Source organism: Amycolatopsis sp. NPDC089917 (assembly GCF_040684635.1).
Lineage (GTDB): Bacteria > Actinomycetota > Actinomycetes > Mycobacteriales > Pseudonocardiaceae > Amycolatopsis.
Map to the genome: position 1 here is coordinate 1 of NZ_JBFBGL010000028.1, position 56,244 is coordinate 56,244.

Sequence of the window (56,244 nt, forward strand, 5' to 3'; positions counted from 1 at the left end):
AAGTGGTTGGGTCCGGCCACCCTGGGTTATTGTAGGGAATCCTACCAAAGACCCCGAATCGCCACTCACGACCACCTCGGCCTGGTGGTCTGCCGGGTCGGCGTCCGAAGCGGGCACGAGGGCGAGCGAGCCTGACACCTTTGCCCTTGCCCCTCAGTAGGCTCGCTTCATGGTCGTCCGGGAGTGGGTGCTTCACGTCGACCTCGACCAGTTCATCGCGGCGGTCGAGGTCGCCCGGCGGCCTGAGCTGCGCGGCAAGCCGGTCGTCGTCGGCGGCACCGGCGACCCGGCCGAGCGGGCCGTGGTGGCGACGGCGTCCTACGAGGCGCGAGAGTTCGGCATCCAGTCCGGGATGCCGTTGCGAACCGCCGCGAAACGGTGCCCTGAAGCGATCTTCCTCGCCACCGACGCGCCCGCGTACCAAGAAGTCTCCGATCGGGTGATGGCGACGCTGCGGGAGTTCCCGGTGGTGGTCGAGGTGCTCGGCTGGGACGAAGCGTTCCTCGGCGCCACCACCGACGATCCCGAAGCGCTCGCCACCGACATCCGGCGAGTGGTGGCCGAGGAGACCGGCCTGTCCTGTTCGGTCGGTGTCGGGGACAACAAACTGCGCGCCAAACTCGCCACCGGCTCGCCAAACCGGCCGGCATCTTCCGGCTCATCCAGGACAACTGGTGGGACGTCATGGCCGAGAAGCCGACGGACGCGCTCTGGGGCATCGGCGCCAAGACCACGAAGAAACTCGCCGAAGCCGGCTACCGGACCGTGCTGGAGCTGGCGGGCGCCGATCCGGCGGACCTCGCCTCACGGTTCGGTCCGAAGCTCGGCCCGTGGTACCGGATCCTCGCCGGCGGGATCGGCGACACAGAGGTCACCGCGACGCCTTACGTGGCGCGATCACGCAGCCGCGAGACGACATTCCAGCAGGACCTGACCGACCCCGGCGCGATGGCCGCCGAGATCGTCGCGCTGGCGAAACGCGTTTCCCGGGACGTCGCCGAGGAGGGCAGACCCGCCGCGCGGGTCGCGGTCAAGGTCCGGTTCGCTCCGTTCCTCACCCATACGCACAGCGTGACCCTGCCCGCATCGACCGCGGATCCGGCCGAGATCGAGAAGGCAGCGCTGGCCGTGCTCGACATGTTCGACCTCGACAGACCAGTACGCCTGCTGGGTGTCCGGGCCGAGTTCCTCTCGACGGCGGAGCGATCCGCGTCGCCTTGACAGCGCTCGCGGCGCTTTGCCATCCTGGTTCCGGGCCGAGAGGCGCTGCGACGGAATTCTTCCGCCACGCTCGGCCCGCTGCGACAGACGTAAGGGCGCCTCCCATCGCGGAGGTGCCTTTCTTGCGTCAGAACCCTTTTCCGGCCGTCGTCGAGGCCGTGCGCTGAACGACCCCCGCACTGACACCGTCCTTTCCGCCACCGGTGAGAAGGACCGCTCCGCCCTGCCTTCCTTGATGATTGGAGAACCAGTGAGCCCCACCCTGTCCAAGGTCAACGGGATCGAATTCGCCGTCGCCGATCTCTCCCTCGCCGAGGCCGGCCGCAAGCAGCTGCGCCTCGCCGAGGTCGAGATGCCCGGCTTGATGGCGCTGCGCCGCGAATACGCCGACTCGCAGCCGCTGAAGGGCGCGCGGGTCGCGGGTTCGCTGCACATGACCGTCCAGACCGCCGTGCTGATCGAGACGCTCGTCGCGTTGGGCGCCGAAGTGCGCTGGGTGTCCTGCAACATCTTCTCCACGCAGGACGAGGCGGCCGCGGCCGTCGTCGTCGGCCCGAACGGCACTGTCGAGCAGCCCTCGGGCTCGTCGGTGTTCGCGTGGAAGGGCGAGACTCTCGCCGAGTACTGGTGGTGCACCGACCAGCTCTTCGACTTCGGCGACGGCCGCGTCCCGAACATGGTCCTGGACGACGGCGGCGACGCGACCCTGCTGATCCACAAGGGTGTCGAGTTCGAGGCGGCGGGCGCCGTGCCGCAGGCGACCGAGGAGGACGGCGAGGAGTACGGCCTCGTGCTGGAAACCCTGCGCCAGAGCCTCGGCCGCGACACCGGCCGGTTCACCCGCATCGCCAAGGAGGTCCGCGGGGTCACCGAGGAGACCACCAACGGCGTCAAGCGGCTCTACAAGCTCGCCAAGGAAGGCGAGCTGCTCTTCCCGGCGATGAACGTGAACGACTCGGTGACGAAGTCGAAGTTCGACAACAAGTACGGCATCCGCCACTCGCTCATCGACGGCCTCAACCGCGGCACCGACGTGATGATCGCGGGCAAGGTCGCGGTCATCTGCGGTTACGGCGACGTCGGCAAGGGCGCGGTGGAATCGCTGCGGGGCCAGGGCGCCCGCGTGGTCGTCACCGAGATCGACCCGATCTGCGCGCTCCAGGCGGCGATGGAGGGCCTCGACGTCGTGGAGCTCGACGACGTCGTCGAGCGCGGTGACATCTTCATCACCACCACCGGCAACTTCGACATCATCATGGCCGACCAGATGGCCAAGATGAAGCACAACGCGATCGTCGCGAACGTCGGGCATTTCGACAACGAGATCGACATGGCCGGGCTCGCGAAGATCCCGGGCATCCGGAAGATCGAGGTCAAGCCGCAGGTGCACGAGTGGGTCTTCCCCGCGACGGCCGACCGCGAAGCGCACTCGATCATCGTGCTGTCCGAAGGCAGGCTGATGAACCTCGGGAACGCCACCGGCCACCCGAGCTTCGTGATGTCGAACTCCTTCACCAACCAGACGATCGCGCAGATCGAGCTGTTCACGAAGCAGGGCGAGTACGCCACTGACGTCCACGTGCTGCCGAAGCACCTCGACGAGAAGGTGGCGCGTCTGCACCTCGACGCGCTGGGCGTCCGGCTGACGAAGCTGACCAAACGCCAGGCCGAGTACATCGGCGTGGACGTAGAGGGTCCGTACAAGCTGGACCACTACCGCTACTGAAGTCCCGCCGCCCGTAGCCGATGTCGCGAGCGCCACGTTTGAGACGGTGAACGTCCCGAGCGTGGCGCTCGGGACATCCACGACAACGGACGACTAGGCCGAATGCGTGAAAACTACGGCCGGATGGACCTGTTTCCCAGCGCATGGGGCGGGAATCCCCTGAGTAGCCACACCCCGGCTGCGACCAGGCCGGGCGACTACGAAGGAGAAGGTGCCCCCGTGATCATTCTCGGCGTCATCCTGATTGTCATCGGTGTCATCGCCAGCATTCCCGTCCTGTACTCGATCGGGATCGCGCTCGCGGTCATCGGCATCATCCTGGCCGTGCTCGGAAACGCCGGGAAGGCCATCGGCGGTCGCGCCCACTGGTACTGAGCACCAGCACCGAAACGGACCGTGTCCCCGGCCTTCCACACGCGGGGACACGGTCCGTTTTCGTGCTCCGGCAGCCGGGTATCCGCCTCGGACGAGGCGAAGGGGGGAGAGCCGATGGCCGGAACGGACCCGCGTCCGTACTTGACCGAGGCGAACTACCCGTGCGGACGCGACGAACTCCTGCGCGCCGCCGCGGCGGGCGACGACGTCCTGGGACCGCTGGGCGCCCTTACCGCGACCGATTACGCGGACGGCGACGGGGTCTGGGACGCGGTGTGCGCCTGCGACGGCGCTTCGATCCACGACACCGCCAAGGAAGCACCGTGACATGAAGGGGTCCCCCGGCTCCGAGGGGGAGGGAGAGCCGGAGGACCCCGTCATAGTTAACACATTCCCGGCCACGATGTACACGAATGCATACACCTTCGAGTGGCAATCGGTCCCGATCACCCGAATCGGACCGGACTGGCGTATTGGCTGCCGGTCAAGAAGCTCGCAGCAGCAGCCTGTCCCGCACTTCCGCGCACGTGCAGCCGCCGTCGACGTCGAAGCAGTCGATCGTCAGCGTGTGCCGCGCGAAGTCGAGGTCGACGCAGCCGTCTTCACTGCATTCGGTGAAACCACCATCGAGGTGGACCACCAGGGTTCCGTGGCAGTGGTCGAGTCCGCCGGCGCAGAACGCGCACTCCATGCTCATGCCGCCTCCCGCGATCAGGTCGAAGATCGCTTCGGAAAAGTTCTCCTCGATTGCCCTTACTACCACCGAGGGGCGACAGATCCTGGCATACGCGCGGCGTGTCGCCGCACCCGGCGGAGTGACGCCGGGCACAGCGGTCCACAAAGGACGGTCAGGCGCTCTTGGGGGTTCGCTTGCCGGAAGCGGGCTTCTTGGCCGCGGTGGCCTTCTTCGCCGTCGACGGTTTCCGGGTCTTCTTCGCCTCGCTCACGCTGGCCTGCAAGGCCTCCATGAGGTCGACGACGTCGGCCTTCGCGCCGACGGCCTTCGGTTTCGTCGTCTCGTTGCCCGCGGCCTTGGCCTCGATCATGGCCTCCAGCGCCTCGCGGTAGGAATCGGTGTACTTCTCGTGCTCGAACACCGGCTCCGAGAGCGAGTCGATCAGCGAACCCGCCATCGTCAGTTCCTGCGGCCGCACCTGCGGCGGATCCTCGTGCAGGAACCCGAAGTCCGGGACACGGACCTCGTCGGGCCAGAGCATCGTCGTCATCATCAGGACGTCGCTGTGCACCCGCAGGATCGCGAGCGTCTCGCGCTGCCGGATGGCGACCTTCGCGATCGCCACGTGACTCGCCTTCTGCAGCGCGTCACGCAGGACCACGTACGGCTTGACGGCGTTCTTCTGCGGTTCGAGGTAGTAGGTCTTGTCGAAGTGGATCGGATCGATGGACTCCAGCGGCACGAACTCGAGCACGTCGATCGCCCGCGACGACGCCAGCGGCAGCTCGGACATGTCCTCGTCGGTGAGCACGACCATCTCACCGTCGGGCAGCTCGTAGCCCTTCGCGATCTCGGCGTAGGGCACTTCCTCGCCGTCGATCGTGCAGAACCGCTTGTACTGGATCCGGCCGCCGTCGGACTCGTGCACCTGGCGCAGCGAGACGTTCTTGTTCTCGGTGGCCGCGTAGAGCTGGATCGGGATGCTCACCAGCCCGAAGGACACCGAACCCTTCCACATCGAACGCATCGAGCCGCACCTCCGCCGCCGTCACCTGCAGTACTCACGCACGGTGACCACGGTAGCCCGAAATGCCCCACGGCGACAGTCCCGCGAACCCGATCGCGGGACCCTCGCGGTGCGGGAATCAGGCTTCGGCCAGGAACTTCTCCGCCTTCGCGGGATCGAAGAACCAGTGCTGGAAGTCGGTCGGATCGGAGAACCCGTTCGCGAACCGCTTCGCCACGGCGGGCTTCTCCCCCGCCGCGCCGATGATCTGGAGCACGTGCGGGGGCGGCGGCTGCAGCATCGCGTTGGTCCAGGTCGTCACGTGCTGGGCGTACTCCCAGTACTTGTCGAACGACGCCGTCATCCACTCCTCGTCGAACGGCTTGTCGCCGCGTTCGAGGATCGAGTCCAGATAGGACGCCGCGCAGTGGCTCGCGTTGTTGGAGCCCTGGCCGGTGATCGGGTCGTTGGCCACCACGACGTCGGCCATGCCGAGCACCGCGGTCCCGGACGGCAGCTTGCCGACCGCGTTCCGCACGACCGGGGTGTACCCGCCCGCCAGCGTCGCCTTGTCGTCGGTCAGCACGACGTTCCGCGAGCGCTCGTACTCCCACGGGAGGAACTGCTTCATCAGCGAGAGGATCCGGTCGAGATGCTGCTGCGGCGACGGACGGTCGCCCCAGCAGTCGAGCGGACCGCCGGGGACGCCCTCGAAGAACAGGATGTCGCAGTTCCCGGTCAGCGTGTACGCGGGGATCATGAACAGCTCCCCCACGCCCGGGATGATGTTGAACCGCACCGCGGCCTTGTCCGGGTGCTCGGGCCGGGGCTCCATGCCGTGCACGTAGGCGAGTGAGAGCGCGCGCTGCGGCTCGGTGTACGGCGAGCGTTCCGGCATCCGGTCGAAGAGCTGGACCAGCTCGCCCTTGCCCGCCGCGATGACGACGAGGTCGTAGAGCTTCGCCAGCGGCGCGAGATCCGAGGTGGTGACGCCGTGGATGACGACCTTGCCGCCGCGGTCCTCCACCAGTTCCAGCCAGGCCGCCATCTTCACCCGCTGGTCGACCGACTGCGCATAGTGCTCCAGCGGCGCGAACCAGTCCAGCACGCGGCTGGAGTCCGGGCCGGCGATGGACACGCCGAGTCCCTCGACCCGGACGGTCTCGTCCTCCCACAGGTTCAGCTTGTGGTCCCGCTCGTGCTGCAGGGCGGAGTGGAACATGCACTGGGTCGACATCACCTTGCCGGACCGGATCTCGTCCGGCGTCCGCGCCGACATCACCGTGACGTCGTAGTCGTGGTCCAGCAGGCTCAAGGCCAGCTGCAAGCCCGACTGCCCGGCACCGACGATCAGAACCTTGCGCATCCTCGACATTCCTCCCAGAACTGGTCAGCTGAGTGCGAATTCGCGGCCGGGTCCGGAGACCACCGCGAGGGACAGCGTGTGGGACACGAGTTCCTGCAACGTCGCGACCGCCGACTTCGGGTCGCGCGCGTCGCAGGTGACCAGCGGGATGTCCGGGGACAACGCCAACGCGTCACGAACCTCTTCGAGGTCGTGCACCGGCGTCCCCTCGAACTGGTTGACCGCGACGATGAACGGCAGCTCGGAGTCGTTCTCGAAGTAGTTGATCGCGGCGAACGACTGGTCGATCCGGCTGGTGTCGACCAGCACCACGGCACCGAGCGCGCCGCGCGACAGGTCGTCCCAGAGGAACCAGAACCGGGCCTGACCGGGCGTGCCGAACAGGTACAGGAGCAGGTCTTCGCGCAAGGTGATCCGGCCGAAGTCCATCGCGACCGTGGTGGTGGATTTGGTCCCGGGCGGCACCAGCTCGTCGACCCCGGCGCCCGCCTCGGTCATCCAGGCCTCGTTGCTCAGGGGCGGGACCTCGGAGACGGAGCCGACGAACGTCGTCTTGCCCACGCCGAATCCACCGGCGACCACGATCTTGGCGGAAATCGCCAGCAGATCGGCGTCAGACCGGGAGGCGCTTGAGTCCATCGAGGATCCTCTCGAGCACGTTCGTATCGTGGTTGTAAGCGTGGGCCGTCGGGTGCACGAAGACGGCTCCCTGGGTGGCGAGGTCGCCGATGAGCACGCGGACCACGCCCAAGGGCAGGTCCAGTCCCACCGAAAGCTCGGCGATCGACGAGCGTTCGCGGGCGCGCTCGTACAGCGATCGCGATTCGGGCATCAGCGCCTCGGCCAGCGACGGGTCGTAGCGCGGCACCGAGATCAGGGTCTCCACAAGGAGCAGCTGACTGCTCTTGGTGCGGCCGCCGGTCAGCGCGTACGGCCGGATTCTGCGGCTGCGCATCTTGACCGGCCGGTCCGGAGCTTGATCGCTGGACACGGTCATCCCTTCCTTCTCCGGATTCTCAGGCCTGCGGCCGTCGGGCGGTCAGGACCTGCCGGAGCCCCGCCCGCACCTCGGGGGTGAGGGCGTGACCGGCGTTGGTGATGAACTGGGTCATCTCGTAGGCGACGACCTTCATGTCGCAGTCCGGCTCGGTGAGCACCGCGAGCCCGGCTTCCGACCCGATCCCCATGAACAGGAAGTACCCGCGGGTGAGCCGGATGATGATCTGCTCGCAATTGCCCTTGCCGAACAGCGCGGCGCTGTTGCCCGCCAGGCTGAGCAGGCCGCTCGCGATCGCGGCGAGCTGCTCGGCGTCGTCACTGGACACCGATTCCGAGGCGGTCAAAGGGAAACCGTCGACGGACATGATCAGCGCGTGACTGGCGCCGTGCACCTTGCGCACGAAGTCGTCGAGCAGCCACGTGAAATCCGTGGTCGCGTCCTGGGCGGTCACTGGGTGTTTCCTCCGGTCTCGCGCTCGTGCCGGTCATCGAGGGCGGCACGCTCGCCGTCGCTGAAGGCGTCGAGGTCGGCCAGCAGCGCCTCGTGCCCGTCCGCCGCGTCGGCGGAGGGGGTGGTCGGCGGGGCCGGTTCGTCGGGCAAAGTCCTGATACTGCGGGAAACCCGGCGCGGGAGACCGCTCGCCGTGGTGCCGCCGTCGGCGGCGGGCGGCTGGAAGGCCGGCCGCGGACGCGGGCTGGGCTTGCGTTCCGGTTCCGGTTCCGCCGAAGGGGCCGGGCGGCGCCTCGGCAGCCCGGACGGCGTCGCGACGGGGTTTCCCACGGGCGCTCCGTTGGCGATCCTGGTCTGCGGCAGCACCACGGTCTGCGAACCGGACCACTGCTTCTCGGCCAGTTCCGAGACCACCGGGACCGGCAGCAGCACGGTGGCGACCGTGCCGTGCGGGGTGCGGCGGTCGAGTTTGACGGTGATCTCGTGCCGGTCGGCGAGCCTGCCGACGACCGCGAGTCCCATGTGCCGCACGGAATCGTCGTCGAGCACCGGACCGGCGGCCAGGCGCTCGTTCAATACCGCGAGCCGATCCGGCGGCATGCCGATGCCTTCGTCCTCGATGCGGATCAGCACGCTCCCCTGTTCGGTGAGATGCGCGCTGACGCTGACCGGAGAACTCGGCGACGACTGGTTCGCCGCGTTGTCGAACAGTTCCGCGAGGATCCGGCCGACGTCCTCGGCGGCGAAACCGACGACGCCGAGCGAAACGACGCGGCCGATCGTGATCCGCGAGTAGTGGTCGATCGACGACATCGCGGCCCGCATCACGTCGAGCACGGACGAGATCCCGGCGGTCGTGTCGTCGGCGTCCCGGCCGGCGAGCACACGCAGGTTCTCGGCGTTGCGCCGCAAACGGGTCGCCAGGTGGTCGAGGCGGTAGAGCTCGGCGAGACGGTCGGAGTTCTCCTCCCCCGCCTCCATCGTCTCCAGCTGCGCGAGCAACTGGTCGAGCAGGTTGAGGTCGCGCAACGCGACATTGGAACAGACGCCGGCGAGCGCGCCCGCGTCCGGTGCTTCCACCGCTGGCCGCTGCTCCACCGCCGGCTGTTCGGCGGGCGGAGCCGACGGAGCGTGCCTGGGCGGTGCGGCGAGGAACTGCGCCGCGGCGACCCTGGAACGGTCCAGAAGAACCCGTGAGCGGTCAAGCAAGCCTCGAGCCCGCGTCACCATGTGCTTCCACTTCTTTCTCTTCGCCTACCCGGACCCGTGTCGCACTCCCCAGCACAACGACCGACATGCAAGCAGAAGTAACTATCCGTGTCCACAGCCGGTTTCTGTTCAACAGCTCGCAGTGACATGGCCACGAAAGCGTTACGGCTGGTGAGCGGTGCACACTAGGCCATTCGGCTCATCTTGAGTGTCCTGCGCCACGGGGGATGTCCGAAAAGTGCGGAGTGCGCATAAATTTGCGGGGCACGCAACTTTTGCCTATCCTCTCGGTCGTGCCACCCGACTCCACAGCTCCTCTCGGACTGCGCGAACGCAAGAAGCGCGCGGCCCGTCGCGCCATGAGCGAGGCAGCGCTCAAACTCGCCGCCGAGAAAGGCGTCGAACAGGTCCGCGTCGAAGACATCGCCAACGCCGTGGGCGTCTCCCCGCGCACGTTCAACAACTACTTCTCCAGCAAGGAGGAGGCGATCTGCTCGTTCATCGTCGAACGGCAGGAACGGGTGCTGGAGGCACTGCGTGAAAGGCCGCCCGAAGAGCCGCTGTGGGAAGCGGTGAGCGCGGCGACCCTGGAGACCTACGGCCGTGACGGCGAGCCGAACCGCGACACGGTGCAGGTCGCGCGATCGATGATCCTGCACCCGTCGGTGCACGGCGAGTTCCTCAAGGCGCACGCCACCGTCGAGCGGGTACTGGCCGCGGGAATCCTGGAGCGGGCGGGCGCGGGTGCGGAAAACGCGTTGAACGCGAGGCTGATGGCGGCCATCGTGGAGTCCGCGGTGAAGACGGCGTTCTTCAACTGGCTGATGAACGAGGGTGCCGAGCCCTTCCTGGAAACCGTCGAGGCCCTCCTTCGCGAGGCCTCGAAAGGCGTCCCGTCGCTCACCCGACCCGAACCGGTGAAAAAACCGAACAAGCAGTAACACCCTACCCACCACTGGGGAGAAACCGTTGTGCTGACGAAGCTGTTGCGCATTCACCTGCGCCCGTACCGGCGAGAACTGTGGCTGATCGTGCTGCTGCAGTTCGTCCAGACCCTCGCCGGGCTCTACTTGCCCACGCTGAACGCGGACATCATCGATCACGGCGTGGTCAAGGGCGACATGGACTACATCCTCGGCGTCGGCGGCGTCATGCTGCTCGTGTCGCTGGTCCAGATCGCCTGCTCGATCGGCGCCGTATACTTCGGCGCCCGCACCGCGATGGCGGTCGGCCGCGACGTCCGCGCCGCGATCTTCCACCGGGTCCAGGACTTCTCCGCCCGCGAGGTCGGCCACTTCGGGACGCCGTCGCTGATCACCCGCACCACCAACGACGTCCAGCAGGTGCAGATGCTGACGTTGATGTCGTTCACCCTCGTGGTGTCCGCGCCGATCATGTGCTTCGGCGGCATCATCATGGCGCTGAACCAGGACGTCACCCTCTCCTGGCTGCTCGTGGTCGTCGTGCCGATCCTCGGCGCCGCGGTCGGCGTCATCATCGCGAAGATGCGGCCGGCGTTCCGGCTGATGCAGGAGCGCATCGACAAGATCAACCAGATCCTGCGCGAGCAGATCATGGGCATCCGCGTGATCCGGGCCTTCGTCAAGGACACCCACGAACGGCGCCGGTTCACCGAGGCGAACACCGAACTGCTGGACGTCTCCCTGGTCGTCGGCAGGCTCATGGCGCTGATGTTCCCCATCGTCATGCTCGTGATGAACGCCTCCAGCGTCGCCGTGCTGTGGTTCGGCGGGCTGCGCATCGAAGACGGCAGCATGCAGATCGGCGCGCTCACCGCGTTCCTGTCCTACCTGATGCAGATCCTGATGGCGGTCATGATGGCCACCTTCATGTTCATGATGGTGCCGCGCGCCGAGGTCAGCGCCGAGCGCATCACCGAGGTGCTCGACACGCACACCAGCGTCGTCCTCCCGCTGAACCCGGTCAGCCCCGGCGAAGTGCACGGACGGCTCGAACTGTCCGATGTGGAATTCCGCTACCCCGGCGCCGAAAAGCCGGTGCTGCAGGAGATCTCACTGCTGGCCAGGCCCGGTGAGACGACCGCGATCATCGGCAGCACGGGCAGCGGGAAGACCACGCTGCTGAACCTGATCCCCCGGCTGATGGACGCCACCGACGGCTCGGTGCGCGTCGACGACGTCGACGTCCGGGAGCTGGATCCGACCGTGCTGTCCGACGCCGTCGGGCTGGTGCCGCAGAAGCCGTACCTCTTCGCCGGGACGGTCGCGAGCAACCTCCGCTACGGCAAGGCCGACGCCACCGACGAGGAACTGTGGCACGCCCTGGAAGTGGCCCAGGGCAAGGACTTCGTCGAGGCGATGCCCGAGGGGCTGGACTCCCCCATCTCCCAGGGCGGGACTAACGTCTCGGGCGGGCAGCGGCAGCGGCTCGCGATCGCGCGGATGCTGGTGCGGCGTCCCGAGATCTATCTCTTCGACGACTCCTTCTCCGCGCTCGACTACGCGACCGACGCCGCGCTGCGGCGGGCGCTGGTGGCCGAGACCGCCGAGGCGACCGTGGTGATCGTCGCGCAGCGGGTCAGCACGATCCGTCACGCGGACCGCATCGTCGTGCTCGACGAGGGCCGCGTCGTCGGCAACGGAACGCACACCGAACTCATGGACGGCAACGAAACCTATCGCGAGATCGTGCTGTCCCAGCTGACCGAGCAGGAGGCCGCCTGATGAGCGCGCCCGAATCCACGACGGAAACCTCGAGCGCTCCGGCCAAACCGGTCGGCGAGCGCGCGAGCGCGGCGCGGGGGCCCGGCCCCGGCGGAGGCGGTTTCGCCCGCGGGCCCGCCGCCTTCATGGGCGGGCAGTCCAGCGAGAAGGCCCTGGACTTCAAGGGATCGCTGAAACGCCTGCTGCGCCTGTTGAAACCGCAACGCGCCATGCTGTACGGGATCATGGTCTTCGGCGTCGTCAGCGTCGCGCTGAGCGTCATCGGCCCGAAGATCCTCGGCATGGCGACCGACCTCATCTTCGCGGGTGTCGTCGCGAAGGACATGCCTCCGGGGGTCGGCAAGGAAGAGGTGATCGCCGGGCTGCGCGCGGCGGGCAACACCACTCTCGCCGATCTGTACTCGGGGATCGACTTCGTCCCGGGCCAGAGCATCGACATCGACGCCGTCGGCCAGGTGCTGATGTGGGTGCTGCTGCTCTACATCGTGGCGTCGTTCTTCTCGCTGCTGCAGGCGCGGCTGACCACGAACCTGGTCCAGCGGGCCGTGTTCGAGCTGCGGGAACGGATCGAGGAGAAGTTCGCCAAGCTCCCGCTGAGCTACTTCGACCGTCAGCCGCGCGGTGAGGTGCTGAGCCGGGCGACCAACGACATCGACAACCTCGCGCTGTCGCTGCAGCAGACCCTCGCGCAGATCGTGTCGTCGCTGCTGATGGTCATCGGCGTGCTGGTGATGATGTTCGTCATCTCGCCGGTGCTGGCGCTGGTCGCGCTGCTTTCGGTGCCGGCTTCGGTGTTCGTCGCGGCCAAGATCGGCAAGAAGGCGCAGCCGCAGTTCATCAAGCAGTGGTCCACCACCGGGCGCCTCAACGCGCACATCGAGGAGATGTACACCGGGCACTCGCTGGTCAAGGTGTTCGGCCGCCGTGAGGAGGCCGAGGAGGTCTTCCGCGAGCACAACGACACGCTGTACAACGCGAGCTTCAAGGCGCAGTTCATCTCGGGCACCATCCAGCCCGCGATGATGTTCATCGGCAACCTGAGCTACGTGCTGGTGGCCGTGATCGGCGCGCTGCGGGTGGCGTCCGGGACGCTGTCGCTCGGCGACGTCCAGGCCTTCATCCAGTACTCGCGGCAGTTCAGCCAGCCGGTCACGCAGATCGCCAGCATGGCGAACCTGCTGCAGTCCGGGATCGCGTCCGCGGAGCGGGTCTTCGCGTTGCTCGACGCGGACGAGCAGGAGCCCGAGCCCGCCGAACCCGCACGGGTCGAGAACGTTCGCGGCCAGGTCGAGTTCGAGCACGTGTCGTTCCGGTACGCCGCGGACACGCCGCTCATCGAGGACCTTTCGCTCACCGTCGAACCGGGGCACACGGTGGCCATCGTCGGCCCGACCGGCGCGGGGAAGACCACGCTGGTCAACCTGCTCATGCGGTTCTACGAACTCGACGGCGGCCGGATCACGCTCGACGGTGTCGACATCGCCGAGATGGACCGCGAGGACCTGCGGGCCAAGACCGGCATGGTGCTGCAGGACGCGTGGCTGTTCGGCGGCACGATCGCGGAGAACATCGCCTACGGTTCCGCGGGCGCCACGGACGAGGAGATCGTCGCGGCGGCCAAGGCGACCCACGTCGACCGGTTCGTCCGCACCCTGCCCGACGGCTACGACACGGTCATCGACGACGAGGGCGGCACGGTCAGCGCCGGCGAGAAACAGCTGATCACCGTCGCGCGGGCGTTCCTGGCGAAGCCCGCGATCCTCATCCTCGACGAGGCCACCAGTTCGGTCGACACGCGGACCGAGGTATTGATCCAGCGGGCGATGAACTCGCTGCGCGAAGGACGGACGAGTTTCGTCATCGCGCACCGGCTCTCCACCATCCGGGACGCGGACGTCATCCTCGTGATGGAAAACGGCTCGATCGTCGAACAGGGCGACCACGAAACACTGCTGCTCACCGGCGGTGCGTACTCGCGGCTGTACGCGGCCCAGTTCGCCGAGGCACTGGCCGAAACCGACTGAACCACCGTCGGAACTGTCGGAACGAAGGCCCCTTTTCCCACTTTCGCCGTGGGAAAAGGGGCCTTCATCACGCGTGCGGACCATGAACGGCGCTAGGCTTGCCTGACCGGATCCGGAGAGGGGTGCGCTGGCCGACCATGGCGGAGAGACTCGGCGAATACCGCCGTAAGCGCAGACCGGGGCGGACTCCCGAACCCCTTCCGGAACGCGACGGGGAGACCGGGACGGACGATCTCTTCGTCATCCAGGAACACCACGCGAGCAGCCTGCACTGGGACGTCAGGCTCGAACGGGACGGCGTGCTGGTCTCCTGGGCGGTCCCCAAAGGCCTCCCGATGTCGCCGGACCTCGAACGCCTCGCCGTACACACCGAAGACCATCCGATGGAATACCTCACCTTCGAAGGCGAAATTCCCGCCGGCGAATACGGCGGCGGGACCATGACCGTCTGGGACACCGGCCGGTACGAAACGCTGCACTTCAACGACCACAAGGTCGAGATCGTCTTCCACGGGAAACGGGCCCGCGGGAAATACCTGTTCCTCAATGTGAAGAAGGACGGGCACGATCGCGGCTGGCTGCTCAAACGGCTCGACCCCGCCGAACCGGGACGCGTGGGCCTGCCCCCGTTCCTCGCCCCGATGCTGACCAAACCGGGACGTCTCCCCTCCACCGGCGAAGACGCGCACTGGGCCTACGAATTCGACTGGTCCGGACGCCGGACGCTGATCCGCGTGTCCGGGGGCCGGATCACCGCGTACGACGATTCGGGCGACGACGTCACCGGGCTGTACCCCGAATTCCGCGGGCTGGGCGAGCAGCTCGGGGCCACGGAAGCCTTTCTCGACGGGGAAATCGTCGTCTTCGACGGCGGGAAGCCGAGTCCGGAAGGGCTCGGGCACCGCGCCCGGGCGACGAAGACCTCCGCGAAACGGCTCACCGCCCGGTACCCGGCGTTCTACCTGGTCGACGATCTCCTGCATCTGGACGGTCGTTCGTGCGTCGACGCGCCTTACGTCGAACGGCGTGAGCTCCTCGACGAGATCGGGCTCAGCGGGCCGCACTGGCAGGTCCCCCGCTACTACCTCGGCGATGGCGGTGCGGTCGCGCGGGCGGCCCGCGAACACGGACTCGCCGGCATCATCGCCAAACGGGCCGACTCCGCGTACCACCCGGGAAAGCGCACCGGGGACTGGCTTTCCATCACCGGCACCCGCGTCCAGCAGGTGGTGCTGGGCGGCTGGCGGCCGGGTGGCGGCAGCCGGGCGCGCACGTTCAGTTCGCTGCTGCTCGGCGTCCCGCACGAAGACGGCTTGCGGTACATCGGAAACGTCGGCGTCGGCTTCGCCGTCGACGAGCTGGAGGAACTCTCCCGGCGGCTGTTCCGCCTGGAGCGCAAGACATCCCCGTTCGATTCCGTACCGGACAAACAGGCGCGGGACGCGCACTGGTCGCGGCCGACCATCGTCGGCGAAGTCGTCTTCGGCGGCTGGACCGAGGCGGGCTGCCTGCGCAACCCGCGCTGGCGCGGCCTGCTGCCGGACGTCAGCGCCGAAGACGTCGAACCGAACGGCTAGCTTGAGTTTTTTACTGAGAGGAAGACCCAAGGTGGCGTGTCAGAGTGCGGGTCTCCACCCGCCTCCACCGAGCTTGTGAAAGCCACTTTCGCAACATCCCCAGGCCCCTGTGCTCCGGCGAGATGGGCGATCACTCGTGATCAGTCGGCGATCACCGAGCTTTCGGTCTGATCACGCGAGTCACGCCTTCGCCCACCTCGGGGTGAGACATGACGCCACATTTGCCTTACCCCTAGACAACCTGCCCTAGAGACGCACATCCTCGACGTCCCGCCGGACGTCGAGGTCGGCTCCGACCCCGCTGACGTCCAAGATCCTTGACACCAAAGCGGTTTTGACGATCACCGAGAACCTCGGTGCCGCGGCGTTGGCCTCCTCGAGGGCGTGCAATCCGGCACAACTGAGGAAGCCGACGCCGGAAAGATCGAGGATCACTTGGCTTCCCGTGCCACACGCACCGGTGAGTTCGGTGCGGAACCGGCCGATCGTGGCCGCGTCGATCTCCCCCACCGCGGTGAGGACGAGGACGCCGTCATCGCGGCGGCTGGTGGTCACGGCCAGGGGCGGCGGTTCGCCGGGTACGCGCTGGCCAGGCAACATTGGGGGCGCCTCTCTCCAGACCACCAAGTCCCCTCGACGGTACTCACCACGCGCGGGAGGTCAACCCGGGCTACCTCATTTGAGCCATTTCGGTCGCGAACCTTTACTCAGTCCTTGCCATTCCTCCGCGAAGCGCCGGTGCGCGGCCTCGGCCGCGGCGACGGAACGACCGTGCAGGAGGCCGTAGGTGAAAGCGTTTTCGGCCTCGGCGTAGGCACGGAGACCCAGAAGTCGCAGGACCTCCCGGGTGACCACGACATCGTGATGCGTACCGAGAGTGGTCTGCACGGCCTTGACGTTCTTTCGCCATTTTCGAAGCTTCTTGCCGGACACCGGCCGGACCGTGTCCGCGGCGTACCGGGCACGCTTCGCCTTCTTGCGCACCTCGTGCAGTTCCGCGTCCTGCTCCGGACCGGGCTCCAGGTCGCTCGCGGCCGTGACGGCCCGGCGGAGCTTCCGTTCCGAACGCGCGACCGCTTTCCGCAGCTCTTCCTTGCCGCCCTTGATCTTCCGCGGCTTGGCGATCACCTTTTCCAGTGATCGCAACAGGTCCGTGTAGCGCTTGCTGTCGAGCGCCTCGACGGCCCGCGCCTTGGTTTCTTCGGCCTCCCGGGCGAAGTGCCGTGTCATCAACTGCTCGACGTTGCCCAGCACCAGTTCCGCGGGGAGCGCCTTGACCTCGTCGCGCAGCCGCGCGGCCATCACCTCGGTGTCCCGCGCCGGCCCGAGCTCGCCGCCGAGCCAGCGGAGTTCGGCGGCGAGCCCGTCCGCGACGTCGGCGTCGAGGGAGCGGCGGAAGGTCTTCAAGGCGCTCCGCAGCCGCCTGCTCGCGACCCGCATCTGATGCACCGCGTCCTCGGCGTCCCGGCGGACACCGATGTCGTTGCGGCGCAGCGCGTGCAGGTGTTCCGCGAGATAGTCGGCCAGTACCGAGCCGGTGGTCCCCCCGGACGACGGTACGAGGTCGTCGGTCAGCCGCCGGAGCTTCGACGGCCACCTCGACCGCTCCGCGCCCGCCTTCACGACAGCCCTGTCCAGGCTGTCGAGCACCTTCGGATCGGTGCCGGGCGAGAGCTCGATCTCGAGCTCCCGCCAGCGGTCGAGATGCGCCTTCTCCCCGCCCGCCTCGCCGGTGACGACGTCGTCGGTCAGCGTCGCGACCTCACGGCCTTTCGCGTCGAGCAGGGCGTACGACGTTCGCTCGGTGCGCAGATGCGCGGCTTGGACGAGTTTGGCGCCGAGGGTGTGCGCCCGGACCAGTTTCGCCAGCGCGCCGGGCACCTTGTCCGGCTTGCCCGACAGCGGGAGGCGGAGTTCCTCGCGCCGGTCCGCGCCGACGGGCAGTTTGAGATGCCAGCCCTCGTCGCTTCCGCCGAGCCTCCGCCGCAGCGTGATACCCGCTTGCGCGAGGCGGAAGTCGGCGGTGTCGAAGTACGTGGCGTCGAGGACGTCGACCCTCGGATCGGCCTGGTTCGTCACGGGACCGGCCGGGGCCAGCGGCGGGATGGGCCTGTCCGCCGCCAGGTCGTACTTCCGCTCGATCTCCGCCTCGGCGACCGGGGCACCGTCCTGAGTCTTCGTCACCACGTCCTCCTTCTCCTCGGCTACCCGGAACGATTACCCCAGGAAGAGGCGACGGGAAACCCCGATCGGGTCACTCGTCCATCCGGTCGTACCGGTCCGCCCAGTCGGCGAGCATCTGGCGTGACCTTTCCTCGGTCAGGGTATCGCTTTCCAGTCGCGCGACAAGCGAATAATACGCCTCGACCGCCACCCGGTCGTCGATGAACATTCCGGCCGCGTAGGAATCCGTGTACACCACCGCCGGATGCTCGGTGAATTCCATGATGGTGAAAGAATTCTCGATCGTCCTGCCCACTTCGTTGCTTTCGGGGACGATCCGGATGGAGCAATAGGGCAGGTTCGCCGACAAAACCAGATGGAGCAACTGCTCGTGCATGATTCGGGGACTCCCGACGACCGACCGCAACGCACGCTCGTGGATGTGGAACCGGCACCGCGGCGGGCGGTCCCGGCGCAGCAGCCGCTGCCGGTCCAGGCGGGCGTTCACGATCTGGTCCAGTTGGTCCTCGCCGCGGTTGCCGATCAGTTCGTAGGCGGTGCGGGCGTACGGTTCGGTCTGCAACAGCGCGGGAAGCGTCAACGACTCGTAGCGGACGATGGTGTGCGCGAGATTCTCTTGTATCGCCAGGGATCGCGTCGGGTCGACGAGTTCGTCGAAGTACGGCCGCACCCAGTACAGGTCCCCGCCGGGCTGGGTCAGTTCCAGCAGCAGGTCGCGCTCCGGTTCCGCCTCGCCACAGGTCGCGAGGTACAGCGCCGCGTCCACCACGGACAGCTCGCGCAGCCCTTGCTCCCACCTCGTGACCTTGCTCTGCAACCAGCCGTTACGGCGGCTGACGTCGGCGCCGCTGAAGTGTCTGCGCTGCCGGAACGCCTTCATGCGGTGGCCCAGTTCCCGGGTCCGCGCCGTCGAATCCTTCTCAACCATGCGGCACAAGCTAGAGCGGAATTACTTCCGCGCGGACATTGCCACGCGGCAATTCACCTCAACAGCTGATAACTTGCGCTCGCGCATTCTTGCGAAGTGCTGCTTCGCAAGCGAAGCAGCTTCGCGCGCGAAGGGTTCTTTAAGCTTTATAGCGGAAGAATGGAATGAGAGCCAGCTATTCGAAGGTGGATTTGTTGCGCCGCCGCGAGGACCGCCCGCTCACCTCCCTGACGATGGGTGGTCCGTGAAGGCCTCCTTGAGGGGACTCTGGGTCCCTCAAGGAGGCCTTCACGGACTTGGGGCATCCTCAACCAGCACCTATCCGGATGTTTGAAGCTTTCTCGCCCACCACTTGCGCTCTGGGAAGCAAAGCTTCAATCGGCACATCAACGATACGCTTGAACCTCATGAGTCAAGACATCCGAGACTTCGTGACCCCCTCCTGCGACCTGCTCGGCCTGGGTGAGCCGACGCACGCGACCCCGGTCTTCGCCGAGATCCGCAACCGGCTGTTCGCCCAGCTGGTCGACCGTGGCTTCCGCTCGATCGCCCTCGAAACCGACCGCGTGGCCGCGCTCGTCGCGAACGACTACGTCCAGGACGGCACCGGATCCCTCGACATCGCCATGAGCGAAGGCTTCACGCACGTCTTCGGCAACGTGGAGGCCAACCGGCGGCTGATCGAGTGGATGCGCGAGTTCAACGACGGCCGCCCCGCCGCGGAACGGCTCGCGTTCCACGGTTTCGACACGCAGACCGAGAACACCTCCGCACCCAGCCCGCGCCGCTATCTCGAACACGCCCGCGACTTCCTCGGACTCGACGTCGACATCGCGGGTCCGGCCGGTGACGACGAACGCTGGAGCCGCACCGAAGCCGTCTTGTACGCGGCTTCGTCGGTCGGTGCCACAGCCGACGCCTACCGGCTGCGCGCGATCGCGGCCGACCTGCTCGCCGCGCTTCGGGCGCGGAAGCCGGAACCGGTCACCGACGCGTGGTCGCGGGCGGAGCTCCACCTCATGGCCGGGATCGATCTGCTGCGTTACCACCGGCAGTGCGCCGAACCCCTGGAGCCGAGCGAACGGTACATGCCGCTGGTCGCGGCCAGGGACGCCTTCATGGCGCGGAATCTGCTGGAGATCCGCGACGCCGAAGCCGGGCGGGGCAGGACACTGGTCTTCGCGCACAACCTCCATCTGCGCCGCCAGGCCAGCACGATGCGCGTGGCGGACACGGAGACCACCTGGTTCCCCGCCGGCGCGCTGGTGTCCCCGCTGCTCGGCGATCGCTACACCTTCGTCGCGACCAGCCTCGGCAGCTGTGAGTCCATCGCGCTTCAGGAGCCCGAGGCCGACACCTACGAAGGGTTCCTGCAGAAACACGTCACCATGCCGTGGAGCCTGCTCCCCACGTCCGACGTCCCGGCCGCGAGTGTCCGGACCGACCCTGTCCAGCGGCAGGGCTACTTCCCGCTCGACCAAGGGATCCTCACCGAGGCCGACGTCCTCCTGCACGTCCGCGGCGAGGACGCGCCCTAGCCGTCGAACCGGGTGACGCCTCCTGCCCTCGGAAGGCGTCACCCGGCCACGAGCACGCGCCGCCACCCCCAGTTCCGCGATTCGGGGCGGCGCGAAGTCCGCTCACCTGAGCGCGAGTCAACACGGCAGGGCCATAACTTCGCCAAACTCGGCGACCGGCGGCTCCCCGCCGGGCTATGCCGGGTTCGCTCCGAAGCGGATCTTCGTCAAGGCTTCACGAGCCCGATCCCGCTGGCGTCCGCCCGTGTCGACGGCGGAAAGATCCTTGAGCGCACGCAGTTCCCACACCGGGAACCCCAGTTCACGGAACAATCCCGCCGCGGTCCGAAGGCCCGCGGCGGCTTCGGTCGCGACGCCTTCGGCCGCCCGTAGGCGCCCGAAGCTGAGCAACGCGTATCCGCCGCCACGGCGGTCACCGAGTTCGCGGAACGTGTTCATCGCGAGTCCCAGATGGTCCGCCGCCCGGGTGTGCTCGCCCGCGAGCCGCAGGGACTCACCGAAGCTTCTCTGCGTATACGCGGCGGCATGCCGGTGCCCGGCGTACTCGAACAGCTCCAGCGACCGCGAAAGACAGAGTTCGCTCTCCCCCGCGTCGCCCGATTTCGCGTGGAGATCGCCGAGACTGCGCAGGACGTGCGCCTCCCAATGGCGTTCACGCGAGCTCCGGGTGCCGATCAGCGCGCTCGTCAGCAGATCACCGGCTTCGTCCAGCCGACCGTGCCGTCGCAGGACGTCGGCGTACCGCTTGGCCGATCTGTCGTGCTGCCGTCCGTCTTCGCAATGCAGCGAGAGCAGCAGGCTCGCGTCGAAGCATTCCTTCGCGCGCCGGAAATCGCCGAGGTCGTCCCAGAGCGAGCCGAACTGGGACGACGCCATCGCCTGTCCGGCGAGGTCACCGCAGTCCCGCAACAGGTCCAGCGCCTCCCGCAGCGCGCCGACCGCCGAGTGGGTCCGGCCGGAGTCCGCGTCGACGTCGGCGAGCGCGACGAGCGCGGTCCCGGTGCCCCGCGGGTCGCCCGAAGAGCGGAATCGAGACTCGGCGAGCGAGAAACACGTCCTCGCGCGGGCCAGATCCCCCGCGTCGGCGTGGGAATGGCCGAGCTTCAGCAGCTTCTCCGCCTCGGCGGGAAGGTCGAGGCGGTCACGCACGACGCCGAACCCGAGCCAGGCGGGCGAGCCGCCGTTCCGGGGGCCGACGAGGTCGCTGTAGGCCTCCGCCAGCCGGGCGGTCAACTCGGTCCAGCCGTGGTTCTTCGCGGTCCGGACGGCGAGCGCGAGGTTCGCGGACTCCGCGGCACGCCAGCCGGCCGGATCGGCGGCTACCCGGTCCGACGCGGCCGCCGGCGCGTCCAGCCGCCGAGGCGGCGGGTACTCGGCGCCGAGGGCGGCGGACGCGTGTTCGGCCAAGGCCGCCGTGACCGTGAGCGCGCGCCTGAGCGCTTCGGGGTCCGGCGGTTCCCGGTGCGCGAGCCGGACGAGCCCCGGCAGCCGGTACCGGAGGAAACCGGCCTGGTCCGGCTCGGCGCGGAGCAGGTGATCGTCCACCAGTTCGTCGAGCAGCCGGGCCGCTTCGCGGGACGAACAGCCCAGCAGGGCCGTCGCGAACCAGTCGGCGACCTCGCTCGCCCCTGGGAAAGCGAGCAACCGCAAGGAGTTGCGCTGTCCGGGCGAAAGCTCGGTGAGGGCGTCGGCGAGCACCGGACGGACGGCCAGATCTCCGACGGCGAGTTCGTCGAGGCGGAGGCGCTCGTTCTCCAGCCGCGTCGCGAACTCGGCGACGCTCAGCCTCGGCCGCTGCACCAGCTTCATCCCCGCCATCCGCACCGCGAGCGCGAGGCCGTCGCACGAAGCCAGCACCCGGCGGACGGCGTCGGGTTCGGCGGACAACCGCTCCTCCCCGGCGATCGCGCCGAGCAGAACCCTTGATACCGCGGAGGACAGCGGACCGACCTCGACCGGTCTCGCCCCGGCGAGCCCGGCCAGCCGTCGCCGCGTCGTGACGATCGTCGCGCAGCCGGGACCGCTCGGCAGCAACGGCCGCACCTCGGCCTCGGACCGGCAGTTCTCGAGGATCACCAGCAGCCGCCGATCCGCGGTGTGGCTCTGCCACAACGAAACCAGCCCGGCGCGGTCGGCGGGGAGCTCCGCCTCCGCGAGGCCGAGCGCGCGGAGGAATCCGGTGAGCACGTCACCGGTCTCGCGGAGATCGGCGACGAGCTGGCCGTCCGGGAATCTCTTGCGCGTCCGCCAGGCGGCTTGGACCGCCAGCGCGCTCTTCCCCGCTCCCGCCGCACCGTGCAGCACGACCGGCGCGGGAGTCCGCAGCGCGCGGGCGATGTCCGCGAGTTCACCCGTCCTGCCGGTGAAATCCGGTGTCGCGGCGGGAAGACGGCACGGTGGACCGCACGCCGACCAGCCCGTTCCGGCGATCCGGCGATGGGTCGCGAGCAGGTCCTCCCCCGGCGAGACCCCGGCGTGCTCCCACAGCGTCCGGCGGCACTGGTCGAGGACGGCCAGCGCGGCGTCCCGGCGCCCGAGTCCGTGCAACGCCTCCGCGAGCCAGCCGGCGAAGCGCTCGTCACCCGGCCGGGCGGCGAGCTCCGGTCCCAGCCGGTCGGCGACCGCCTTGTGATCGCCGGCCGCCAGATCCAGCTCAACGAGCTTGCCCACCACCGAACACCGCTGGTCCTCCAGCCAGAGCCGGTGTGCTTCCACCAGCGGACCGGCCGGGACGTCGGCGAACGCCCGGCCGCGCCACAAACCCCATGCCCGTTCGAGCAGCGCCCTGCGTTCCGCGCCGGTCGCCGTCGCGGCCGCGACGGTCAGTCCGGAGAAGGCGGCGACGTCCAGCTCGCCCTCCGACACCGTCAGCCGGTACCCGCCCCGGCCCGCCCGCAGCCGCTGCCGGACGTCGTCCACCGGCAAACCGGGTGACAACGCCTTGCGCAGCTTGGAAACCGCCATCTGCACGACCGCGGCGGCACTCGACGGCGGGTCCTGCGGCCAGAGCTCGTCCACGAGGGTGTCCCGGTGGACGAACTCGTTCGGCCTGGTCAGGAGCACCGCGAGCACTCGCCGGGGCTGAGCCGCCGACGGGAGCGGGACGGAGGCCCCGAGCGGGCCGAGCACCTTGAACTCCACGGACCACCTATCACCTGGACGGATGACCAGAATGTAACCCGGCGCCGTCCCCGTTCCGGCGGTTTCTCACCCGGATGGCCGCCCCCTCACGGCCCGGTGTGCGCGAGCAGCTTGTCCCGCAGGGCGGGTTCGTCCGCGAGCGCCTCGTTCAGTGTGTGTTCCAGCAACGGCTTGAGGTCACCGTACGGTCGCTTCGACCAGTCGAGCGGGCCCTGCGGCGGCTCCGGGTCGTACTCGATGACGAACTGGATCGTCCGGGCGATCTCGGCGCCGACGAGCCGCTCGACCAGGTGCAGCGCGAGATCGATCCCCGCCGACACCCCGGCGGCGGTGATCACGTTCCCGTCCTCGACCCAGCGCTCGGCGACCGGTTCCGCCCCGAACGCGCGCAGGAACTCCCGGAACATCCAGTGCGTCGCGGCCCGGCGGCCCTCCAGCAGGCCCGCCTGCCCCAGCAGCAGCGATCCCGTGCACACAGAGGTCACGAGTTCCGCGTTCTCCCCGGCTTTCCTCAGGTATCCGACCAGCTTCTCGTCGGCGAGCGCCTTCAGCGTCGGCGCGGCTCCACCGGGGACGAGCAGTGCGTACGGCGACGGGACCTCGTCGTAGGTGTGGGTCGCCACCAGCTTCAGCGGGTTGTCGGTGACGACCGCGTCCTTGGTCTCGCCGACCACGACCGTCCGGTACTCCGGCACCGTGCTCGCCATCCCGTCCAGCACGGTCAGCGGCCCGACCATGTCGAGCGGGGTCATCCCCGGGTACACCACGAAGGCGATGGTCTTCTTGTCGTCTGTCATGGGACAACGGTGTCGCAGGGGCGACGCCGGGGCGGGCCGGATGTCCGGATTCCTGCGAACTACGTCCGACGGCCGGGCGCTACTGCTAGCGTTCGATCATGCCGGGTTCACCCAGAAGAGTGTTGATCGTCGGCTACAGCAATGCCGAGATGCTCGACATCGCCGGTCCGGCGGACGTTCTGGACGCGGCGACCAAACTCGGCGGCAAGCCGGGGTACGAGATCATGCTCGCCAGCGTCGACGGCCGCGGCATCCGCTGCGAGTCCGGGCTGACGCTGCAGGCACAGCACCGGCTCGACCAGGTGACCGGCGAACTGGACACGCTGATCGTCGCGGGCGGCACCGGACACGAGGCCGCCGCGGCCGACGCGCGGGTCGTCTCCCACATCCGCAGGCTCGCGCAGCACACCCGCCGCGTCGCCTCGGTGTGCACCGGAGCCACCGTGCTCGCCGCGTGCGGGCTGCTCAATGGGCGCCGCGCCACCACCCATTGGCGGTTCGCGAACCGGCTCGCCACGCGCTATCCGGCGGTGAACGTCGACCCGGTGCCGCTGTACGTGCGCGACGGCAACGTCTACACGGCCGCGGGCGTCACCAGCGGGATCGACCTCGCCCTCGCGTTCGTCGAGGACGATCACGGCCCCAGCCTCGCCAGGGAGACCGCCCGCATGCTGGTCACCTACCTGCAGCGGCCGGGCAATCAGGCGCAGGTGAGCATGTTCCTGTCCGGTCCGCCGCCGGAGAACCGGCTGGTCCGCGACATCACGGCGTACGTCGCCGAACACCTGGCGGGTGATCTCGGCACGGCCGTCCTCGCCGAGCGGGCGGGTATCAGCACCCGGCAGCTGACGAGGTTGTTCGACGCGCATCTGAGCACGACGCCCAGCAGGTACGTGCGGGCGGCGAGGACCGAGAACGCGGCGAAACTGTTGTGCGGCACCGAACTCCCGCTCACTTCGATCGCGCGGCGATGCGGTTTCGGGTCGACCGAAACCCTTCGGCAAGCCTTCCTGGACCACTTCGACACCCCGCCTTCGGCCTACCGCCGGGTCCACCTGAGGCAGGCGTTCGGCTAGGCCGTGTGCGGCACGGATCACGGACTGTGGAGGATGTGCGGGTGAACCGCCGCGACATCTCCGACGACGACACCGGCCCGATTCGCCGGGTAACGGACACCCCGTCCGATCGTTCGCCCGGAACGTCCCGTTCGCCGCGCCGGACCCCGCCGCCGGAGGGCACGCGACGTCCCCGGCCCCCGGCCCAGCGGCCCCGGTCGACCGAGCAGGGCAAGCGACGCGCGGCCGAGCCTGAGCCGGAACAGAAGCCCGCGCCCAAGCCGGTCGGGCACGGTCACGGGCATTCGCATGGTCACGGCCCCGCCGCGCCCGCGTCGCACCGGGTCCGGCTGCTGCTGATGTGGCTCCTGATCCCGCTCGCCGTCGCGACCGTCGCCGGCATGGTCTTCCTGTACCCGTGGGGCAAGGATCCGGTGAAAAGCGTGTTCCCCCAGGGAACCCCGGTGAGCGCCACGGTCACCACGACGATCACCGGACCGTGCCTCGCCGAGGGCCAGGTGCAGGTCGGCGAGCCGCCGCCGGACGCGAAACCTTGTCTCACCAGCGAAGTGACGATGACCGACGGTCCCGGGGCGGGCAAGCCACTGAAGCTGACGCTCCCGATCGAGCCGAGCACGCCGCGATTCGCCGCGGGTGACAAGGTCGTGCTGTCCTACAACGGCGGCGACGCCGCGAATCCCGCGTCGTTCCAGATCGTCGACTTCCAGCGTGGGATGCCATTGCTGCTGCTCGCCGGGCTGTTCGCGGTCGCGGTGATCGTGCTGGGCCGCTGGCAGGGACTCGCCGCGCTGATCGCGCTGGGGCTGAGCTTCCTGGTGCTGGCGCTGTTCGTGCTCCCTTCGATCCTCGCCGGGGAAAGCCCGCTGCTGGTGGCGATCGCGGGCGCCGGGGCGATCATGTTCGTCGCGCTGTACCTGACGCACGGGCTGTCCGCGAGAACCTCGGTGGCCGTGCTGGGCACGCTGGTGAGCCTGATCCTGATCGGCGTCCTGTCGGCGATCTTCTCCGCCGCGGCGTCGCTGACCGGGCTGGACGACAGCACTTCGCAGCTGATCGGCTCGCTCGGGCACGGGATCGACGCGCGGGGCCTGCTGCTGGCGGGCGTCGTGATCGGCGCCCTCGGCGTGCTGGACGACGTCACGGTGACGCAGACCAGCGCCGTGTGGGAACTGCGCCGGGCGAACCCGTCGCTCGGCTGGCGCGAGCTCTACGGCGCGGGCCTGCGGATCGGCCGCGACCACGTCGGCTCGGCGGTCAACACGCTCGTGATGGCGTACGCGGGGGCGGCGTTGCCGGTGCTGCTGTACACGTCGCTTTCCGGAGTGGGACTCGGCTCGATCCTCGGCGCGGAGGACATCGCGCAGGAGATCGTGCGGACGCTGGCCGGCAGCGTCGGCATCGTCGCGGCCGTCCCGGTCACCACCGTGCTGGCCGCGCTGATCGCCTCGCGGGAGCCTCAAGAGTCCCTGTAGCCACAGGCACCCCAAAGGGCGAGCCCACCGCGCGATCACGGGCCGAAGTCGGGTACGAAGAGGCCGCACCCGAGGTTCGCCGCGTGATCGGAGGGGCCATGTTCGACGTTTTCGACGCTGCGTTAGCCATCCCCAGACAGCTGACCGCCGTCGCGCGGCGGGTACTCGTCTCGACGCTGGAAGCCGTCGAGGCGGTCCCCAAGATCGCCGCCGCGCTCGACGATGTGCGGTCGACGCTCAAGCACTCCGAGCGGCTGGCGACCTTCGCCGCGGGCGAGCTGCCGGAGATCGTCTACCAGCTGGAAGAGATCAAGGCACGGCTGGAGAAGCTGGAAACTAGTCGAGTGTCGCCACGAAACGGCTGACGGCCTCCATCGTGAACCGCTGGATGTACTTCCCGCTGGGCGCCGCCGAGGCCAGCCGGTAGAGCGGCCGTTCCGCCGCCGCGTCGCCGCGCGCCTCCGACTTCAGCTGCGCCACCAGCAGTTCCGAGAACACCAGGCCGTTCGCGTCGGTGTTGTTCAGCAGCGCGTTCGCCAGCTTGCGCAGCTGCAGGATGCCGAGCTCACGGCCGCCCGCGCCGGAGTACACGGCCAGATCGACCTTCGCCACCTTGCGGCGTTTGCCCGCGTTGACCAGCAGGCTGACCGTCCGGGTGCCGCGCACGTCGCTGATCACCAGGTCGATGCGCTCGGCCGCGGTCAGGTCGATCCGCCGGATCCCCCAGGTCCGCACGATGAGCGTCTGGCCCTCGAGCCAGACCCGGCGGCGCAGGTTGTAGAGCATGACGTAGATCAGCGGCAGCGCGATCACCGCGGCGACCACGAGCCCGGCGATCTCGCCGCCGATCAGCCCGGCGATCCCGCCGAACGCGGCCGCGAAGATCACCACACCGGCGATACCGGAGCAACCGCGCCGTCGGCGGAGCTTGGGGTCGTCGTGGAAGAGAGGGAGACGCTCGGAGGTCGCGGGCGTCCCGGTCGGCTCGGTCATCACGCGCCCGTCCCGGCCAGGAACGGGTTGGCCGCCCGCTCCTGCCCGATCGTCGTGGCCGGGCCGTGCCCCGGCAGGACCACCGTGTCGTCCGGCAGTGTCATCACCTTCGCGCCCAGGGATCGCACGAGTTCGTCGCCCTCGCCGTCGGACCGGCCGATCGAACCGGCGAACAGGCTGTCCCCGGTGAGCACGATCCGTCCGCCCTCGGCGGAGGTCAGCCCGAAGACCACCGAACCGGCCGTGTGTCCCGGTGTGCGGGACACCGTGATCTCCAGTCCGGCCAGCCTGAGCGGGCCATCGACGAGTGACACGATCCCGTCCTTCCGTTCCCCGGCGCCCGGCCCCAGCAGTGGCCGGTCCGCTTCGTGCAGATAGAGAGGTATCCCGTGGCGCGTGCCGATCTCGTCCGCCGAGGCGACGTGATCCGGGTGGCCGTGGGTGGCGAGCATCGCGACCGGCGTCAGGCCATGTCCGGAAAGTGCGGCTTCGAGCGGTTCGTTGACGCCCTCGCCAGGATCGACGATCACGCACTCCCCGCCGCCGTCCACGGCGAGCAGGTAGCAGTTGGCTTCGAGGGGGCCTGTCGGAAATCCGACAACCAGCACGAAACGCCTCCTCAGTTCTTCCGCCGAACAGGTGACAGGATGGCCCTGATCACGATCAAGTAAGCCTAGCGGCCCCTGTACGGGGGTCTCACAGGCTGTGCCCATAGACTTCCGCTACCTCAGACGTGTGACATCGAGTGGAAACCGGGAGGGCGGGTGCCGACCAACCAGCAGCGCCGCGAAGCCGCGAAGCGCAAGCTCGAGCGACAGATCGTGCATCGGGCCGAAAGGGCCAAGCGACGCAAGATCGTCGGCTCGGTGGCGGTCGTCGGCGTCGTCGCGATCGTGGCAGGCGCGGTGTGGTGGATCGTCAGCAGTAGCAGTGGTGGTGACGACGCCGCGTCCGACGCTTCGCCGAGCTCGGCTCCTCCCACCCCCGAGGTCACCATCCCCACGGAGCGCGCTCCGATGCCGAAGCGGCCGACGCCGCTGGCGAACCCGGTGTCCTGCGACTACAAGGACGACGCCAGCAAGCAGGCGTCGAAGAAGGTGAACAAGCCGGAGGGCAAGGACGTCTCTTCGAACGGCACGGTGAACGTCGTGCTGAAGAGCACCGCCGGCGACATCCCGCTGACGCTGGACCGGGGACTCGCCCCGTGCGCCGTCCAGAGCTTCATCAGCCTCTCGCAGCAGGGCTACTTCAACGACACCAAGTGCCACCGGCTCGGCACCACCGGCCTGCAGATGCTGCAGTGCGGTGACCCCGAAGCCAGCGGCATGGGCGGCCCGGGCTACACGATGCCGGACGAGGCGTTCAAGGAGATCAAGTACGGCCGCGGCATCCTCGCGATGGCGAAGACGCAGCAGCCGAACTCCGGCGGAAGCCAGTTCTTCATGGTCTACGGCGAGGCCGAACTGCCCGCGGATTACTCGGTCTTCGGCAGCATCTCCGACGAGGGCCTGAAGGTCCTCGACAAGGTCGCCAAGGCAGGCGCCAACGCGCAGGCCGGCAACGGCGACGGGACCGGCCCGCCCAACACCGAGGTCAAGTTCACCGGCGTCACGGTCAACGCCTGACGTGAAGCTGGAAATCAACGGCGCGCCCGCCCGGTCGGAAGACCTGGCGGGCGCGTTCGGCTATGCCCACTTCACCGCGATGCAGGTCCGCGACGGCAAGGTCCGCGGTCTGGACGTCCACCTGGACCGGCTCGTGACGAGCACGCGGCGATTGTTCGCGAGCGAACTCGACACCGAGGCGGTGCGCGGGTACGTCCGGCGGGCGATCCAGGGTGCGGACGCGCTGTCCGTGCGGGTGCTGGTCTTCTCCCGCGCGATGGACTGGTCCGACCCCGGCGCGCCCGCCGCCCCGGACGTGCTCGTCCGGACCGCGCCGCCGAAGGAACACGAACTGACGCCGCTGCGCCTGCGTTCCGTGCGCTACGAACGGGTGCTGCCGGAGGTCAAGCACGTCGGGTCGTTCGGCCTGGTCCATCACTCGCGTGAAGCGATGATGGCGGGCTACGACGACGCGGTGTTCGTCGACTACCAGGGCCGGATCAGCGAGGCGTCGATCTGGAACGTCGGTTTCCTCGAAGGCGGCACGGTGGTCTGGCCGCAGGCTCCCGTGCTCGACGGGATCACCCAGCAGCTGATCCGGCGCGGCTTGACGCGCCACGGGATCCCGCAGGAGACCCGCGACGTCCGTCCGGCGGATCTGCCGGGGTTCGACGCCATGTTCCTGACCAACTCGGAGTCGGTCGGCTGGCCGGTGGCGTCCGTGGACGACGTCGTGCTGCCGTTCGCGCCGGAGACCGGCCGGATCCTGACCGAGGCGTACGAAAGCAACCCCTGGGACGAGATCTAGCCGGTCGCCCTGACCGCATTCAGAGGACTGAACGCGTGTCCTCAGCGGTAGGTGAACTTCGGCGGTCGTCGCGCGAGGAAAGCGTCGACGCCCTCGGCGTAGTCCTCGCCGTGCAACGCGCCGAGCCGGATCTCGTCCACCTCGGCGTCGGATTCCTGTTGTCCCGCCACGATTTTCTCGATGATCCGGTTCATCCCGCGCACCGACGCCTGCGACCGTGAAGCCAGCGTCTCGACGAACTTCGACGTCGAAGACTCCAGTTCGTCGGCGGGGAAGACGTCGTTGAGCAGCCCGATCTCCCGCGCCCGCCGCGCGTCGACGAGTTCACCGGAGAGCAGGAAGTACTTCGCGTGCGCGGGGCCGACCAGTGAGACCAGCCGCCGGGTCGAATCGAAGTGGTAGACGATGCCGAGCTTCGCGGGCGTGATGCCGAAGCGCGAGCCCTCCGCGGCGAACCGGAAGTCGCAGGCGACAGAGATCTGGCAGCCGCCACCGATGCAGTTCCCCTGGATCATCGCCACCGTCGGCTTCCGCGACGCCGTCAGCGCCGCCACCGCGCTGTCGACGGCCTTGTCGTAGGTTTCGGCCGCCTCGGCGGTGGACCGCAGGTCCTGGAACTCGCTGATGTCCGCGCCCGCCGAGAAATGCGCGCCGGCGCCGGTCAGCACCAGGATCTTGATCGCCGGATCCGCCTCCACCCGCGCCACCACGTCCGGGATCGCCGACCACATCCCGTAGGTGATCGCGTTCATCTTCTCCGGCCTGGTGAACGTCAGCCGCGCGACCTCGCCGTCGCGAGTGAAATCGAACCCGTCAGTCATGTTCCGCACCCTAAGTGCGCGCCTCCACCGGAACCAGCCGGATGTGGGCAAGATGGTCCAATGCGTTCGCGACCAGCTCGACGACTCTGGCTCGCCGTCGCCCTCGTCGCCGGGACGGCCGCGCTGTTCTGGCTCACTTCGTGGTTGCTCGACAAGGGCAACGACGGCGCGGGCATCGCCAACGTGCTGGCCCTGCCGGTCGCGGTCCTCGGCAGCGTGGCCGCGTTCGCCGCCCTGCGGTCACGTCCCGAAACCGACGACCGAGCCATCCTCAGGTCCCGCGCCATCACGCTTCTCGGCCAAGTCATCAAGGCCGAGTCCAGGGCACTGCAGCAACTGCTCGGCGACACCGGCCACCCCGAACCCGCCGACATCGGTTTCGTTCGGACTCCACCGAACACCACGACTCCGCCCCGGCGGCCTGACGGCGGGACCACGATCGGATCCCTGAACACGGTCGCGGAATTCTACGAGGACGTGGCCTTCGGGCGGCTCGTGGTACTCGGCGAGCCGGGATCCGGGAAAACCGTCCTGCTGATCCGGCTGCTGCTCGACCTCGGGGAGAAAGCCCATGCCGCACCGGACGACGAGAGGATCCGGATTCCCGTCAAGCTGAGCCTCCCCTCGTTCGCGGACACTCGCCGGCCGATCATCGCCCGCGAACGACTGGAGGCCTGGATCGCGGAAGAGATCACGGACGTATACGGAGTGCCGAAGACGACGGCGAAGGCGTTGGTCACCGGAGGCTGGATCCTGCCGATCCTCGACGGGTTGGACGAGATGGACGGCGACTCGGCCAGTGCGCATCGGGCCGCCGAGGTCATCGCGGCGTTGAACACCGCCGGGGGCTTCAGCGGATGGCCTGTCGTCGTCGCCTGCCGGAGCGCCAACTACGAGAAACCGCCCTTACGGCTTCAGGACGCCGAATCGGTCACGATGAAGCCGCTCGGCACCGATCAGATCATCCGCTGGCTGTCGCACCGGTTCCCCGGCTCGACACGACCGGACGGTGTCCAAGCCCGTTGGCGACCTGTCGTCACCCGGATCAGGACGAACCCCACCGGACGGCTCGCGAAGTTCCTCTCCTCGCCTCTCCACCTTTACCTGGCGGTGAACGTCTTCCAAGGTCAGGCGGATGGACTGGAGCCACGCGAACTCTGCGACTTCGACAAGGACGACCTCAAGGATTTCCTGCACGAGAGGCTCATCCCCGCGGCGGTCGAGCATCATCCGGGCCCGGAAGGCACACCGTATCGAGCTGAAGAGGTTCGTGTCTGGCTGAGTACCTTCGCGAACCATCTGGCATGGATGGGCACGCAGGGGTACTCGAGAACCGACATCCACCTGCATGAGCTTTGGCGGACCGTCGGCGATCCGGCGCGACATGGCCGCAACGTCCGGCTGGGAGCCGCAGCCCTCGTCACCGGGCTCATCACGTTTCTCCTCCTTCTTTTGTTCCTTCGTGCATGGTTCTTCAGCACGAGCAGCGATCTTCGCGCCAATCCGGAACGGTGGTTCTTGATCGCGCCCGTGCTACTCGGCATCGGCACCCTCGTTTTCCGTTTCACGGCGACGAAAACGACCCGTGCCCTCGAACGGATCGAGCCCGCGCTTCTGTTCACCCGCGCAGGACGCCGCACCGTTCTGCGCACCGCCACCACCTGGATGGCGATCGGCGGCTTGATCGGCCTCCCGGCGGGAATCGGCGCCAGCCTGCTCTCCGGTTTCGGGGAGCTTCCCACCGTGGCGGTCGGTGGCGTCCTGACGTTCGGAGTGTTCGGCTTCGTGACCGGGCTCGTCGTCGGGGCCGGCGATATGACGACCCGGCTCGAAGCCGCGGACCGGCCGAGCCGACCACAACGTCGGATACGCGGCACGATCGCCGTACAGAGCATCATCGTCGGGCTATTTTTCCTGACGCTGGGCAGTCTTCCCGGAGGAGTCGTCGATGGTGTCCTGTTCGGAACAGCGGGCGGGCTGGGGCTCTTCCTGGCAGGGGGCCCGACTCCCAGGCTCCGCCACGACCTCGCCATCCGCTATCTCGTCCGCAGGAAGCGACTCCCCCGCCGTCCCGAGACGTTCCTGGACTGGGCTTACGACGCGGGCCTCCTCCGCTTGGCAGGAACCGCCACGCAATTCCGCCATCGCGAAGTCCAAGAGAGGCTGACAACGGACGGCCCCACCGACGCGATCGGCGCAGGCTAGGACGCCGAAGTCACGCGATAGACGTCGTAGACGCCCTCGACACCTCGGACCACCTTCAGCACGTGTCCGAGGTGCTTCGGGTCGCCCATCTCGAACGAGAACCGGCTGACCGCGACCCTGTCGCGCGACGTGGTCACCGACGCGGACAGGATGTTGACCTTCTCGTCCGCGAGCACCTTGGTGACGTCCGAGAGCAGGCGGTGCCTGTCCAGCGCCTCGACCTGGATCGCGACGAGGAACACCGACGACGCCGACGGTGCCCATTCGACCTCGACCAGCCTTTCGGGCTGGGCCCGGAGGTCGTCGGCGTTGGTGCAGTCGGTGCGGTGCACGCTGACCCCGCCGCCGCGGGTGACGAAGCCGAGGATCTCGTCGCCCGGCACCGGCGTGCAGCAGCGAGCGAGCTTGGCCCAGACATCACTGGCGCCCTTCACCACGACGCCGACGTCGTTCGAACCACGACGGCGGGTGACCGTGGACGGTGTCGCGCGCTCGGCGAGCTCTTCCTCCGCCTCGTCGACCCCGCCGATGAGCGCGACCAGCCGCTGCACGACGTGCTTCGCGCTGGTGTGGCCCTCGCCGACGGCCGCGTACAGCGAGCTGATGTCCGGGTGCCGCAGTTCGGTGGCGACCGCGCCCATCGATTCGGCGGAGACCAGCCGCTGGATCGGGAGGCCGACCTTGCGGACCTCCTTGGTGATGGCCTCCTTGCCGCCTTCGATCGCCTCGTCACGGCGCTCCTTGGCGAACCACTGCCGGATCTTCGCGCGGGCCTTGGGCGAACCGGCGAACTGCAGCCAGTCGCGGCTCGGGCCCGCCGTCTCGGCCTTCGAGGTGAAGATCTCGATGACCTCGCCGTTCTCCAGCTTGCGCTCGAGCGCGACGAGCCTGCCGTTGACGCGGGCGCCGATGCAGCGGTGCCCGACCTCGGTGTGCACGGCGTAGGCGAAGTCGACCGGAGTCGAATCGACCGGCAGCGTGATCACGTCGCCCTTGGGCGTGAACACGAAGATCTCGCGCGAGGCGAGCTCGTAGCGCAGGGACTCCAGGAAGTCGCCCGGGTCCGCGGCTTCACGCTGCCAGTCGAGGAGCTGGCGCATCCACGCCATCTCGTCGACGTCCATGGCGTTCCCGTTGTGGGTGCCCTTGGTCTCCTTGTACCGCCAGTGCGCGGCGATGCCGTACTCGGCGGTGCGGTGCATCTCGTAGGTACGGATCTGCACTTCCAGCGGCTTGCCGTCCGGTCCGATCACCGTGGTGTGCAACGACTGGTAGACCCCGAACCGGGGCTGCGCGATGTAGTCCTTGAACCGGCCGGGGACCGGCTGCCACAGCGCGTGGACGACACCCATCGCGGCGTAGCAGTCGCGGACGTCCTCGACCTGGATCCGCACGCCCACCAGGTCGTGGATGTCGTCGAGGTCGCGCCCTCGGACGATCATCTTCTGGTGGATCGAGTAGTAGTGCTTCGGCCTGCCCTCGACCTTGGCGGTGATCCGCGAGCCTTCGAGATTGCCGGTCAGCTCCGTGATGACGGACCGCAGGTACGTGTCGCGCGAAGGCGCGCGATCGGCGACCAGGCGGACGATCTCGTCGTACTTCTTCGGCTGCAGGATGGCGAACGCCAGATCCTCCAGCTCCCATTTGACCGTCGCCATGCCGAGCCGGTGCGCCAGCGGGGCGAGGACTTCCAAGGTCTCGCGCGCCTTGCGGGCCTGCTTCTCCGGCGGCAGGAACCGCATCGTGCGCATGTTGTGCAGCCGGTCGGCCAGCTTGATGACCAGCACCCGCGGGTCGCGCGCCATCGCGATGACCATCTTGCGGATGGTCTCGGCCTCCGCGGCCGTGCCGAGTTTGACCTTGTCCAGCTTGGTGACGCCGTCGACGAGCTCGCCGACCTTCTCCCCGAAGTCGGCCTTCAGGCTCTCCAGCGAGTAGCCGGTGTCCTCGACGGTGTCGTGCAGCAGCGCCGCGACCAGTGTCGTGGTGTCCATGCCGAGTTCGGCAAGGATGGTCGCGACCGCGAGCGGGTGTGTGATGTACGGGTCGCCGGACTTGCGCCGCTGTTCCCGGTGAAGCTCTTCGGCGGTGTCGTAGGCGCGCTGGAGCTGCGTGAGGTCCGCGTTGGGATGCAGCTCGCGGTGGATGACGGCGAGCGGTTCGAGAACCTGCTTGACCGGCGCGGCGCGCTGCGCGGTGATCCGGCGGGCGAGACGGGCACGGACCCGGCGCGTCGCGGACGGCGTCGGCGCGGCCCCCTGTCGCCCCGCACCGTTTTGCTCGGTGCCGTCCTTCGAGGACACCGCGGCATCGAGCTCTTGGCTCACCCGCACCTCCTGCGCTTCGTGCGGCCTTCGGACATCAAGAGTAACCGCTCCCCCTCGCGGCTCACTTGGTACGCCCGTTCAACACACCCGAAGGGCCTCCACACGATGCCCCTCAAGCACGGAACGACCGTTGAGCGCCTCGAGTTCCATCACCACCGAAACACCGGTGACCTGCGCCTTCGCGCCTTCCAGGAGCTCGCAGGTGGCCGCGACCGTGCCGCCGGTGGCGAGCACGTCGTCGAGGACCGCGACACGCTGGCCCGGCCGGACGACCCCTTCCGGGAGTTCGACGGTGGCCGTGCCGTATTCCAGGGTGTACCCGACCCTGCCCGCGACCCGGGGCAGCTTGCCGGGCTTGCGGATCAACGCGACGCCGAGACCGAGGGAGTAGCCGACGGCCGCGGCCAGCAGGAACCCGCGTGCTTCGACGCCCGCCAGCAGGTCGGCGCCGGGATCGACGGTGGCGGCCAGGCCGTCGGTGACGGCCTTGAAGCCGGCCGCGTCGGCGAACAGCGGGCTCAGGTCCCGGAACAGCACGCCGGGTTCCGGGAAGTCGGGCACGTCGGCGATGAGGTCGAGTGCCTTGTCCAGCTCCATGTACTTCCTTGCTCTCGTTCGTACTTCCGGCCCCTGAACGCTAGGAACGGTCCGTTCCTTGCAAATTTCGCAAGGAACGGACCGTTCATAGCGCTTGAAGCCGGGGTTACCTCTTGCGCTTGCCCGACGGACGACCCTTGTGGGCCTTCTGGTTCCGGGCGGGGACGCTCGCCGCGGCGGCGTACGCCTTCTCCTTGCGGAGTTCGGCGGCCAGGGCGTCCTCGTCGGTCGGGTCGAAGTCGTCGTCACGCTCGGCGGCCTTGCGGGCCTGGTTCGCGCGCCGCGCGTGGACCCGATCCGCCTGCTGGCGGAACTTCGGGTCACGCATCTTGAGGTCCACCAGCAGCGGGGTGGCCAGCGCGACCGACGACAGCACGCCGACCACGGTGCCGGTGAGCTGCACCAGCGCGAGGTCCTGCAGCGTGCCCGAGCCGAGCAAGATGTAGCCGACGACGAGCAGGCCGAGGATCGGCAGCATCGCGATCAGCGCGGTGTTGAACGACCGCATCAGCGTCTGGTTCAGCGCCAGGTTGGCCGCCTCGCCGAACGTGCGGCGGGTGAGCCCGAGCAGGCCGCGCGTGTTCTCGCGGACCTTGTCGAACACCACCACCGTGTCGTACAGCGAGAACCCGAGGATCGTCAGCAGACCGACGACCGTCGCCGGTGTGACCTCGAAGCCGATCAGCGAGTACACACCCGCCGTCACCACGATGTCGTGCAGGAGCGAGATCAGCGCCGCCGCGGCCATCCTGGTGTCGAAATACAACGCCAGGAACAGCGTGACCGCCAGCAAGAACACGCCGAGCGCGATCAGGGCCTGCCGCGAGATCTCCCCGCCCCACGACGCGCTGACGGCGCTGTCACTGATCGCCTGGACACTCGGCTGGCCGGTGGACCCGATCGGGCCCAGTTTCTCGAACAGCGCCTCTTTCAGCTTGTTGACCTCGGACGTCTCCAGCGTCTCCGAACGAAGCTGGATCGTCGAGGAACCGCCGGTTCCGACCTTCTGTGCCTCGTCGGCGGGACGGCCCAGCGCCTCGGCGTAGACGTCCTTGGCCTGTTGCTCGGTGATCTGCCCGTTCTTGCCGTTGGCCGGCATCTGGATCTGGGTGCCGCCTTCGAAGTCGATCCCGAAGTTGAACCCCTTGATCCCCATCGAAGCGACGCAGACCAGCACCAGCGCGCCGAAGAAGAGGTACCAGCGCTTGCGCTTGCCGACCACGTCGAACGCGCCCGTGCCCACGTAGAGACGGCGGAAGATGCTCTCCCGCTTGCCCGTGGTGATGGTGTTGTCGTCGACCACGGTCACGCCTCCTTGACGTTCGGACGGCCGGTGGCGGGCTTGGCCGCCTTGCGCTCCGAGCCCAGCTGCTGCACGGCACCGAGGCCGAGGTTCTTGGGATTGGACAGGACCTTCGACTTCGACTTCGAGATGATCGCGACCAGCGGGTGCGTCACGAGGTAGACCACCACGAGGTCGAGGACGGTCGACATGCCGAGGGTGAACGCGAAGCCCTTGACCTCACCGACGGCCAGCCAGTACAGGATGGCCGCGGCGAGGAAGCTGACCGCGTCCGACGCCAGGATCGTGCGCTGGGCGCGGGACCAACCGCGCGGCACCGCGGAACGGAATGTCCTGCCTTCGCGGATTTCGTCCTTTAGTCGTTCGAAGTAGATGACGAACGAGTCCGCGGTGATACCGATCGCGATGATCAGGCCCGCCACGCCGGCGAGGTCGAGGGTGTACCCGATCCACCGCCCCAAGAGCACAAGGACCGCGTACACCAGCGAGAACGACAGAGCGAGCGACAGGATCGTCAGCACGCCGAGCAGCCGGTAATAGAACAGGCAGTAGATGAAGACGATCAGCAGGCCGATGCCGCCGGCGATCAGGCCCGCCTGCAGCGACGCGAGGCCCAGTGTCGCGGACACCGTCGTCGCGTCCGAGGACTCGAACGACAGCGGCAGCGAGCCATACTTCAGCACGTCCGCCAGATCCTTCGCCTCGGCCTGGCTGAACCGGCCGGTGATCTGGGTCTGACCGCCCAGGATCGCGGACTGGATGGTCGGCGCCGAGACGACCTGCGTGTCGAGGACGAACGCGGCTTGCTTCTGGACGTTCTTCGAGGTGAAGTCGCCCCAGATGCGGGAGCCGTCGCCCTTGAAGTTCAGGTTGACGACCCACTGGGAGTTCTGGGTGTCGTAGCCCGAGGAGGCGTCGGAGATCTCCGTTCCGGGCAGGAACTCCGGCTCCAGCAGGTACTTCATGGTGTTCTTGTCACCGCAGGCGACCAGCGGCTTGTCGGTGAGGTCGTTGCCGACCAGCGGGTCCGTCACCTTGGGGTCGCAGTTGAGAGCCGCGAAGGCCTTCTCGGCGGCCGCGGCCTGCTTCGCCTGGTCCGTCGAAAGCAGATCGGGGTTCTGCCGGAGCTTCCGGGCCTCCTCGATCTCCTTCTTGGTCTGCTCGTCGGAGTCGCCACCGGGCTGCTGCTGCGGCGCGCCCGCGGCGCTGCCGCCGCCGTTGGCCGGGCTGCTCGGCGGAGCGCTCGCACCCGGGGCACCCGAGGACGCGGGCGGCGCCGACGAAGGCGCGCCCGAGGTCGGCGGGGTCGACGGCTGCGGGACCGGGGTCACCGGCTGCGACGTCACGACCTTCCGGAAGCCCAGCTTCGCGGTCTTGCCCAGGGTCTTGGCCTGGTCGCCCTGCTCGCCGGGAACGGTGATGACGACGTTGCTGCCGTCCAGGACGACCTCGGTGCCACCGACGCCGATACCGTTGACCCGGCGCTCGATGATCGAGCGGGCCTGTTCGAGGGACTCTCGCGGAGGATCGCCGCCGTCGGGATTACGGGCGGACAGGGTGACCCTCGTGCCGCCTTGCAGATCGATGCCGAGCTTCGGCGTCGGCTTGCCGCTACCGGTGAAGAACACCAGGGCGTACAGCGCCACCACGATCAGGGCGAAGAAGGCGAGATAGCGTCCCGGGCGGAGATGCCCGGCCGGTGCGGCCACTGTGCTTCGGTCTCCTCGGACGGACTGGGTGTTTTCCCCAATGGACTTGGCTGTTCACTCACCGGACGGGAGTCCGGCGGTACCGCGAACGTGCCTCGATGACGATGCCCGCTGAACGGGCACGACTATGACGACGGACACGCACGCAGCACCGAGACACTACTCGGTGCTGCGTGAGCCCGGCGTTGGCCCCACACCTACGAAAGTCTGGTGTCGGGGATGGCCTTACAGGCGCTACTTCTTGCCGTGCTCCAGCGGAGGAGCGATCTGCGCGCCGGTCTTCTCTTCGACGCGCTCTTCGTCCTTCGCCTCGATGGCTGGCTCCTCGACGACGACCTCGTCGTCGACGATGTCCTCGTCGGTCTCGACGACCGGCTCGACCTTCTCGCGGACGGCCTGGCGCAGCCAGGTGGTGACGACGCCGGGAGCGATCTCCAGGTCGATCGTGGTGTCGGCGGAAGCGTCGGCGACGGAGGCGTAGAGACCGGAGGTGGTCATCACCCGGTCGCCGGGAGCGAGGCTCGAGAGCAGCTCCTGCTGCGCTGCCGCCGCCTTCTTCTGCTTACGGGTGCCCATGACGAGCGGAATCGCCACAACGAGCATCAGGAGCAGCGGCAGCAATAACTGGTTCATGATTCTCCATTTCGAGCGGACGCCGCGCGGTGCGCTGTTTTGTCCGGTTTGGCGGGGTGTGCTCTACCCGAGTGTGCCAGGTGCCAGCGGAAACTCCACCACCACCCGTCGCCACCACGGGCCCCGGACCTCGCGAACGGTCCGGTCAGTCCTGGTCGAACAGGTTCGGGCCACCCTGCTCGCCCCGGGTGGCACCGGCCGGAGCCGGCAGGCCGAGGTGTTCCCACGCGGCCGCGGTTGCGACCCGGCCGCGAGGAGTGCGCGCGAGCATACCGGCGCGAACCAGGTAGGGCTCGCACACCTCTTCCACCGTAGTCGGTTCCTCCCCCACCGCGACGGCCAGCGTGGACACGCCGACCGGACCGCCGCCGAAGGACCGGACCAGGGCCGTCAGCACCGCGCGGTCGAGCCTGTCCAGACCGAGTTCGTCGACGTCGTAGACCTCCAGCGCGGCGCGCGCGATCTTGCGCGTGACCTTGCCGTCGGCCCGAACTTCGGCGTAGTCGCGCACCCGGCGCAGGAGCCTGTTCGCGATCCGGGGTGTGCCGCGGGAGCGGCGGGCGATCTCCGCGCAGCCGTCCCGGTCGATGTCGACGTCGAGGATCGTGGCGGCGCGGCGCGCGACGAGCTCCAGCTCGCTGTCGCTGTAGAACTCCATCTGCCCGGTGAAACCGAACCTGTCGCGCAGCGGGCCGGTCAGCGAACCGGACCGTGTCGTGGCTCCGACCAGTGTGAACGGCGCGATCTCCAGCGGGATGCTGGTGGCGCCGGGCCCCTTGCCGACGACGACGTCGACGCGGAAGTCCTCCATCGCGAGGTACAGCATCTCCTCGGCGGGACGGGCGATGCGGTGGATCTCGTCGATGAACAGGACGTCGCCCGGCGCGAGATTGGACAGCATCGCGGCCAGGTCGCCCGCGCGTTCCAGCGCCGGTCCGGAGGTGATCCGGATGGCGGCGTTGAGCTCGGCGGCGACGATCATCGCCATACTCGTCTTGCCCAGTCCCGGCGGACCGGAGAGCAGGACGTGGTCCGGCGGGACGCCCCGGCGCCGGGCGCTTTCCAGGACGAGTTCGAGCTGTTCACGCACCCGCGGCTGGCCGACGAACTCGTCGAGTTTGCGCGGGCGCAGCGTGGTCTCGACCTCGCGTTCGCCCGTTTGCGGCAGCGCCGAAAGCGTCTCGTCGTCCGCCTCGAATTCCGTCACGGCCTCATAGTCCATGTGGCGGACTACCGCTTACGCCCGAGGGTGGCCAACGCGGCGCGCAGCACGGAGGACGTCGTGTGGCCGTCGCCCTCGCTGAGCACCTTGTCGACGGACTGTTCGGCCTGCTTGGCCGGGAAGCCGAGACCCGCGAGCGCCTCGACGACCTCGCTCCGCAGCGCGCCGGGCGCGACGACCGCCGGGGAACCGTCGGTCGGGCCCGCGAGCGCGGTGACCTTGTCGCGGAGTTCCAGCGTGAGCCGCTCGGCGCCTTTGCGACCGATGCCGGGCACCTGGGTGAGCACGGTGATGTTGCCTTCGACCAGCGCGGACCGCAGCTTGTCGGGGTCCAGGACCGCCAACGTCGCCAGCGCGAGCCTCGGACCGATCCCGGACACGGTCTGCAGCAGGCCGAACAGCTCCCGGGCGTCGGCGTCGGCGAAACCGAACAGCGTCAAGGAATCCTCGCGGACCACGAGCGCGGTGTGCAGCATCGCCTGCTCGCCGCGGCGAAGCGTCGCGAGGGTGGCGGGGGTGGCCTGCACGGCGAAGCCCACTCCCCCGACCTCGATCACGACGTGGTCGAGACCGATGGAAAGGATTTCACCGCGTACCGAGGAGATCATCGAGCCGCTCCCTGAGTCTTTGCTTGTTTGGCCGCGGCGGCGAGCCTGGCCTTGTGGTTCTTGGCGATCTCGGCCGCCCTGGCTTCGGCCTCGGCGAGCCGGACGCGCATCGGTTCGCGCCACAGGTGGCAGATGGCGAGCGCGAGCGCGTCCGCGGCGTCCGCCGGATGCGGTTTGACCTCGAGGCCGAGCAGTCGCATGACCATACCGGTGACCTGCGCCTTGTCCGCGCGGCCGGAGCCCGTGACGGCGGCCTTGACCTCGCTCGGCGTGTGGAACACGACCGGCAGCCCGCGTTTGGCGGCGGCGAGCGCGACGACGCCGCCCGCCTGCGCGGTCCCCATCGCGGTGCGCACGTTGTGCTGCGCGAAGACCCGCTCCACGGCGACGGCTTCGGGCTTGTAGCGATCCATCCACCGCTCGGCGGCGTCGGAGATCCCCAGCAGGCGCACGGCAAGATCGGCGTCCGGCGAGGTCCGCACGACGTCGACGGCCACGGCGCGGACGGTGCGGCCCGTGCCGCCGTCGACCACTCCGAGCCCGCACCTGGTCAGACCGGGGTCGACCCCGAGTACCCGCACGCTTTTCCTCCGCTCCCGGCGAACATCAGTTCGAGATCCGAGGCTACCCGGAGCGGCCTCCCGGCAAGATGAGGACATGCCGAGCCCTGACGACTTCACCGCCCATCTGGGTCTTCAGCCGCTGCCCGTGGAGGGCGGCCGCTGGGCGCAGAGCTGGCGCGACGAGACCGCTTCCGCGATCTACTACCTGCTGGTCCCGCCGGAAACCTCGGCGCCGCACCGGCTGGACCGGCTGGAGATCTACGTCCATCACGCCGGCGCTCCGGTGCGGATGCTGCTGCTTCACCCGGACGGCCGAATCTCACGGCCAGTGCTGGGGCCGGACGTCACGGCCGGACAGCGTCCGCAGGTGGTCGTGCCTGCCGGGGTCTGGCAGGCGTCGGTGAGTACCGGTGACTGGAGCTTGGCCGGGACCGTGGTGGTCCCGCCCTATACGGACGACTGTGTGGAGTTCCGCTCGGCGGCGGCTTTGGCGGCGGCGTGGCCGGAGGCGGCGGAGGACTTGGCGCCCTGGCTCGAGTGACCCCGGGCGAGGGCTCCTTGCGCCGAAGTCCGTGAAGGCCTCCTTCACTACCTTCAGGGTAGGTAAGGAGGCCTTCACGGAGTGGGGCGATGGTCAACCTCGGGTAGACACGCCTTCACGTACTTGGACAGGCGCGAAGGGCCCTTCACACGCAACCGTTGTGACTGATGGTGACGTTCCCGAGTCCGTGAAGGACTCCTTGAGGGACTCTGGGTCTCTCAAGGAGTCCTTCACGGATCCACGACTCGCACTCCCGAGGCGACCCCGCGCGCTCAGCAGCAACAGAACCTCAGGGACCGTCGACGCCCGGCGTCCAGCTCTCCGGGTCACCGGATTCGGTCAGCACCGGCTGGTACCGCATGAAGCCCTCCGGCGCGTCCGGATGCCACGGGAAGTGCCCGTCCGGTGTGGCGACGATCAGCTGCAGCGCCGGGAAGTCCCCGTCCGGGTAGATCAGGAACGCGCTCCCGAAGTACTCGGGATAGTGCCCCTTCGCGACCCGTTCGAAGACCACCGTCGCGCCGTCGAAGAAATCGTCGTAGCGCTTGCCGACCTCGAAGATCTCGCCCGCGGCCGCACGGTCGACATAGGCGTCGAGCAGGACCGGCCCCATGTGCCCGGGCAGTCCGATCACGACCGCTTCCGCGACGTTGTGCAGCGCCCAGGCGCACGCGGTGAAGCAGAAGGGCGCGTCGTTCTCGTCGCCGTCGACCGCGATGACCGCGTTCCCTCTCGCCTGCGCCTGCGACTCGATCCACTGGATCAGTTCGGTTTCTTCGGCGGTGAGGGCATCGGCTTCGGAGGTCGTCACGCGCGACATTCTGCCCCACGTGAGCGCCCGCACCTAGTCCCGGCACCGATTTTCCGCGGCATGGCGGGAAAATCGATCAGCCGACCTCGGCCATGACCTCGTCGGACACATCGAAGTTCGCGTAAACGTTCTGAACGTCGTCGCAATCTTCGAGGGCGTCGATGAGCTTGAAGACCTTCTTCGCGCCTTCGACGTCCAGCGGGACGCTGACCGACGGCAGGAACGTGAGATCCGCGGACTCGTACTCGAAACCGGCTTCCTGCAAGGCTTTCCGGACCGGGACGAGGTCGGTGGCCTCGGAGACGATCTCGAAGTTCTCGTCGAGGTCGTTGACCTCTTCGGCGCCCGCGTCGAGCACGGCCATGAGGACGTCGTCCTCGCCGGCGTCGGCCTTGGGCATGATCACGACGCCCTTGCGGTTGAACATGTAGGCGACCGAACCCGGGTCGGCGAGGGAGCCGTTGTTCCGGGTGAGCGCGGTCCGGACCTCCATGGCGGCGCGGTTCTTGTTGTCGGTGAGGCATTCGATCAGCACGGCCACACCGTTCGGGCCGTAGCCTTCGTAGGTGATGGTCTGCCAGTCGGCGCCACCGGCCTCTTCACCGGCGCCGCGCTTGCGGGCGCGCTCGATGTTGTCCTGCGGGACCGAGTTCTTCTTGGCCTTCTGGATGGCGTCGTAGAGCGTCGGGTTGCCGTCCGGGTCGCCACCGCCGGTCCGGGCCGCCACCTCGATGTTCTTGATCAACCGGGCGAAGAGCTTTCCGCGCTTCGCGTCCAGGTTGGCCTTCTTGTGCTTCGTGGTGGCCCACTTGGAGTGGCCGCTCATCTCTCCTCCATCTACTCCTGTGCCCGCCGCTGAGCACAGTGTCGGTTTTGCTTAAGCCTGTCGCACGAGGTCGACGAACAGCCTGTGCACGCGCTCGTCCCCGGTGAGTTCGGGGTGGAACGACGTGGCGAGTACCGCCCCCTGCCGGACCGCGACGATCCTAGCGGCCGCCTCGTCCGAGCCCGGCATTTCGGGGACACTGGCGAGTACCTCCACGCCGTCGCCCGCCTTTTCGACCCACGGGGCGCGGATGAACACGGCGTGCACCGGACCGCCTTCGATGCCGTCGAAGTCGAGATCCGCCTCGAACGAGTCCACCTGCCGCCCGAACGCGTTGCGCCGGACGACGACGTCGAGCCCGCCGAGTTGCTGCTGGTCAGGCCGTCCGTCGAGGGCCTGGCGGGCGAGCAGGATCATCCCGGCGCAGGAGCCGAACGCGGGCAGGCCGCCCGCGATGCGTTCCCGCAGAGGTTCGAGCAGCTCGAAGGTCTCGAGCAGCCTCGACATGGTGGTCGACTCGCCGCCCGGCAGCACCAGACCGTCCACTTCGGACAGTTCGCTCGCGCGGCGGACCGGCAGCGCACGGGCACCGGCGCGCTCCACCATCGCGGCGTGCTCCCGCACGTCGCCCTGCAGTGCGAGCACGCCGACCACCGGCCGTGCCCCCGTCGCGATCGCCACCCGACCTCCCGAAAGACCTTCCCCTCAGCTTAGGCGCCCCGGGGAACGGCCAGGTCAGGGGACCCCGGCGAGCCGCAGCAGGGCGGCGGTCGCGGCGGCCGCCACGACGACGAGCGCGAACGGCGCCTTGCGCCACGCGAGCACCCCGCCGACCAGGACGCCCGCGGGCCGGGCGTATCCGGCGAACTCGTGTCCCTCGGTGAGCGCGGCGACCGCGACCAGCGCGGCCAGCAGGACGACGGCCGAGCGCGCCATCAGCTTCTCGACCTTGGGCGACACGGTGAACCGGGCCTTGAGCACCGGGCCGGCGAACCGGAAGGCGAAGGTCCCGGCGGCGAGCACGCCGCCGGCGATGATCAGGTCCAGCGGGTCCATCAGCGCACTCCCTCGGGTTCACGTTCGACGGGTTCCTTCGCGGCGACCCCGGCCAGCACGCCGACCAGGGCGAGCAGCACCGGGAGTCCGGCGGGCAGGAACGGCGTCGTGGCCAGCGCGACGGCTACCCCGAGGACCACCGGCAGCCGGGTGGCGCGGTCGCGCAGGGACGGCAGGACCAGTGCGAGCAGGACCGCCGGGAACGCCGCGTCGAGCCCGAAGGCGTCGGTGTCGCTGATCGCGGTCCCGGCGTACGCCCCGGCGACGACGCCGGCGTTCCAGCACACGAACAGGCCGATCCCGCACACCCAGTACGCCGCCCGGCGCCGCTCTTCGTCGCGCTGGGCCAGCGCGAACGCGACCGATTCGTCGATCATCAGGTGGCTGCCGACGACCCTCGACGACCACCTCTTCCCCAGGACGTCGCCGATCGCGAAGCCGAACGGCAGATGCCGCGCGTTGGCCAGCAGGCCTGCCGCGACGGCCGCGATCGGGCTGCCGCCCGCGGCGATGATGCCGACGAACATGAACTGCGAGGCACCGGCGAAGACGAGCACCGAGAGCAGCATCGGCGCCCAGATCGGGAAGCCGGAGCCCACCGCGATCGCGCCGTAGGAGATGCCGACAATGGTGTCGGCGAGGCAGACCAGCCCGATGTCACGGAGAAGATCGCGCCCCAGGACACGAGTGGTTGTTCGCCATATCGAACGCATGGTTTCATACAATGAACGATCGCAGCCGTGTTCGTCAAGGCGAACGCAACGACCGATGGAGCGAACGCATGTCCCCGACCGCGTCCGACGGCGCACCCCTGGACGTCATCGCCACGTCCCTGCGCCGGGAACGCGCCCGCGCCGGGCTGTCCCTCACCGAGGTCGCGAAACGCGCCGGCATCGCGAAATCCACGCTCTCCCAGCTGGAATCCGCGTCCGGGAACCCGAGCGTCGAGACGATCTGGGCGCTGTGCGTCGCGCTCGACGTCCCGTTCTCGCGAGTGGTCGAGCCCGAACGCCCCCGCGTGCAGGTGATCCGCTCGGGCAGCGGGCCGACGGTGTTCGCCGAACACGCCGACTACGCGTGCACGCTGCTCAGCTCGTGCCCGCCCGGTGCCCGGCGCGACGTGTACCTGATCCGCGCCGAGCCCGGGAAGCCGAGGCTTTCGGATCCGCATATGAGCGGCATCGTCGAGCACATGATCCTCAGCGCCGGGCGGGCCAAGGTCGGACCGCAGGACGACCTGGTCGAACTCCTGCCCGGCGACTACATCTGCTACCCAGGCGACGTGCCGCACATCTTCGAGGCCCTCGAACCGGGCACGTACGGCGTGGAGATCGCGGAGTACACCTGATCAGGCGCGCTCGTCGGCCTTCTCATCGGCGCCCTTCTCCTCGGTGACGTCGGCGAGCTTCCAGCCGCCCTTCCGCCGCAGCACCACCAGGTAGTACGCGATCGACAGCAGGACGACGCAGGCCGTGACGATCAGGCTCGGCCGCCCGACCGCCGGGTCGAGCAGGTTCTGGTAGACCACGAACACCAGCACGGCCAGCGCCAGCACCGGCGCGACCGGGAACCACGGCATCCGGTACGCGGCGTGCGCGGTGGCGCCGGTGCGGCGGCCGATGATCGCGCCGAGGCACAGGGCCGCGTAGACCGCCACGATCGACGTGCTCGTCACCACCAGCAGCAGTTTCGGATCGACGAAACAGAGCAGCGCGGCCACCAGGCCGGTGCCGACGGTGGCCACCCATGGCGTCCCGAACTTCGGGTGCACGGCGGACAGCGCGCGGTTCACCGGTGACGGCCACGCGCTGTCCCGGCCGCTGCTGAACAGCATCCGCGAGCTGATCAGCACGATCGCCAGCACCGCGTTGATGATCGCGAGCGCGACGGCCAGTCCGATCACGGTGTCGAGCGTGCCGCCGCCCCGTGAGCCGATGAAGTAGGACAGCATGTTCTCCGAGGAGAACAGCGCGTTCAGATCCGGCGCGCCGACCAGGACCGCGGTCACCGGGATGAGTTCGGCGAGCACCGTGATACCGAGCGCGAACAGGATCGCGCGGGCGATCCCGCGGGAGGCGTCCTGCGTCTCCTCGCCGAAGTACACCGCCGAGCCGTAGCCGTTGTAGGCGAAGATCGCGACCGACGTGGCGATCGCGATGGCGCCGACCGTGGCCGGACCGCCGTCCGAGGCGACCGGATGCGCGAGCAGTTCGGTGAACGGGCGCGCCGGGTTCAGCAGCCCGAGCGCGCTGACCACGATCAACGCGAGGATCTCGATCGCCAGGAAGATCCCGGTGACCCAGGCGTTCAGCTTGATGTCGAAGACCCCGACCACGGCCGCGACCACGCAGGTCACGGCGGCGATCACCGCACCGGGCACCCCGGGCAGGAGCACGCCGAGATAGGTGCCGACGCCGAGCGCGATCACCGCCACGATGAGCACCTGCGTGATGATCATCAGGCCGAGTACGGCGAATCCGGGCAAGCGGCCGAGCGTGCGGGTGACGATCGCGTACTCGCCGCCCGCCAGCGGGAACGCCGAGGCGAGTTCGGCGTAGACGAAGGCCATGAACACACCGACGACCGCGGCGGCCACGAAGCTGTAGAAGGCGCCGGTCCCGGCTCCGGAGATCACCCCCGGCGCGATGATGAAGACCGACGAGGCGGGACTGATCGCGGACAGCGTGATGAGCAACGTGCCGAGGGTGCGCAGACCGCGGCGCAGGGCGGGAGTGGACACGGCCGACCTCCTACAAGGTGGGTTCCTTGAATCTCCTTCGAAGAACTGGTGAGCACGCATCAAAGGCCCTTCACGCGATGGCGTCAAGACCCAGCGGCGATCAGCTCTTGCGTTTTTCGAACAAGATTCGAAGAATATGGGCATGGCGAGACCGAGCAAGGCACCGGAACGACGAGCCGAACTGATCGAGGTGGCCAGACGGGCCGTCCTCGAACGCGGCGTGCTGAACCTGCGGCTGCGGGACATCGCCGAGGGCGCGGGCCTGTCGTCGAGTTCGGTCTTGTACTACTTCCCCACCCTCGCCGACCTGCTCCAGGAGGTGCAGCGCGAGGCGGTGGCGCGGTTCTGCTCGGCGAGAGAGCTGGCCGCCGCCACGAAGTCGAGCCCCGCCGAGCGGCTGCTCGCGATGATCCGCAGCGGCCTGCCCACCGGTCCCGGGGACGAACTCTGCGTGCTGCTCTACGAACTCGGCACGATCGCCCGCCGCGATCCCGTGTACGCCGCCCGGCACATCACGCTCTACGAGCAGCAGGTCCGGATCTACACCGGCATCCTCGAAGCGGGCGCGGCCATCGGCGAATTCACGCTGACCGCGGACGCGGTGTCGATCGCGCGGAACCTCGTCGCACTGGAAGACGGTTACGGCCTGCACCTCACCCAGGCCGTGCCGACGCTGGAGACCGCGACCGCCGAAGCCCTGCTCCTCTCCTACGCCCGCACAGCCACCTCGAACCCCTTGGAGGACCGTTCATGACCCGCGCCCGCGACCTGGGTATCCCGCTCCCCGGCCGGACCGGCGAGCACAACGCGCTCACCGATGTCCCCGGCGTCGAGATCGGTTTCACGACGCTCGTCGAGGGCGATTCGGTCCGCACCGGTGTCACCGCCGTCCTGCCGCGCGGACGCGAGGACTTCGCCGTGCCGTGCGCCGCCGGGACGTACGCCCTCAACGGCAACGGCGAGATGACCGGCACCGCGTGGCTGGCCGAGACCGGGTCGCTGACCCTGCCGGTGCTGATCACCTCCACGCACGCCGTCGGCGCGTGCCACCGCGGCGTGATCGACTGGGTGGTACGCGAACGGCCCGACGTCGCGGCCGAATGGCTGCTTCCGGTGGTCGCCGAAACCTGGGACGGCTACCTGAACGACAGCACCGCGCCGACCATCCACAGTGGACACGCGATCGCCGCGATCGACGCCGCGCGACCTGGTCCGGTCAGCGAAGGCTCCATCGGCGGCGGCACCGGGATGACTTGTTACGGCTTCAACGGCGGCACCGGCACGTCGTCGCGCCGAGTGTCCTATGGGGACGACGAGTACACCGTGGGTGTCCTGGTACAGGCCAACTTCGGCTCGCGCCGCGAGCTCACCGTGGCAGGTGAGCACGTCGGCCTGGAACTCGGCGCCGACAACCCGATGGAGGAGGCGTGGTCGGCGCCGTCGGGCGCGGGATCGGTGATCGTGCTCGTAGGCACCGACGCTCCCCTGCTGCCCGGCCAGTGCACGTCGCTCGCGCGCCGGGTCCCGCTCGGCCTCGCCCGCACCGGCACCACGGGCTCGCACTTCTCCGGCGATCTCTTCCTCGCGTTCAGCACGGCGAATCCGGGCGCGCTCACCAGCCGGTTCCCGCGGACGGAGGAGGCCGAGTACGAGAACCTCCGGTTCGTCCCCTGGGGCAGGCTCGACCCGTTCTTCGAGGCCGTCGTGCAGGCCACCGAAGAAGCGGTGCTCAACGCGCTGTTCGCGAACGAGGAGATGACCGGCCACCGGGGTCACCGGGTCCCCGCACTGCCGGAGGCTCACTGGCGCGGCTGACAGGAGGAACACTTCCTTCCTGCACCGATTTCTCCCCCAGTATTCGAAACCCCTGAGACGAGAGCCTCAGGAGCAACCGAAGGGGACGTCGACCGAGTTCAGGCAGAACGCGTCGTGTCCGCGGACCGGCACACGGTCGAGCCGGTGGACTACCGTGTCGTTGGCGCCGTGCTCCGGTTGTCGTCGTGGCGAGAGGGGATCGCGTGGAGTCTCTGTGGGCCACGCTCGGTGTCGTGGCCGTTGTGGTGATCATCGTCTTCGTCCTGGTCGCGCTGTTCCTGGCGGTCAAACTGGTCCGGAAACACCGTCAGGTCCATCAGCCGGACACTCCGGTTCCTGCCAAGGTCGCCTATTGGCTTTCCCTGGCTTACACGGTGTTTCCGTTCGACCTGCTGCCCGACCCGGTCTACTTCGACGACATCGTGGTCCTGACCGGTGGACTGATCTACGTCAGCAAGTCGCTCACCAGGAAGACTCGCGAAGCCGGCCAGCCGGACTAGCGGAGATCGGCCGAGTTCCCGCGGTCCTGGCGGAACAGCCGCCGCCCTAGCGATTTCCCTGGAAGTGCTCGAAACGCGAGCGGCCCCGTGGACCGACGTCCACGAGGCCGCTCGATGACCGCGGTGCTTTACCAGCCGCGCTCGGAAAGGCGGTGCGGCTCGGGCACGTCGTCGACGTTGATCCCGACCATCGCTTCCCCGAGGCCACGCGAAACCTTCGCGATGACGTCCGGGTCGTCGTGGAACGTGGTGGCCTTGACGATCGCCTCGGCACGCTGGGCCGGGTTACCGGACTTGAAGATGCCGGAGCCGACGAACACGCCTTCGGCACCGAGCTGCATCATCATCGCGGCGTCGGCCGGGGTCGCGATGCCGCCCGCGGTGAACAGCACGACGGGGAGCTTGCCCTTCTCCGCGACCTCCTTGACGAGCTCGTACGGGGCCTGAAGTTCCTTCGCCGCAACATAAAGCTCGTCTTCGGGGAGCGACGACAGGCGACGCAGCTCCGCGCGGATCTTGCGCATGTGCGTGGTCGCGTTCGAGACGTCGCCGGTGCCGGCCTCGCCCTTGGAACGGATCATCGCCGCGCCCTCGTTGATCCGGCGCAGCGCCTCGCCGAGGTTGGTCGCACCACAGACGAAGGGCACGGTGAAGGCCCACTTGTCGATGTGGTTCTCGTAGTCAGCCGGGGTCAGCACCTCGGACTCGTCGATGTAGTCGACGCCGAGTGACTGCAGCAGCTGCGCCTCGACGAAGTGACCGATGCGGGCCTTCGCCATGACGGGGATCGAGACGGCCTCGATGATGCCGTCGATCAGGTCCGGGTCGCTCATCCGGGCGACGCCGCCCTGCGCGCGGATGTCCGCGGGGACCCGTTCGAGCGCCATCACCGCGACGGCGCCGGCGTCTTCGGCGATCTTCGCCTGCTCGGCGGTGACCACGTCCATGATCACACCGCCCTTGAGCATCTCCGCCATCCCGCGCTTGACCCGGGCGGTGCCGGTGAGCGAGGTGGTGGCCGTGTTCGTGGAGTCGTCAGACACTGCTGGACCTTTCGGAAAGCGCGCGAAGTGGGATGACGCCTCCGAGGGTAGGCCGCTTTTGGACCTCTGAAGCAGGCCAGTTCGCGGCGATTTCAGCAGTCCACTGAGTGATCTGGCCCGCATTGACCCCAGGGGTCAGCGAGCGAGGCCCTGCTCGAACGCGAACAGGCCGTCCGGGTCGTACCTGCGCGCCACCCGCCGCAGCCGCGGCAGGCTTTCGCCGTAGTACGCCTTCGCCCAGTCCGGCATCTCCGGGTCGATGTAATTGACGTACCCGGCCTGCCCGTACTCCCGGCCGAGCTCGTCCCGCACCTGCCCGATCACCTGCCGCGCCTTCGCCTCTCCGCCGTCCAGACCACGGATGATCTGGATGCTGCCCATCGCGGACCGGTGCGGGAAGCACGACTCACTCGACGGCACCCGCGCGATCGCACCGCCGTACCCGTCCACGATCGAATACAGATTCGGATCACTCGTCAGCAACGCCGCGAGCGCGTCGGGATCGGGCACCGGATGGGTCAGCATCCTCGACGTGGCCACGTACTCCCCGCGCTGATCGACCGCGGCGGAGAACAGGACCTCTTCGGAGAAGGCGCGCATGGTGGCGAGGTGGCCTTGTTCGGTCACCTCTCGCGTGAGCGGCGCGGCGCCCACGCGGCGGACGAGGTCGTCGAGCAGCGGATTCAGTTGCGCCGCACGGCCCACGAAACAGCCACCGCAGTTCACCGCGCCCGCCCCGAGGCCCATCCCGGACCACAGTTCGTCCGGCATCGCGGGCTGCCATTCCTGCCACGCCGCGACGAGATCGGCGAGCACGGCGGGCGGGAAGGTCAGCGTGAAGTTCGTCAGCGTGCGCGCGGCCGCCGTCCTGAAGGTGAACGACGTGACGATGCCGAAGTTGCCGCCACCGCCGCCGCGCAACGCCCACAGCAGATCCGGCGCGGTCTCCGCCGACACCAGACGCAGCTTCCCGTCGGCGCCGACGAAGCGCACGGACTCCAGGTTGTCGCAGGTCAGACCGTACTTGCGACCCAAAACCCCGATACCGCCGCCGAGGGTCAGGCCCGCGATGCCGACCTGCGGGCAACTGCCGGCCGGGAGTGCGCGACCCGCCGCCGCCAGCGCCTCGTACACCTGGCCGAGCCGCGCTCCCGCCCCGATCGAGGCCCGGCCGCCCGGCAGGATCTCGATCGCGTTCAAGCGGGACAGGTCGACCACGAGCCCTCTGTCCACAATGGAATAACCGACGTAACCGTGCCCACCGGAGCGAGCCGCGATCGGCACGTGGTGCCGTGCCGCGAAATCCACACAGCGCCGGACGTCGTCCTCGTTCGCACACACCGCCACACCGGCGGGCAGCCGATGGTCGTACATCGAGAAGAACCCGAGCCGCGCTTCGTCGTAGCCGGGTTCACCGGGCCGGAACAGCGTGCCCGTCAACCTCGCGCGCAGCCGTTCCCATTCGTCCCCGCCGCCGTGACCGGGGATCGCCGCGGTCGCCGACGCGAGTACCGGGACCGCTCCTGCCAGCCGTAACACCGTTCGCCTGTCGAGCTCCATCGCTCATCCCCCACCCTCGGATAGGTTCGGATCCGCCTCCGGGTGTCCGCCATCGAGCATAACGGCGCGTCGACATTCGGGGGTTCCCTCGCCGGTCGCCTTGCCGCGACGGCGGTCGCGGGTGTGTGATCGAGGACACACCTGTACGCGGCATCGTGTGGTGAGGAGACCGGCATGGCCGACAAACAGAGCAAGAACGGAGACTCCGGGGCCGCCGTCGCTGTGGACGACCCGGCGAAAGTGCGCAACGTCGTCCTGGTCGGCCCGTCCGGATCGGGGAAGACGACACTCGCCGAGGCCTTGCTCGCCGCGTCCGGCACGGTGACGCGGGCGGGCTCGGTCGTGGAGGGCACCACGGTCTGCGACCACGACCCGGCCGCGGTCCGGCAGCAGCGGTCGGTCGGCCTTTCGGTGGCACCGGTGCTGCACCAGGACCACAAGATCAACCTCATCGACACCCCCGGGTACGCCGATTTCGTCGGCGAACTGCGGGCCGGGCTGCGCGCCGCCGACGCGGCGCTGTTCGTGGTCTGCGCGGCGGAGGGCGTCGACGCGGCCACGATCGCGGTCTGGGAGGAATGCGCGGCCGTCGGGATGCCGAGGGCGGTGATCGTCTCCCGGCTCGATCATCACCGCGCCGACCCGGCAAGCGAGATCGTGGCCTGCCAGGCCGCCTTCGGGGCCGGCGTCCTGCCGCTGTACCTGCCCGCGCGCGACGGGCTCGTCGGGCTCATCACGCGTCGCTACTTCGACTATTCCGGAGGTTTCCCGCCCGAGGTCGGCGAGCCGGCAGAAGACGATCTCGCGCGGATGACCGAGGCCCGCAACGAACTGATCGAGGGCGTCATCGCCGAGAGCGAGGACGAGTCCTTGATGGACCGCTACCTTTCCGGCGAGGAGATCCCCGAGGAGACGCTGATCGCCGATCTGGAGACCGCCGTCGCGCGCGGCTCCTTCCATCCGGTGATCCCGGTGTGCGCGACGACCGGCGTCGGGCTCGCCGAAGTGCTCGACGGGATCGTGCGTGCCTTCCCGTCACCGCTGGAGCACGTACCGCCGGAAGTCACCTCGCCCACCGGTGAACCGCACGCGGGACTCCGCGCCGATCCCGACGGCCCGCTGGCGGCCGAAGTGGTCCGGACCGCGGTCGACTCCTACGTCGGCCGGGTGTCGCTGGTGCGGGTGTTCTCCGGGACGCTTCGCCCGGAACGGCCCGTCCACGTCTCGGGCCACGGCCTGGCCGAACGCGGGCACGAGGATCACGACGCCGACGAACGGGTCGCGCATCTGTACTCGCCGCTCGGCGCGAATCTGCGCGAAGTCCCGTACTGCGTCGCGGGCGACCTCTGCGCGCTCACCAAGGTCGGCTCGGCGGAAACGGGCGACACCGTCTCCTCCCCCGACGACCCGCTGATCATGAAACCGTGGACGATGCCGGAACCGCTGCTGCCGGTCGCCGTCATCGCGAAGACTCGCAGCGACGAGGACACGCTCGCGCGCAATCTCTCCCGGCTCGTCGCGGGTGATCCGACACTGCGGCTCGACCGCAACGCCGAGACCAACCAGCTCGTGCTGTGGTGCATGGGCGAGGCGCACGCCGACGTCGTGCTGTCGCGGTTGCGCGCGGGTGGTGCCGATGTGGACACCGAGCCCGTCCGCATCAGCCTGCGCTCGACGTTCGCCGGACCGGGCCGCGGGCACGGGCGGCACGTCAAACAGTCCGGTGGGCACGGGCAGTTCGCCGTCTGCGACATCGAAGTCAAGCCGCTGCCGCGGGGTTCGGGTTTCGAGTTCGTGGACAAGGTCGTCGGCGGATCGGTGCCCCATCAGTTCATCCCGAGTGTCGAAAAGGGAGTCCGGGCCCAGGCCCAGCGAGGGATCGTCGACGGCCATCCGCTGATCGACATCCGGGTGACCCTCGTCGACGGCAAGGCGCACAGTGTCGACTCGTCGGACGCCGCGTTCCAGACGGCGGGCGCGCTGGCGCTCAAGGAGGCCGCCGCGACAGGCAAGATCTCGCTGCTCGAACCGCTCGAAGAGGTGGCCGTGCGGCTCCCCGACGAACATCTGGGCACCGTGCTGGGCGATCTCTCGTCCCGGCGCGGCCGGGTGCTCGGCACCGAGGCGGACGAAGGCGGCCGCACGATCATCCGCGCCGAAGTGCCCGCGGTGGAGCTCCTGCGCTACGCGATCGACCTGCGTTCGCTGACCTCGGGCACGGCGACGTTCACCCGCAGGCACGCCCGGTTCGAGCCGATGCCGGAGGGAGCGGTGGCGCACTAGAACTCGAAGCCGCCCGGCCGTCCGTTCCGGTCGGCGAGCAGACCGGCCAGGGTGGCGACGGCGATCTCCGGCGGCGTGCGGGAGCCGATGTTGAGCCCGACCGGGCGATGCACGCGGGCGATCTCGTCGCCCGGAACCCCCAGCGCTTCGAGCGCGGCCACATGCGGACCGGCGTGGCGCGGGTTCCCCAGCACCCCGACCCACCGGGTCGGGCGGCCGAGTACGGCCTTGAGTACTTCGCCGAGCTCGGGCCGGTTGTGATCGGTGACGACCACGTCGGCGTCCGGTCCGAGTTCCGGCACCGTCGTGAGGGACTCGAAGTCGCCGTCGACGTCCGTCACCCGTGCGCCGTCCGGATCGAACAACATCGGCGTGTAGCCGAGATCCTTGCCGTAGCGCAGAAGGAACGACGCAACCGGTGTCGCGAACACCGCCACCAGAAAACGATCGCTCACGGTTTCGTCCTCCTAAAGGTCGGGCTCGGCGATTTCGAAGTATTCGGGGAGCGGAGCGGTGCCCGCGAGGCCGAAGTACCGGACCTTCCGGCGCCGCCTCAGGTGCAGTGTGTCCCGGACGGCGTCGTTGTGCACACGCCGCGCGATGACGACACGGTGCTCGGCGTCGGTCAGCTCCTCGGCCAGCGCCGACGGCAAGGTCGCGCGATCGACACGGGCCAGCCGCAGCGTCAGTTCGCTTTCTTCGGCTTCGCGATCCGGCCTCTTCGCCTGTTCGGCACGCTCGGCCAGCCCGCGCAGGTCCTCGTCGCCCAGGATCACGGCGGCTGCCCTGGCCACGACGGCGCGCCGCGCGAGAGCCGCGTCGAGCGCCGCCCAGCCCGCGTCCGTGCGGACGTGCAGCCGGTCCAGCCGGTTCGCCGTCGCGAGCAGGAACAGCCCGCCCAGCACCACGATCGCGGCCACCAGACCGCCGATCCACACCCACGTCGTCATCGGCTGAGCTCGCGTTCACCGGCGCCGACCCGCCGGGGGTCGGCGGCGATCGCCGTCTCGTACACCCGAAGGACCTGCGTGGTGACCACGGACCAGTCGAACATCGCGACCCGCTCACCCGCGGCCGCCGCCAGCGACGCCCGATGTGCCGGGTCGCTGAGCAGGTCACGCAATCCGTCGGCCAGTGCCACCGCGTCGCCGGTTTCGGTCAGAAGCCCGGCCTTGCCGTCGTCGAGGACGCGTCGGAACGAATCC

Annotated in this window: 54 protein-coding genes, 1 pseudogene and 1 riboswitch (1 of these 56 only partly in view); of the genes and pseudogenes, 21 read left to right on the top strand and 34 right to left on the bottom strand. The window is 68.8% G+C overall.

Features of this window, described 5'->3' with window-relative positions:
- Positions 1-169: 169 nt before the first annotated feature.
- The 4 genes and pseudogenes from AB0N89_RS20965 to AB0N89_RS20980 all read left to right on the top strand — a co-directional run bounded on the left by AB0N89_RS20965 (position 170) and on the right by AB0N89_RS20980 (position 3,649).
- A pseudogene (locus AB0N89_RS20965) lies at positions 170-1,221 on the top strand (DNA polymerase IV).
- 31 nt (positions 1,222-1,252) lie between these two features.
- Positions 1,253-1,329, top strand: a riboswitch (S-adenosyl-L-homocysteine riboswitch).
- Positions 1,330-1,471: 142 nt separating this feature from the next.
- The gene (ahcY, locus tag AB0N89_RS20970) at positions 1,472-2,947 is read left to right on the top strand and encodes an adenosylhomocysteinase (protein WP_364206824.1); all 1,476 of its coding nucleotides are present in this window, start codon (positions 1,472-1,474) and stop codon (positions 2,945-2,947) included.
- Between the two features lie 102 nt (positions 2,948-3,049).
- The gene (locus AB0N89_RS20975) at positions 3,050-3,322 is read left to right on the top strand and encodes a hypothetical protein (RefSeq protein ID WP_364207024.1); all 273 of its coding nucleotides are present in this window, start codon (positions 3,050-3,052) and stop codon (positions 3,320-3,322) included.
- A gap of 114 nt (positions 3,323-3,436) precedes the next feature.
- Positions 3,437-3,649: a DUF2795 domain-containing protein gene (locus AB0N89_RS20980; RefSeq protein WP_364206826.1), complete on the top strand. Its 213-nt coding sequence runs from the start codon at positions 3,437-3,439 to the stop codon at positions 3,647-3,649.
- 157 nt (positions 3,650-3,806) lie between these two features.
- On the opposite strand, the gene AB0N89_RS20985 is transcribed toward AB0N89_RS20980, so the two are convergent.
- From AB0N89_RS20985 to AB0N89_RS21015, 7 genes are all read right to left on the bottom strand, one after another.
- Positions 3,807-4,019, bottom strand: coding sequence for a hypothetical protein (locus AB0N89_RS20985; RefSeq protein WP_364207020.1), 213 nt, complete (start codon positions 4,017-4,019; stop codon positions 3,807-3,809).
- Between the two features lie 151 nt (positions 4,020-4,170).
- Positions 4,171-5,025 carry a Ku protein gene (locus tag AB0N89_RS20990; RefSeq protein ID WP_364206828.1) on the bottom strand — a complete coding sequence of 285 codons (855 nt, stop codon included), beginning with the start codon at positions 5,023-5,025 and terminating at the stop codon, positions 4,171-4,173.
- A 118-nt stretch (positions 5,026-5,143) separates the two neighbouring features.
- Positions 5,144-6,370, bottom strand: coding sequence for a styrene monooxygenase/indole monooxygenase family protein (locus AB0N89_RS20995; RefSeq protein WP_364206830.1), 1,227 nt, complete (start codon positions 6,368-6,370; stop codon positions 5,144-5,146).
- A 24-nt stretch (positions 6,371-6,394) separates the two neighbouring features.
- A complete protein-coding gene (locus AB0N89_RS21000; protein WP_364206832.1) occupies positions 6,395-7,009 on the bottom strand; it encodes an ATP/GTP-binding protein in 615 nt (204 codons plus the stop codon).
- The gene (locus tag AB0N89_RS21005; protein ID WP_039918479.1) at positions 6,984-7,367 is read right to left on the bottom strand and encodes a DUF742 domain-containing protein; all 384 of its coding nucleotides are present in this window, start codon (positions 7,365-7,367) and stop codon (positions 6,984-6,986) included. Before AB0N89_RS21005 ends, AB0N89_RS21000 begins: the two co-directional genes overlap by 26 nt.
- 19 nt (positions 7,368-7,386) lie before the next feature.
- Complete coding sequence (locus AB0N89_RS21010) at positions 7,387-7,821, bottom strand: roadblock/LC7 domain-containing protein (RefSeq protein ID WP_181777271.1); 435 nt, start codon at positions 7,819-7,821, stop codon at positions 7,387-7,389.
- Positions 7,818-9,050 (bottom strand): ATP-binding protein, encoded by a 1,233-nt coding sequence (locus AB0N89_RS21015; RefSeq protein WP_364206834.1) that lies wholly within the window; start codon positions 9,048-9,050, stop codon positions 7,818-7,820. Before AB0N89_RS21015 ends, AB0N89_RS21010 begins: the two co-directional genes overlap by 4 nt.
- 272 nt (positions 9,051-9,322) lie before the next feature.
- Here AB0N89_RS21015 and AB0N89_RS21020 point away from each other — a divergent pair, with 272 nt between their 5' ends.
- From AB0N89_RS21020 to AB0N89_RS21035, 4 genes are all read left to right on the top strand, one after another.
- Positions 9,323-9,970, top strand: a complete 648-nt coding sequence (locus AB0N89_RS21020) for a TetR/AcrR family transcriptional regulator (protein WP_364206836.1) — start codon at positions 9,323-9,325, stop codon at positions 9,968-9,970.
- Between the two features lie 30 nt (positions 9,971-10,000).
- Positions 10,001-11,734, top strand: a complete 1,734-nt coding sequence (locus tag AB0N89_RS21025) for an ABC transporter ATP-binding protein (protein WP_364206838.1) — start codon at positions 10,001-10,003, stop codon at positions 11,732-11,734.
- Between the two features lie 125 nt (positions 11,735-11,859).
- Complete coding sequence (locus AB0N89_RS21030) at positions 11,860-13,758, top strand: ABC transporter ATP-binding protein (RefSeq protein ID WP_364207022.1); 1,899 nt, start codon at positions 11,860-11,862, stop codon at positions 13,756-13,758.
- Between the two features lie 137 nt (positions 13,759-13,895).
- Positions 13,896-15,335 (top strand): DNA polymerase ligase N-terminal domain-containing protein, encoded by a 1,440-nt coding sequence (locus AB0N89_RS21035; RefSeq protein ID WP_364206840.1) that lies wholly within the window; start codon positions 13,896-13,898, stop codon positions 15,333-15,335.
- Between the two features lie 246 nt (positions 15,336-15,581).
- On the opposite strand, the gene AB0N89_RS21040 is transcribed toward AB0N89_RS21035, so the two are convergent.
- The 3 genes from AB0N89_RS21040 to AB0N89_RS21050 form a co-directional block, all read right to left on the bottom strand.
- Positions 15,582-15,935: an STAS domain-containing protein gene (locus tag AB0N89_RS21040; protein WP_364206842.1), complete on the bottom strand. Its 354-nt coding sequence runs from the start codon at positions 15,933-15,935 to the stop codon at positions 15,582-15,584.
- Between the two features lie 75 nt (positions 15,936-16,010).
- Entirely contained in the window at positions 16,011-17,519 is a 1,509-nt protein-coding gene (locus tag AB0N89_RS21045) for a CYTH and CHAD domain-containing protein (RefSeq protein ID WP_364206844.1), read from the bottom strand.
- Positions 17,520-17,589: 70 nt separating this feature from the next.
- On the bottom strand, positions 17,590-18,447 hold the full coding sequence (locus AB0N89_RS21050) for a helix-turn-helix transcriptional regulator (RefSeq protein ID WP_364206846.1): 858 nt from the start codon (positions 18,445-18,447) through the stop codon (positions 17,590-17,592).
- A gap of 407 nt (positions 18,448-18,854) precedes the next feature.
- Between AB0N89_RS21050 and AB0N89_RS21055 the strand changes: the two genes are divergently transcribed.
- Complete coding sequence (locus tag AB0N89_RS21055; RefSeq protein WP_364206848.1) at positions 18,855-19,985, top strand: erythromycin esterase family protein; 1,131 nt, start codon at positions 18,855-18,857, stop codon at positions 19,983-19,985.
- Positions 19,986-20,159: 174 nt separating this feature from the next.
- Here the strand turns inward: AB0N89_RS21055 and AB0N89_RS21060 are convergent, their stop codons facing one another.
- Positions 20,160-23,126 carry a BTAD domain-containing putative transcriptional regulator gene (locus AB0N89_RS21060; protein WP_364206850.1) on the bottom strand — a complete coding sequence of 989 codons (2,967 nt, stop codon included), beginning with the start codon at positions 23,124-23,126 and terminating at the stop codon, positions 20,160-20,162.
- A gap of 86 nt (positions 23,127-23,212) precedes the next feature.
- On the bottom strand, positions 23,213-23,923 hold the full coding sequence (locus AB0N89_RS21065; protein WP_364206852.1) for a DJ-1/PfpI family protein: 711 nt from the start codon (positions 23,921-23,923) through the stop codon (positions 23,213-23,215).
- A 98-nt stretch (positions 23,924-24,021) separates the two neighbouring features.
- Here AB0N89_RS21065 and AB0N89_RS21070 point away from each other — a divergent pair, with 98 nt between their 5' ends.
- From AB0N89_RS21070 to AB0N89_RS21080, 3 genes are all read left to right on the top strand, one after another.
- The gene (locus AB0N89_RS21070; protein WP_364206854.1) at positions 24,022-24,999 is read left to right on the top strand and encodes a GlxA family transcriptional regulator; all 978 of its coding nucleotides are present in this window, start codon (positions 24,022-24,024) and stop codon (positions 24,997-24,999) included.
- 41 nt (positions 25,000-25,040) lie between these two features.
- Positions 25,041-26,471 carry a YibE/F family protein gene (locus tag AB0N89_RS21075; protein WP_364206856.1) on the top strand — a complete coding sequence of 477 codons (1,431 nt, stop codon included), beginning with the start codon at positions 25,041-25,043 and terminating at the stop codon, positions 26,469-26,471.
- A 98-nt stretch (positions 26,472-26,569) separates the two neighbouring features.
- Positions 26,570-26,836 (top strand): hypothetical protein, encoded by a 267-nt coding sequence (locus tag AB0N89_RS21080; protein WP_364206858.1) that lies wholly within the window; start codon positions 26,570-26,572, stop codon positions 26,834-26,836.
- Here AB0N89_RS21080 and AB0N89_RS21085 read toward each other — a convergent pair.
- On the bottom strand, positions 26,808-27,464 hold the full coding sequence (locus tag AB0N89_RS21085) for a hypothetical protein (protein ID WP_364206860.1): 657 nt from the start codon (positions 27,462-27,464) through the stop codon (positions 26,808-26,810). The genes AB0N89_RS21080 and AB0N89_RS21085 overlap by 29 nt on opposite strands.
- Positions 27,464-28,072 (bottom strand): MBL fold metallo-hydrolase, encoded by a 609-nt coding sequence (locus tag AB0N89_RS21090; RefSeq protein WP_364206862.1) that lies wholly within the window; start codon positions 28,070-28,072, stop codon positions 27,464-27,466. The genes AB0N89_RS21085 and AB0N89_RS21090 overlap by 1 nt, the downstream gene beginning before the upstream one ends.
- A 156-nt stretch (positions 28,073-28,228) precedes the next feature.
- Between AB0N89_RS21090 and AB0N89_RS21095 the strand changes: the two genes are divergently transcribed.
- Together AB0N89_RS21095 and AB0N89_RS21100 are read left to right on the top strand one after the other, a co-directional pair.
- The gene (locus AB0N89_RS21095) at positions 28,229-29,089 is read left to right on the top strand and encodes a peptidylprolyl isomerase (protein ID WP_364206864.1); all 861 of its coding nucleotides are present in this window, start codon (positions 28,229-28,231) and stop codon (positions 29,087-29,089) included.
- A 1-nt stretch (position 29,090) separates the two neighbouring features.
- A complete protein-coding gene (locus tag AB0N89_RS21100) occupies positions 29,091-29,876 on the top strand; it encodes an aminotransferase class IV family protein (RefSeq protein ID WP_364206866.1) in 786 nt (261 codons plus the stop codon).
- Between the two features lie 41 nt (positions 29,877-29,917).
- On the opposite strand, the gene AB0N89_RS21105 is transcribed toward AB0N89_RS21100, so the two are convergent.
- On the bottom strand, positions 29,918-30,697 hold the full coding sequence (locus AB0N89_RS21105) for an enoyl-CoA hydratase-related protein (protein ID WP_364206868.1): 780 nt from the start codon (positions 30,695-30,697) through the stop codon (positions 29,918-29,920).
- Between the two features lie 60 nt (positions 30,698-30,757).
- Here AB0N89_RS21105 and AB0N89_RS21110 point away from each other — a divergent pair, with 60 nt between their 5' ends.
- Entirely contained in the window at positions 30,758-32,902 is a 2,145-nt protein-coding gene (locus AB0N89_RS21110; protein ID WP_364206870.1) for an NACHT domain-containing protein, read from the top strand.
- Here AB0N89_RS21110 and AB0N89_RS21115 read toward each other — a convergent pair.
- From AB0N89_RS21115 to ruvC, 8 genes are all read right to left on the bottom strand, one after another.
- On the bottom strand, positions 32,899-35,229 hold the full coding sequence (locus AB0N89_RS21115; RefSeq protein ID WP_364206871.1) for a bifunctional (p)ppGpp synthetase/guanosine-3',5'-bis(diphosphate) 3'-pyrophosphohydrolase: 2,331 nt from the start codon (positions 35,227-35,229) through the stop codon (positions 32,899-32,901). The two genes, AB0N89_RS21110 and AB0N89_RS21115, sit on opposite strands and share 4 nt — an antisense overlap.
- A 78-nt stretch (positions 35,230-35,307) precedes the next feature.
- Positions 35,308-35,826 carry an adenine phosphoribosyltransferase gene (locus AB0N89_RS21120; protein WP_364206873.1) on the bottom strand — a complete coding sequence of 173 codons (519 nt, stop codon included), beginning with the start codon at positions 35,824-35,826 and terminating at the stop codon, positions 35,308-35,310.
- A gap of 106 nt (positions 35,827-35,932) precedes the next feature.
- The gene (secF, locus tag AB0N89_RS21125; protein WP_364206875.1) at positions 35,933-37,135 is read right to left on the bottom strand and encodes a protein translocase subunit SecF; all 1,203 of its coding nucleotides are present in this window, start codon (positions 37,133-37,135) and stop codon (positions 35,933-35,935) included.
- Complete coding sequence (gene secD / locus AB0N89_RS21130) at positions 37,132-38,838, bottom strand: protein translocase subunit SecD (RefSeq protein ID WP_364206877.1); 1,707 nt, start codon at positions 38,836-38,838, stop codon at positions 37,132-37,134. The genes secF and secD overlap by 4 nt, the downstream gene beginning before the upstream one ends.
- Positions 38,839-39,072: 234 nt before the next feature.
- Positions 39,073-39,471, bottom strand: coding sequence for a preprotein translocase subunit YajC (gene yajC, locus AB0N89_RS21135; protein ID WP_364206879.1), 399 nt, complete (start codon positions 39,469-39,471; stop codon positions 39,073-39,075).
- 145 nt (positions 39,472-39,616) lie between these two features.
- Positions 39,617-40,693 carry a Holliday junction branch migration DNA helicase RuvB gene (gene ruvB, locus AB0N89_RS21140; protein WP_364206881.1) on the bottom strand — a complete coding sequence of 359 codons (1,077 nt, stop codon included), beginning with the start codon at positions 40,691-40,693 and terminating at the stop codon, positions 39,617-39,619.
- A gap of 8 nt (positions 40,694-40,701) precedes the next feature.
- Complete coding sequence (gene ruvA / locus AB0N89_RS21145; RefSeq protein WP_364206883.1) at positions 40,702-41,301, bottom strand: Holliday junction branch migration protein RuvA; 600 nt, start codon at positions 41,299-41,301, stop codon at positions 40,702-40,704.
- Positions 41,298-41,882, bottom strand: a complete 585-nt coding sequence (gene ruvC / locus AB0N89_RS21150) for a crossover junction endodeoxyribonuclease RuvC (protein ID WP_364206885.1) — start codon at positions 41,880-41,882, stop codon at positions 41,298-41,300. The genes ruvA and ruvC overlap by 4 nt, the downstream gene beginning before the upstream one ends.
- 76 nt (positions 41,883-41,958) lie before the next feature.
- On the opposite strand from ruvC, the gene AB0N89_RS21155 reads away from it, so the two are divergent.
- The gene (locus AB0N89_RS21155) at positions 41,959-42,405 is read left to right on the top strand and encodes a cupin domain-containing protein (RefSeq protein WP_364206887.1); all 447 of its coding nucleotides are present in this window, start codon (positions 41,959-41,961) and stop codon (positions 42,403-42,405) included.
- Positions 42,406-42,694: 289 nt separating this feature from the next.
- Here the strand turns inward: AB0N89_RS21155 and AB0N89_RS21160 are convergent, their stop codons facing one another.
- From AB0N89_RS21160 to AB0N89_RS21180, 5 genes are all read right to left on the bottom strand, one after another.
- Positions 42,695-43,225, bottom strand: a complete 531-nt coding sequence (locus AB0N89_RS21160) for a DUF4262 domain-containing protein (protein WP_364206889.1) — start codon at positions 43,223-43,225, stop codon at positions 42,695-42,697.
- Between the two features lie 67 nt (positions 43,226-43,292).
- Entirely contained in the window at positions 43,293-44,042 is a 750-nt protein-coding gene (locus tag AB0N89_RS21165) for a YebC/PmpR family DNA-binding transcriptional regulator (RefSeq protein ID WP_350584183.1), read from the bottom strand.
- A gap of 51 nt (positions 44,043-44,093) precedes the next feature.
- Positions 44,094-44,723, bottom strand: coding sequence for a pyridoxal 5'-phosphate synthase glutaminase subunit PdxT (gene pdxT, locus AB0N89_RS21170; RefSeq protein WP_364206891.1), 630 nt, complete (start codon positions 44,721-44,723; stop codon positions 44,094-44,096).
- A 54-nt stretch (positions 44,724-44,777) separates the two neighbouring features.
- Entirely contained in the window at positions 44,778-45,098 is a 321-nt protein-coding gene (locus tag AB0N89_RS21175) for an AzlD domain-containing protein (RefSeq protein WP_125788093.1), read from the bottom strand.
- The gene (locus tag AB0N89_RS21180) at positions 45,098-45,811 is read right to left on the bottom strand and encodes an AzlC family ABC transporter permease (protein WP_364206893.1); all 714 of its coding nucleotides are present in this window, start codon (positions 45,809-45,811) and stop codon (positions 45,098-45,100) included. Before AB0N89_RS21180 ends, AB0N89_RS21175 begins: the two co-directional genes overlap by 1 nt.
- Positions 45,812-45,879: 68 nt before the next feature.
- Between AB0N89_RS21180 and AB0N89_RS21185 the strand changes: the two genes are divergently transcribed.
- Positions 45,880-46,446 carry an XRE family transcriptional regulator gene (locus tag AB0N89_RS21185; protein ID WP_364206895.1) on the top strand — a complete coding sequence of 189 codons (567 nt, stop codon included), beginning with the start codon at positions 45,880-45,882 and terminating at the stop codon, positions 46,444-46,446.
- Here the strand turns inward: AB0N89_RS21185 and AB0N89_RS21190 are convergent, their stop codons facing one another.
- A complete protein-coding gene (locus tag AB0N89_RS21190; RefSeq protein WP_364206897.1) occupies positions 46,447-47,838 on the bottom strand; it encodes an APC family permease in 1,392 nt (463 codons plus the stop codon).
- Between the two features lie 142 nt (positions 47,839-47,980).
- Here AB0N89_RS21190 and AB0N89_RS21195 point away from each other — a divergent pair, with 142 nt between their 5' ends.
- The 3 genes from AB0N89_RS21195 (at position 47,981) to AB0N89_RS21205 (ending at position 50,153) form a co-directional block, all read left to right on the top strand.
- Positions 47,981-48,592 (top strand): TetR/AcrR family transcriptional regulator, encoded by a 612-nt coding sequence (locus tag AB0N89_RS21195; protein ID WP_364206899.1) that lies wholly within the window; start codon positions 47,981-47,983, stop codon positions 48,590-48,592.
- Positions 48,589-49,653, top strand: coding sequence for a P1 family peptidase (locus tag AB0N89_RS21200; protein WP_364206901.1), 1,065 nt, complete (start codon positions 48,589-48,591; stop codon positions 49,651-49,653). Before AB0N89_RS21195 ends, AB0N89_RS21200 begins: the two co-directional genes overlap by 4 nt.
- Before the next feature lie 203 nt (positions 49,654-49,856).
- A complete protein-coding gene (locus AB0N89_RS21205) occupies positions 49,857-50,153 on the top strand; it encodes a DUF1232 domain-containing protein (protein WP_364206903.1) in 297 nt (98 codons plus the stop codon).
- Positions 50,154-50,281: 128 nt separating this feature from the next.
- Here AB0N89_RS21205 and pdxS read toward each other — a convergent pair whose 3' ends face one another.
- Positions 50,282-51,196 (bottom strand): pyridoxal 5'-phosphate synthase lyase subunit PdxS, encoded by a 915-nt coding sequence (gene pdxS / locus AB0N89_RS21210; RefSeq protein WP_191252855.1) that lies wholly within the window; start codon positions 51,194-51,196, stop codon positions 50,282-50,284.
- Between the two features lie 135 nt (positions 51,197-51,331).
- Positions 51,332-52,756 carry an FAD-binding oxidoreductase gene (locus AB0N89_RS21215; RefSeq protein ID WP_364206905.1) on the bottom strand — a complete coding sequence of 475 codons (1,425 nt, stop codon included), beginning with the start codon at positions 52,754-52,756 and terminating at the stop codon, positions 51,332-51,334.
- A gap of 174 nt (positions 52,757-52,930) precedes the next feature.
- Between AB0N89_RS21215 and AB0N89_RS21220 the strand changes: the two genes are divergently transcribed.
- The gene (locus AB0N89_RS21220; RefSeq protein WP_364206907.1) at positions 52,931-55,039 is read left to right on the top strand and encodes an elongation factor G-like protein EF-G2; all 2,109 of its coding nucleotides are present in this window, start codon (positions 52,931-52,933) and stop codon (positions 55,037-55,039) included.
- Here the strand turns inward: AB0N89_RS21220 and AB0N89_RS21225 are convergent.
- The 3 genes in view from AB0N89_RS21225 to AB0N89_RS21235 are tightly spaced (at most 12 nt apart) and all read right to left on the bottom strand, a layout consistent with a single transcriptional unit that may run on beyond the window.
- Entirely contained in the window at positions 55,036-55,494 is a 459-nt protein-coding gene (locus AB0N89_RS21225) for an XdhC family protein (RefSeq protein WP_364206909.1), read from the bottom strand. The genes AB0N89_RS21220 and AB0N89_RS21225 overlap by 4 nt on opposite strands.
- Before the next feature lie 12 nt (positions 55,495-55,506).
- Positions 55,507-55,989: an NUDIX hydrolase gene (locus AB0N89_RS21230; protein WP_364206911.1), complete on the bottom strand. Its 483-nt coding sequence runs from the start codon at positions 55,987-55,989 to the stop codon at positions 55,507-55,509.
- Positions 55,986-56,244, bottom strand: the end of a protein-coding gene (locus tag AB0N89_RS21235; protein WP_364206913.1) for a glycosyltransferase family 4 protein. 887 nt of this gene lie beyond the right edge of the window; the window shows 259 of its 1,146 coding nt (coding positions 888-1,146); its start codon lies off the right edge, out of view — the gene reads right to left on this strand; its stop codon occupies positions 55,986-55,988. The genes AB0N89_RS21230 and AB0N89_RS21235 overlap by 4 nt, the downstream gene beginning before the upstream one ends.

Coding starts and splice junctions, on each gene's coding strand:
- AB0N89_RS20975 (WP_364207024.1), top strand. CDS start 3,050: ATGCGTGAAAACTACGGCCGGATGGACCTGTTTCCCAGCGCATGGGGC.
- AB0N89_RS20980 (WP_364206826.1), top strand. CDS start 3,437: ATGGCCGGAACGGACCCGCGTCCGTACTTGACCGAGGCGAACTACCCG.
- AB0N89_RS20985 (WP_364207020.1), bottom strand. CDS start 4,019: ATGAGCATGGAGTGCGCGTTCTGCGCCGGCGGACTCGACCACTGCCAC.
- AB0N89_RS20990 (WP_364206828.1), bottom strand. CDS start 5,025: ATGCGTTCGATGTGGAAGGGTTCGGTGTCCTTCGGGCTGGTGAGCATC.
- AB0N89_RS20995 (WP_364206830.1), bottom strand. CDS start 6,370: ATGCGCAAGGTTCTGATCGTCGGTGCCGGGCAGTCGGGCTTGCAGCTG.
- AB0N89_RS21000 (WP_364206832.1), bottom strand. CDS start 7,009: ATGGACTCAAGCGCCTCCCGGTCTGACGCCGATCTGCTGGCGATTTCC.
- AB0N89_RS21005 (WP_039918479.1), bottom strand. CDS start 7,367: ATGACCGTGTCCAGCGATCAAGCTCCGGACCGGCCGGTCAAGATGCGC.
- AB0N89_RS21015 (WP_364206834.1), bottom strand. CDS start 9,050: ATGGTGACGCGGGCTCGAGGCTTGCTTGACCGCTCACGGGTTCTTCTG.
- AB0N89_RS21030 (WP_364207022.1), top strand. CDS start 11,860: ATGGGCGGGCAGTCCAGCGAGAAGGCCCTGGACTTCAAGGGATCGCTG.
- AB0N89_RS21035 (WP_364206840.1), top strand. CDS start 13,896: ATGGCGGAGAGACTCGGCGAATACCGCCGTAAGCGCAGACCGGGGCGG.
- AB0N89_RS21040 (WP_364206842.1), bottom strand. CDS start 15,935: ATGTTGCCTGGCCAGCGCGTACCCGGCGAACCGCCGCCCCTGGCCGTG.
- AB0N89_RS21050 (WP_364206846.1), bottom strand. CDS start 18,447: ATGGTTGAGAAGGATTCGACGGCGCGGACCCGGGAACTGGGCCACCGC.
- AB0N89_RS21055 (WP_364206848.1), top strand. CDS start 18,855: ATGAGTCAAGACATCCGAGACTTCGTGACCCCCTCCTGCGACCTGCTC.
- AB0N89_RS21065 (WP_364206852.1), bottom strand. CDS start 23,923: ATGACAGACGACAAGAAGACCATCGCCTTCGTGGTGTACCCGGGGATG.
- AB0N89_RS21070 (WP_364206854.1), top strand. CDS start 24,022: ATGCCGGGTTCACCCAGAAGAGTGTTGATCGTCGGCTACAGCAATGCC.
- AB0N89_RS21080 (WP_364206858.1), top strand. CDS start 26,570: ATGTTCGACGTTTTCGACGCTGCGTTAGCCATCCCCAGACAGCTGACC.
- AB0N89_RS21085 (WP_364206860.1), bottom strand. CDS start 27,464: ATGACCGAGCCGACCGGGACGCCCGCGACCTCCGAGCGTCTCCCTCTC.
- AB0N89_RS21105 (WP_364206868.1), bottom strand. CDS start 30,697: ATGACTGACGGGTTCGATTTCACTCGCGACGGCGAGGTCGCGCGGCTG.
- AB0N89_RS21110 (WP_364206870.1), top strand. CDS start 30,758: ATGCGTTCGCGACCAGCTCGACGACTCTGGCTCGCCGTCGCCCTCGTC.
- AB0N89_RS21120 (WP_364206873.1), bottom strand. CDS start 35,826: ATGGAGCTGGACAAGGCACTCGACCTCATCGCCGACGTGCCCGACTTC.
- yajC (WP_364206879.1), bottom strand. CDS start 39,471: ATGAACCAGTTATTGCTGCCGCTGCTCCTGATGCTCGTTGTGGCGATT.
- ruvB (WP_364206881.1), bottom strand. CDS start 40,693: ATGGACTATGAGGCCGTGACGGAATTCGAGGCGGACGACGAGACGCTT.
- ruvA (WP_364206883.1), bottom strand. CDS start 41,301: ATGATCTCCTCGGTACGCGGTGAAATCCTTTCCATCGGTCTCGACCAC.
- AB0N89_RS21155 (WP_364206887.1), top strand. CDS start 41,959: ATGCCGAGCCCTGACGACTTCACCGCCCATCTGGGTCTTCAGCCGCTG.
- AB0N89_RS21160 (WP_364206889.1), bottom strand. CDS start 43,225: ATGTCGCGCGTGACGACCTCCGAAGCCGATGCCCTCACCGCCGAAGAA.
- AB0N89_RS21165 (WP_350584183.1), bottom strand. CDS start 44,042: ATGAGCGGCCACTCCAAGTGGGCCACCACGAAGCACAAGAAGGCCAAC.
- AB0N89_RS21175 (WP_125788093.1), bottom strand. CDS start 45,098: ATGGACCCGCTGGACCTGATCATCGCCGGCGGCGTGCTCGCCGCCGGG.
- AB0N89_RS21180 (WP_364206893.1), bottom strand. CDS start 45,811: ATGCGTTCGATATGGCGAACAACCACTCGTGTCCTGGGGCGCGATCTT.
- AB0N89_RS21185 (WP_364206895.1), top strand. CDS start 45,880: ATGTCCCCGACCGCGTCCGACGGCGCACCCCTGGACGTCATCGCCACG.
- AB0N89_RS21195 (WP_364206899.1), top strand. CDS start 47,981: ATGGCGAGACCGAGCAAGGCACCGGAACGACGAGCCGAACTGATCGAG.
- AB0N89_RS21200 (WP_364206901.1), top strand. CDS start 48,589: ATGACCCGCGCCCGCGACCTGGGTATCCCGCTCCCCGGCCGGACCGGC.
- AB0N89_RS21215 (WP_364206905.1), bottom strand. CDS start 52,756: ATGGAGCTCGACAGGCGAACGGTGTTACGGCTGGCAGGAGCGGTCCCG.
- AB0N89_RS21220 (WP_364206907.1), top strand. CDS start 52,931: ATGGCCGACAAACAGAGCAAGAACGGAGACTCCGGGGCCGCCGTCGCT.
- AB0N89_RS21230 (WP_364206911.1), bottom strand. CDS start 55,989: ATGACGACGTGGGTGTGGATCGGCGGTCTGGTGGCCGCGATCGTGGTG.